Genomic DNA, 56,663 nt, shown 5'->3' with positions numbered 1-56,663 from the left:
CTGAGCCAACTCTCCAGCAGCGGATTATTGCTGCCTGGTTATGGTCGGGTCGTCAGGGCGTGATCGCCGGAACAGCGGCTGCGGCGCTACACGGCGCGAAGTGGGTCGACGATGACATCGCCATCGAGCTGATCCATTCCAACAATCGCCCGCCCCCTGGTGTGTTGACCCGGCGCGACACGTTGCTCGATACCGAAGTGACGACGGTCGCCGGGATATCGCTCACCACACCCGAGCGCACCGCCTACGACATCGGCCGGCGCGTCCCCCGCCGCGCAGCGGTTGCACAACTTGACGCGCTGTCGCGCGCAACGGGGCTCAAGCTCGACGACGTCGCGGCCATCATCGAACACCGCCGTGGCGCGCGGGGGTTGCGACAACTGGAAATGGCGCTCGAGCTGGTCGATCCGGGTGCCGAGTCGCCGCGGGAGACCTACCTGCGGCTGTTGCTCATCGACTCCGGCCTACCGCGACCGCAGACGCAGATTCCCGTTGTGACTCAGCAGACGACGTATTACCTCGACATGGGGTGGGATGACTGCATGGTCGCCGTCGAGTACGACGGCGAGCATCATCGGAGCGATCCGTTACAGTACCGCAAAGACATTCGGCGGCTCGAGATTCTGGAGTATATCGGGTGGATCGTCATACGCGTGGTCGCCGCGGACCATCCGGCCGATATCGTGCGACGGGTGCGGCGTGCGTTGCAGTCGCGAAAATCGAGTGAGCGCTCAGGGTTTCCAGTGTGAACGTAGGGCGGGAAAATCGCGAAAATCCCGCCCTGGCTTCACACTCGACGCCGACGATTCACACTCGACCGGGAGGGGCGAAAACAGCTAGAAGGTGCTGGTGGGCCGCACCCGGTTGGCCATGTCGACCAGCGTGTACCGATGTGCCTGGGTGGGCGCGATGCGCGCCAGCCCGCGCAGCGACGCCTCGACGCCGAGCCGTAGCCCGTGTTCGGTGAACGGATAGCCGAGGATGTGGTTGGTGCTGGCCTCGTGGTCGGCCAGCCAGTCCATCGCGCTGCCCAGCACGAGCGCACGGATCTGCAGCACCCGTGGCTCGGTCGGTGGCAGCGCCTCCACCCGCCGCGCAGCGTCGCGGATGTGCTCTTCGGTGATCTCACTCATCGACCGCCCCGACACCAGCGTCACGGCGCTGGCCAGCCGCGCAGTGGTGTAATGCCTTGAGCTGCTTGGCACTTCGTCGAGAGTGCGCACCGCACCCTCGCGGTCACCTTCCGCGGACAGCGCGCGGGCCAGGCCGAAGGCCGCCGAGATCACCCCGTCGTCGGTCTTCCACACCGCTTCATAGAACTTGCGGCTTTCCGGACTGCCGGCCAGCTCGGCGGTCGCGGCCAGCGCCATTTTCGGCGCCAATTCGCCCGGGAAGGTGTCGAGTACCTCGGTGAAATGCTTCATGGCCGAGTCGTAATCGCCGGTGAGCAGCTCGGCCACAGCTCGATACCACACCAACCGCCACCGCCAGCCGACCCGCTCGGCGAGGTCGTCGAGCTTGCGGGTCGCTTTGGCGACGTCGCCGAGGTCGAGCAGTGCGCGGACCTCCATCAGCGGCAGCTCGACCGACTCGGACAGGTCGATCCCCTCGGAGTCCAGCGAGCCGTGCCGCACCGCGCGCAACGAATCCAGCGTCTGCACGGGCTGCGACAGCACCGTCGCTTGCAGCAGCGGTGCCGCGACATCGGTGGGATCAACCAGCGGCACCGGCAGCGCGGTCACGATCTCCTTGGCGGTCAGCTTCTCCGAATGCACCTGTCCGTCCAGGTACACGTCGGTGTGTGCCACCAGCAACTCCACCCCGAACGTGGCGCGGCTGCGCGAGAAGATCGTCGACAACCCCGGTCGGGGCACCCCGGTGTCATGCGCGACGACCTCGCGCAGCACGCCGGACAACTGCCCGGACATCTCCTCGGCGCTGGCAAACCGCCGGCGTGGATCGGGGTCGATCGCGCGGCGCAGCAACCGCGCGAACGAGTCGTATTCCTGCAGCACCGGATCGTCGTCGGGCAACCCGTCGACGTAGCGGCCGTTGCGGGTCCGCAATGTCATGGTGAGCGCCGCCAGTGTGCGTCCCACCGTGTAGATATCGGTGGCCACCGTCGGCCCGGTGCGAACGATCTCCGGGGCCTGGTAGCCAGGTGTGCCGTACAAATAGCCGAACGAATTGATCCGCGACACCGCGCCCAAGTCGATCAACTTGAGCTGCTCCTCGGTGAGCATGATGTTCTCCGGCTTGAGGTCGTTGTAGACCAGGCCGATCGAATGCAAATAGCCAAGGGCCGGAAGGATTTCCAGCACGTAGGCAATGGCCTCGGCGACCGGGAAGTTCTCGCCGCGGCCCCGTTTGAGCGACTGGCCGCCGACGTATTCCATCACGATGTAGCCGACCGGATTACCTTGGCGGTCGGGGTGCTCGACGAAGTTGAAGATCTGCACGATCGACGGGTGCACCACCTCGGCCAGGAACTGTCGCTCGGCCATCGCCATCGCCTGCGCCTCGGCGTCACCGGAGTGCACCAAGCCTTTGAGCACCACCGGGCGGTCGTTCACATTTCGGTCGAACGCCAAATACACCCAGCCCAGACCGCCGTGCGCAATACAGCCCTTGATCTCGTACTGCCCGGCGACGACGTCACCTGGACTCAGTTGCGGCAGAAACGAATACGGGCTGCCACAGTGCGGACACCAGCCTTCCGACAGCGCTTTGCCGTCCTTGCTGGAGCGGCCAACCGGCCGCCCGCAGTTCCAGCAGAACCGCTTGTTTTCCGGCACCGACGGATCGGGCATCAGGGCTTCGAGCGGATCGGTGTCGGGCACCCGCGGGATTTCCACCAGTCCGCCGCCCAACCGGCGGACCGGCTGCAGCACCCGCGCCGGCGGTTTCAGCAGGTCCGGCTCGATGTCGACCTCGGGAGCGGTGGTTTCGTCGAAGTCTTCGTCGTCGTCGTCGAACGGGGGACGGAAAATCGCCTGGGTCGCGGCAGGCCGTACCTGGGACTCCGAATCAACTGTGGCGTCGATCGGCTGGCTGTCCGAGCGGGCTTGTTCGTCCCGGTCTTCGAAACCGTGCTGCGCGGAGTCGCTCATCAGTCCAGATACCTCGCGACCGGTGGGGCCGGCGCCGGCCCGAGCACGTTCAACCACTTGCGGTACAACGCATTCCAGGTGCCGTCACGGCGAATGCGTTCCAGCGTCCCGTTGACGAATCGCACCAGCCCGGTGTTGTTCAGGTTGATCCCGATGCCGTAGGGCTGGGTGTCCATATTGGGTCCGACGATGTGCAGGTAAGGATCCTGAGACACCAGCCCGGCCAGAATCGTGTCGTCGGTGCTGACCGCGTCAACTTGTCGCTGCTGCAGCGCCACCAGGCAATCGGCCCAGTTCACCACCTCCACGATCAGCGGCGGCGGCGCGATCTCCTGGATCCGGCCCAGCGAGGTGGTGCCCTTGGCCACGCACACCCGCTTGCCGGACAGGTCGCCCGGCTTCGTGATCGACGAATCGCTGGGCGCCAATATGCGTTGGTTGGCCTCGAGATAGACCGTGGAGAAGTTCACCAGCTTGCGTCGCTCGCAGGTGATGGTCATGCTCTTGACGACGATGTCGACCTGCGATTTCTGTAAAGCGCTGATGCGCTCGGCCGCCGACAGGATTCGGTATTCGGTCGCCGTGGGGGTGCCGAAGATGTCGCGGGCGACCTCGCCGGCGATGTCCACGTCGAATCCGGTGATCTGGCCGCTGATCGGGTCGCGGAAGGACAGCAGGTTGCTGCCGACGTCGAGCCCGACGATCAACCGGCCGCGGTCGCGGATACCGGCCACGGCGGCGTCGGCCTCGGCTCTGGTGGGGAACGGCCGCAGGCTGGCGGTGACATCGCAGCCGGCGTCCGTCTTGTCCGGCGGGCGCGGTGGCTGCGGCGGCAGCTCTTGCATACCGGCCGGCGTCGGCGGCGGCAGGGTAGGCACCGGCACCGACGTCATCGACGCGGACTGCCCGCAGCCCGCCACAACTGCCACCGCTGCCAGGGCGGCGCAGAGCGTGGCAGATCGCCGGCGGCCGATGGCGGCGACCCGCCGCACCCGGCTCCGCCGCGCTTGCGATCGCCGCGTCGTCATCGGTACTCGTTCAGTCGGGGCCACAAACCCAAAGCCACCGCAATGGCGGCACCCAAGCTGAGAACCACCGCGCCCACGGTGGCGCCGGCCAACCCGCGGCGGGCGCTGAGGATGTCGGTGCGTAGCTGCTCACGGCTTTGCTCCATCGTTTTGCGCAGCGCATCGTCGAGCTTGTCGAACGCGGGCGTGGAATCTTCCTGCCCGCTGCCCAGCGCAACTTGCGTGGCGGCCTGGTAGTTACCCACCGAGATATACGAGTTGATCCGGTCGTTGGCTCGCCGCCAGCGCTCCAGCAGCTGGCCGGCGTCGGCCAGGTCAGCCTTGTCGACGGCGTCGCCGCGGGCCAGATATTCGTTGAGCTGCTCGCGCATGGTGTCGATGCGTTGGTAGAAGGATTGCTGGCGGACCTCTTCGTCCCCGCGCCGGATCAAAGACAGCGTCTCGTCGGCACGCGCCTGCTGGGCGGTGATCGACAGGTTGGTGACGGTCTTGAGCGATTCTGCCGCAGTATCTTTCGCGCTGCGACTGGCGGACGTGGAAATCGCCAGGGCCGTGCCCACCCACACCACCATAACCAGAATTCCCAGCGCACCCGCCACCAGACCGGGGTTGATCCGCCGCTTGGTGCGCCGGGCGAGCCAGCGGTGGGCGAACGCGCCGAACGCCGCGGTTGTGACGACGATGATGATCACCGGAGCCGGAATCTGGGTCGACGCAGTCGTTTCGGCGTCGACGCGCTTCGACGTTTCCTGGTAGAGCTTTTGCGCGTCGGGCAATATCCGCGACTGCATGAGCGACGATGCCTCGGAAAGATACGACGACCCGACCGGATTGCCCGCCCGGTTGTTGGTCCGGGCGATCTCGATCAAACCGGTATAGACGGCCAGCTCAGCGTTGATCCGGCCCAGCAGCTCCACCAGCGGCTCGTCAGTGAGCCCGCTCGATGCCCTGGTCACGGCGACCGCGGCGTCGGTGATGGCCTGTTCGTAACGCTGCCGGACGGTGCGCGGCTCGGCTTGCGCGATGAATGCCGTGGCCGCGGCCGCGTCGGCCACCGAGAGCGTGGTGTAGAGCCGTCCAGCCGCGAACGCCAGCGGCTCGGTGTGGTTGAGCACGGTCGTCAGCGCCTGCTGCCGCTGGTTGATGGTGGTCGAGGTGGCGAACGCGCACAGCCCGCCCAGGATCGCGAGGATGACGCCGATGGACAGGATGCGGCCGGGTGTGGTCGAGATGAACCACCAGCGGGGGTGGGCCGGTTCGGTCGGCGACCGCGAACCCAATGGTTCGGTCGACGGATGCGCCAACTCAACGGTCACGTCTGTTCGGACCTCATCTTTGCGTGGTGCGTCTGGTCACAAATTCTATTAAAGAAGTCTAAGAGTTTGGCTGACCGATGGTGGGATGCTCGCGGGGCGGCCCGCATATCCTGAACGCGTGCGCGGCGATGGTGACGGGTGGGTGATCTCCGACACCGGTGTGGCGTACTGGGGTCGACATGGTGCGGCGGGCCTGCTCTTGCGTGCGCCGCGCTCCGACGGCAGCCCCGCGGTCCTGCTGCAGCACCGGGCGCCATGGAGTCATCAGGGTGGCACCTGGGGCTTGCCGGGCGGCGCCCGGGACAGCCATGAGACCGCTGAGCAGGCCGCCGTCCGGGAAGCTCTCGAGGAAGCCGGGCTGTCGAGCGAGCTGCTGCAGGTGCGCGCGACGGTGATCACCGCTGAGGTTTCCGGGGCCGGCGGCACGCACTGGACTTACACCACCGTTGTCGCCGACGCCGGCGACCTGCTGCACACCGTGCCCAACCGGGAGAGCGCCGAGCTGCGCTGGGTCGCCGAGGAGGACGTCGACCACCTGCCGCTGCACCCGGGGTTCGCCGCCAGCTGGCATCGGCTGCGTACCGCGCCCGCGACCGTCCCGCTGGACCCCGACGACGAACGGCGTCGCCACCTGCCGCGCACCGTCGAAATCGAGGCGGGCGTGTTCCTGTGGTGCACGGCCGGCCAGCCCGGCCAGGCGCCGTCGCAGTTGTCCAGCCGGATCAGCTCGCTGCTGACAGCGCCGAACTGAGCTGCTCGGCGGCCGCCCGCGGGTCCTCGGCGGCAGTGATCGCCCGCACCACCACGATCCGACGAGCACCGGCATGCAGCACCTCGGGCAGCCGCTGCGCGTCGATACCGCCGATGGCGAACCAGGGCTTTTCGCCGGCCTGCTCGACCGCGACCTGCAGCAGTGACAGGCCCGGCGCCGGCCGGCCGGGTTTGGTCGGGGTCGCCCAGCAAGGTCCCACGCAGAAATAGTCGGCGTCCCCGCTGGCCGCGGCCGTGACCTGGTCGCGGTCGTGGGTGGATTGGCCGATCACCACGTCCGGGCCGACGATGTCGCGGGCCACCGTCAGCGGCAGGTCGTTTTGGCCCAGATGCAGCACGTCGGCGCCGGCCGCGCGTGCGATGTCGGCGCGGTCGTTGACCGCGAACAACGCCCCGTGCCGGCGGGCGGCGTCCGCCAGCACTTCCAGCGCTGCCAGCTCCTCGCGCGCCTCCAGCGGGCCGAACAGGCCCTCACCGATCGAGCCTTTGTCGCGAAGCTGGATGATGTCCACCCCGCCCGCCAGCACCGCGTCGGTGAACTCGGCCAGATCCCCGCGCTCCCGCCGGGCGTCGGTGCACAGGTACAGCCGCGCTGTGGCCAGCCGGGAACGAGCGGGCCGGTCAGGTTCGTGCACACCGCGACGCTAGCGGCTAGCGTGGACAGCTGACGAATCACGGGAGTCCCGGGAGCACGGGGGCTGAGAGTGGGCGCGCCCGCCCTTACCGTCACACCTGATCCGGATCATGCCGGCGAAGGGAGTAGAGGATGCCGGATTCGCTGGCCGTCATCGGCGGCGGCGTCATCGGGCTGTCGGTGGCGCGTCGCGCGGCCCGTGCGGGCTGGTCGGTGCGGGTCCATCGCACCGGGGAACCGGGCGCGTCGTGGGTGGCGGCCGGAATGCTCGCCCCGCACAGCGAAGGCTGGCCGGGCGAGGAACGACTGCTTCAGCTGGGGTTGGAGTCGCTGCGGCTGTGGCATCAGAGCAGCTTCGCCGACGAACTGCCGGCGCAGGCGATCACCGCGCGGGAATCGCTGGTGGTCGCCGTCGACCACGCCGACGTGGCCGAACTGCGCACTGTAGCGGACTGGCTCTGCGCCCAAGGCCATCCGGTGGTCTGGGAGACAGCTGCCCGCGACATGGAACCCCTGCTGGCACAAGGCATTCGGCATGGCTTTCGGGCGCCCACTGAGCTGGCAGTGGACAACCGCCTGGTGCTGGAGGCGCTTACCACGGCCTGCGAACAACTCGGCGTCGAATGGCGTGGGCCGGTGCAGGATCTGGCGGCTGTCGAAGCCGACGCGGTGGTGATCGCCAACGGGATCGACGCACCGGCACTGTGGCCGGGCCTGCCCATCCGGCCGGTAAAGGGCGAAGTGGTCCGGCTGCGGTGGCGCAAGGGTTGTATGCCGGTGCCGCAGAGGGTGATTCGCGCCCGGGTGCATGGCCGCCAGGTGTACCTGGTGCCCCGCGCGGACGGGGTGGTGGTCGGCGCAACCCAATACGAACACGGCCGCGACACCGCGCCGGCCGTCTGGGGTGTGCGCGACCTGCTCGACGACGCGTGTGCGGTGATGCCCGGTCTAGGTGAGTACGAGCTGGCCGAGTGCGCCGCCGGTCTGCGCCCGATGACCCCTGACAATGTGCCGCTGGTGCAGCGACTGGACGGGCGGACGTTGGTGGCCGCCGGACACGGCCGCAACGGCTTTTTGCTGGCGCCCTGGACGGCCGAACAGATTGTGTGTCAACTCATTCCGGTGGGAGTCCGCTCGTGATCGTCTCTGTCAACGAAAAACAACTGCACGTCGACGACCAGACCACCGTGGCGGCACTACTGGACCGGCTCGGTTACCCCGACCGTGGTATCGCCGTGGCGCTGGATCGGGCTGTTCTACCCCGATCTCGTTGGACCACAACACTTTCCGATGGTGCCTGTCTCGAGGTGGTTACGGCGGTGCAAGGTGGATGACTCGAAGCTGACCATCGCCGGGCGTGAATTCACGTCGCGGCTGATCATGGGCACCGGGGGAGCTACCAACCTGACTGTGCTGGAGGAGGCGCTGATCGCGTCGGGCACCGAGCTGACCACTGTCGCCATGCGCCGGGTCGACGCCGACGGCGGCACCGGGATGCTCGATCTGCTGAACCGCCTCGGGATCACGCCGCTGCCCAACACCGCGGGCTGCCGCAGCGCCGCCGAGGCGGTGCTCACCGCGCAACTGGCCCGCGAGGCGCTGGGCACCGACTGGGTCAAGTTGGAGGTTATCGCCGACGAACGCACCCTGCTGCCCGACGCCGTCGAATTGGTCCGCGCCGCGGAGCAATTGGTGGACGACGGATTCGTGGTGTTGCCCTATACCAATGACGACCCGGTGCTGGCCAAAAGGCTGGAGGACACCGGGTGCGCCGCCGTGATGCCGTTGGGGTCACCGATCGGCACCGGTTTGGGAATCGCCAATCCGCACAACATCGAGATGATCGTCGCAGCCGCCGGCGTCCCGGTGGTGCTCGACGCCGGCATCGGCACTGCCAGTGACGCCGCATTGGCAATGGAATTGGGCTGCGACGCGGTGCTGCTGGCCAGCGCGGTGACGCGGGCAGCAGATCCCCCGGCGATGGCCGCCGCGATGGCCGCCGCGGTGACCGCGGGCTACCTGGCCCGGACGGCCGGCCGGATCCCGAAGCGGTTCTGGGCTCAGGCGTCCAGCCCGGCGCCGTGAGCCGCTATGTGGCGCTGGGCAGTTCGATGGCCGCCGGCCCCGGCATCCGGCCGCGGGCCAAAGGCGCGCCGTGGGGGTCGGGTCGCTCAGCGCGCAACTACGCGCACCTGGTTGCCGAACGGCTGAACCTCGACCTGGTCGACGTCACGTTCTCCGGAGCGACCACCGCCAACGTGCTCGCCGAGCGGCAACGCGGGGCGCCGCCGCAGATCGAGGCGCTCGATGGCTCCGAACAACTTGTCACGATCACCATCGGCGGCAACGACGTCGGCTACGTGCAGATGCTGATGGCCGCCGCGCTGCCCCGCCCGGCCCGGCTGTTGCCGCCGATAGCTGCCCTGCTCGACCGTGAGGCCCGGGAGCAGGCGCTCGGCGACGTCGGGGACGCGCTGCGGGCGGTCGGTACGACGGTGCGCCGCCGAGCGCCGAATGCCCGGGTGATGTTCGTCGACTACCTGACCATGCTGCCGCCCGAAGGGCAACGAGCCGCACCGCTTTCCGACGCCGACGCCGATCTGGGCCGTCACATCGCCGCGCAGCTGGAAGATCGCACGGCGGCGGCCGCGCAGGCAACCGGATGCGAGATCGTCCGGGCCGGCGAAGCAAGCCGCGATCATCATGCCTGGTCGACCGACCCGTGGACGCTGGGAGCGGGCTGGCCGCTGCCGTGGCGGCCGGCGCCTTTTCACCCCAACGCCGCGGGGATGCGCGCCGTCGCCGAGCTGATTCTGCGTCAGATAAAGGATTAAGGCGCTCACGACCGGGGTAGGCAGCCCAATGGGACGGACCGATCGAGCGGAGCGGCTGCGTATGGCGAGTGCGCCGACGGTAGATCGGGGCTACGACCACTCGGCTGTGATCTACCGAACACCCGACGAGTACGTCCACTCGGTGGTGCCGTTCATCACCGAGGGGCTGGCGCGGGCAGAGACTGTGTGGGCTGCGGTTCCCACTCCGAAATTGAGCATTCTGCGCGAGGCGTTGGGCGCTGCGGCGCGCGACGTGACGTTCGTCGACATCACCGAAATGGGCCGCAACCCAGGGCGCATCCTCGCCGCCGAATGGGCTTTCATCTACCAGCACCGCACTGGGCCCGTCCGGCTGATCGCCGAACCGGTCTGGCCGGGTCGCACCGCGGTCGAATATCCCGCCTGCATCCAGCACGAAGCCTTGGCCAACATCGCGTTCGAAGACTGCGACGTGGCAGGCCTGTGCCCATATGACGCGTCTCTGCTCGACGACGAGATCCTCGCCGATATCCGCGCCACCCACCCGTTGATCGGCTCGAACGCATCGCGTGAGCGCAGCGCGGACTACGCCGTCGACGCTGCGCTTCAGCGGTGCAACCAAGCGTTGGCCACTGGGCCGGCACCCTTGACGTACACGGTTTCCAAGGCGGAGGACCTGGCCGGTGCACGCAGACACGGCGGCCGATATGGCCGGCTGCTCGGCCTGTCCGCCGACCGAATCGCCGACCTGAAACTGGTCATCACCGAACTGGCCACCAACAGCCTGCAACACGGCGGCGGGAGATCGCGGCTGGCCTTCTGGGAGCACAGTGGGCATCTGGTTTGTGAGGTCCGCGATCTCGGATTTCTGATCGATCCGCTGGCGGGGCGCCGCCCGCCCAATACCGGCGGGCCCGGCGCCGTCGGACTGTTCGTCGTGAACGCACTTGCCGACTTGGTGCGCACCCACACTTCGCCGGGCGGCACGACGATCCATGCGTATATGCGTCTTGATCGATTTGCTCCCGGCGCCGTGACCGCTGACTGATCGCTTCGCCGCGGGCCGCTAACGTGGGCGCGGTGATTAACAAATCGAAGGCGATCCTCACCGTGCTTGCGACGACGGCGTTGTTGATTGCCGGTTGCGCCGGCTCGTCGAAGTCCGCCGCACCGCCCCCGTCACCTGCCTCGGCCTTCGCCGCGGCCCTGCGGGAGCGCATCAGCGTCGACGCGATGATGGCGCACCTGTCGAAACTGCAGGAGATCGCCTCGGCGAACGGCAACACCCGTGCGGTGACCACTCCCGGCTACGAGGCGAGCGTCGATTATGTGGTGAACGCACTGCGCGAGAAGGGCTTTGACGTGCAAACGCCCGAATTCGAGGCGCGGGTGTTCCACGCCGAGCCCGGCTCGGTGACGATCGGCAGCAAGACCTTCGAAGCGCGGGCGCTGGAGTACAGTCTGCCGACTCCGCCCGATGGGGTGAGCGGGCCGCTGGTGTCCGCGCCCGTGGACGACAGCCCGGGATGCACCGCCTCCGACTACGACAACCTGCCGGTCAAGGGCGCGGTGGTCCTCGTCGACCGTGGCACTTGCCCGTTCGCCCAGAAACAAGACGTCGTCGTACAGCGGGGCGCAGTGGCGTTGATCATCGCCGACAACGTCGACGAAAAAGAGATGGGCGGGACGCTCGGCGAGCACACCGACGTCAAGATCCCTGTCGTCAGCATCACCAGATCAGCCGGCTCGCAGTTACGGGACAAGCCAGGACCCGTCACCGTCAAACTCAAGGCGGAGACCAAGCCGATCAAGGCCCGCAACGTCGTCGCGCAGACCAAGACCGGTTCGATTCACGACGTGGTGATGATCGGGGCGCACCTGGACAGCGTTCCCGAGGGCCCGGGCATCAACGACAACGGGTCCGGTGTGGCCGCGGTGCTGGAAACCGCGCTGCAGCTGGGCAGTTCGCCGCAGGTGCAAAACGCGGTGCGGTTCGGCTTCTGGGGTGCCGAGGAACTCGGCCTGATCGGCTCGAGAAGATACATCCAATCGTTGGATATCGAGGGGCTCAAAGACATTGCCCTGTATATGAATTTCGACATGCTGGCATCGCCCAATCCGGGTTACTTCACCTATGACGGGGACCTGTCGATGCCGCCGGACAAGCGCGGTGAGCCGGTGACGCCGGAAGGGTCGGCGGGCATCGAGCGTTCGCTTGCGGCCTACCTGCGCTCGGCCGGCAAGACCCCGCAGGACACCTCGTTCGACGGCCGGTCCGACTACGACGGCTTCACGATTGCCGGCATCCCGGCCGGTGGCTTGTTCTCTGGCGCCGAGGCAAAGAAATCCGCGGAACAGGTCAAGCTGTGGGGCGGCGCCGCCGACGAGCCGTTCGACCCCAACTACCACAAGGAGACCGATACCTACGACCACCTCGACCGCACAGCGTTGGAGATCAACGGCCGCGGGGTGGCCTACGTGACCGGCCTGTACGCGCAGGACCTCGGTGGGCGCAACGGTATTCCGATGCGCGAGGACCGCACCCGCCACGAACTGCCCAAATAAACTTGTCAGTCCGGTGTGGCACGATCGAATGTATGTTCGATGATGACGCGGCGCGGGCGGAGGTGATCGCTCGTTTTGATGAGTTGTTCGAGCGGCGGCACCCGTCGGCGACGCCGCGGTCGGGGGCGTTGGTGGATCGGATTTGTTCGGCGGCGCGCTTTGAGAATCGGGCGGCGGCCGCGCAGTTGAAAGCGATTGGGGAGTTGTTCGCGTATCGGCTGTCGCGGTGTTCGGAGACCGAGCGGTGGGCGGTGGACACCGAGGAGGCGGTGGCCGCGGAGGTGGCGGCGGCGTTGCGGATCAGTCGGGGGTTGGCGGGCAGCCGGTTGCGCTATGCGCGGGCGATGCGTGAGCGGCTGCCGAAGGTGGGGGCGGTGTTCGCCGCGGGCGATATCGATTTTCGGATGTTTCAGACGATCGTGTTTCGCACCGAGTTGATCGACGATGCCGAGGTGTTGGCCGGGGTGGATGCGGTGTTGGCGGTCAATGTGGTGCGCTGGCCGTCGCTGAGCCGGGGCCGGCTGGCGGCGCAGATCGACAAGATCGTGGCCCGCGCCGACGCGGATGCGCTGCGGCGGCGCCGGGAGCGCCAGAGGGGCCGGGAGGTGTGGTTCACCGACGCCGCCCAGGAGGGTCTTTCGGAGTTCGGCGGCACGGTGTGCACGGTGGACGCGCATGCGCTGGATGCCCGGTTGACTGCGTTGGCGGCCACGGTGTGCGCGCATGATCCGCGCACGGTTGAGCAGCGCCGCGCCGATGCGCTGGGGGCATTAGCGGGCGGGGCGGATCGGCTGGCCTGCCGCTGCGCGCGCCCCGACTGCGCGGCCGGGCAGCGCCCGGCGGGCCCGGTGCTGATTCATGTGCTCGCCGAACCCGCCGCCCTCGACGGCCGCACCGGCGCATCGGCGTCGGAGGTCGGTGCCGATGGGCTGATCCCCCCGGAGCTGGTGGCCGAGCTGGCCCGCTCGGCGAAGCTGACCCCGTTGATGCATCCCGGTGATGCCCCACCCGAACCCGGCTACACCCCGTCCAAAGCGCTGGCCGAGTTCGTGCGCTGCCGGGATCTGACCTGTCGCTGGGTGGGCTGCGACGTGCCGGCCTGGTGCTGCGATATCGACCACACAGTCCCGTTCGCCGCCGGTGGGCCCACCCATGCCTCCAACCTCAAATGTTATTGCCGCACCCATCATCTGGTGAAAACCTTCTGGGGTTGGCGCGATCAACAACTCCCCGACGGCACCGTGATCCTCACCTCACCGTCGGGCCAGACCTACGTCACCACCCCCGGCAGCGCGCTGCTGTTTCCCAGCCTGTGCCACTCCACCGGCGCCATCTCGGCCATCGAGGCCGACCCGCCGCACGACTACTGCGACCAGCGCGCCGCGATGCCCCAGCGGCGGCGCACCCGCGCCCAACACCGCGCCCAGCGCATCGCCACCGAACGGCGCGCCAACCGCACTACCCGAATGGCCCGACAAGCCCAACACCGAAGCTACTTCGACCTACCCCCACCCGGGCCCGACGACGAACCGGCACCATTCTGATTGAGCTTCAATCGATTCTCGTTACACCAGGGCTTCTTCGGTCTTGGGTGCATGGTGCAGCCACGCCGCCACCAGGACGGTGACGATCACCCAGCCGAGGATCGCAGTCGGTATCGCCCAGACCCGGCGAATCAGTAGCGCGGTGCCGCATTTGGCCACCAGAGCGTCACCTCCGGCGGCGGCCTGGGACAGATCCGCGCTGTAGGCCCTCCCGCAGCTGATCTGCATGCCGAATTGGTCGTACTGGTTCAAGAAAACCGGCCACCACAACGCCATCACCCCAATGACCACAAGCAGCGCGCCGCCGATAGCGAGTAGCAAATGACGATTCTTCACAGTCCTCCTTCTGTGTCTTTGACGGTGATCTCAAATCAGCCTGCGCCGCCGCCGGATCCGTCGACGTACGTCGGCCAGCAGGACATAACTGCCGCCCTGCCGAATGAACTTGGGCAGAAACCGATTGACGAATGCCACGAGCAGAAACAGATATTCGAATCGACGCTGCTGGCGGGCAGTCCATTCGATCTGCAGCGCGCTACGAAAGACGGGGGCTAAAAACCCGGCGGTGAGGAACCGCAACAGCGGAGCGAACGGTCGCAGCACAGGCGTGATCATCCGCAGATTGATGAGGTCCTGTAGATAGGCGCGTACCGTCTCGTCAATAGCCACCCGTTCGCATGCCTGATTCCAGTAGCTATCGAAATCCGCACGGGTGGCCGGCCATTGGTCTTCGCTGACTTGCAGCGTGGTACCGAGGGTGAACGCCGAGGTGTAGAAGTGCTCGGTGAGTTCGTCGGTCAACTTGCCGCGCAGCAGCTCATATGCGTCTTCGAGCCCGACGAAAAGACAAGCAGCAACCCACATTTGAAGATCACGGTCAAACCCGCTGTACTGCACGGGGCTTTCGGGTCCCGATCGAACCTCCCGGTGGGCGGCGTCGACGGCGTTACGAAAGGCCGCCCTGTCTTCCGCGCTGCCGAGAATTGCCACCGCCAAGTAGCTGAAGGTCGTCCGTGCGCGCTTCCACGGATGTTTCATCAGGCTGCCGGATTCGACCTTGCTTTCGATGACCCCGTAGCCGACACCCGGCCATGACAGCTGCATCACGACGTTGGCGGCGCCGGCGGCGAACGACCAGAAGTCGAGCGCATCGGCCACGGTGGCCGGCCGGTTGTCCCAGCGCGCCGTTCGTCGGGTGATGTTAATCCTGGTGTCGGCGAGGGTGAGCGGTGTCTCCGAGTTGTCCGGCCTCATGTCATGCAGACATCGGCAAACAGCAGGACCGGCCATGAGACGATCGACCCGAGGAACGAGACCACCAGATCGGCCCCGTGCATGTCGCGTAGATGGTCCGTGTGCGTCGTCGACCATATGGTTCCTATCAGCAGATACGGTGTCCCGACGATCAAAGCCAAGCCGATCAGCTCGGCGACTGTGAGCTGAAAGCCAAGCACTTGGCGGATCTTGTTCAGCATGGGTGTCCTCGATTTCCAGCGGGCTGTCGCGATAGCTCGCGCTCGGGCATTATGTTAATCATGATTCTGATCGGAAGGTAGTCTGTTGTCGGGCTGGAATTTGTGGTTAGGGTGAGGCGGTGACGACCGCCCGCGCCCAGTCGGCTGCGCTGGCGCGCCGGCGGCCGAAAGACCGCAAGACGCAGATCGCCCGGGCTGCCGCCGAGGCGTTCAGCGCGCTGGGCTATCACGCGGTCAGCATGGAAGCGATCGCGGCGATGGTAGGAATCTCCGCACCGGCTCTGTACCGGCACTACTCGGGCAAGTACGACCTCTTCCGCGGCGCGGTACTGACACTCGGTCAGCAGCTGGTCGACTGCACCGACCTCACCGAAATCGAGACGCCACAATCAGATCCCGCCACCACCCTCGATCGGCTCGTCGACTCACTCATCGAGGTAACACTCGTCAACCGGGAATCGGGCGGACTGTATCGCTGGCAGGCTCGTTACCTGCGCGGTGAAGACGAGTCCACCCTGAAAGATCAGTTGCGGCTGGTCAACCATCGAATTCAGCGGCCGCTCTTGGCAATCCGGCCAACCCTGACCTCATCGCAGCGCTGGATGCTGTCGTCAGGTTTACTGAGCGTCATCGGCAGCACCGTCGACCATCGCGTCCGGCTAGCGCCCGACGAGATCCGCTCGGTACTGCGTGGGGCCGCTTCGGCGGTCCTCGCCGCCCAGCTTCCGCACCCGGACGACACCATCGCACGCCCACCGAGCTGGCGTATCTTCACCCCGAACGCCGGCGTGTACGAAGCCTTGCTGGACGCATCGATGGTGTTGTTCAGCCGACACGGCTATTTCGAAACCAGCATGGCCCAAATCGCTTCGGCGGTAGGAATTCCGGTGTCCGGGATCTATCGTTACTTCTCCGGTAAAGGTGAGATCCTCTCCACCGGCCTGCGACGCGCGGCCGACCGGGTTTCCGGACACCTGTCGGCCATCGCCGCTGATATCACTGAGCCGGGGCGGATGCTGACGGTGCTGGTCGAGGTATTCGTCGCGACGTCGTTCGCCAACCCCGAACTGGCCTCGATCTACTACACCGAACGGGTGAACCTGAACTGGACCGACCAGGAATTGCTGCGCAACGTGCAGCGGTCGACGATCGATTCCTGGGTGCGGTTACTGACCCAGGCGCGCCCGGAGCTGCCGACGACCCACGCACGTTTCCTCGTGCATGCGGCGATGGCACTCGTCGTCGACCTGGGACGGTTGGTGAATTACGAACTGACGGCGGACAACTCCGCGTATCCGCAGGCGTGCGTCCGAAAGTTGATGCAGGCTACGCTGTTTGGCTGTTGCGAATAGCCGTGCCTACCAGGTATGCGGCGTAGCCGATCAACCCGACGATGGCCGGGCTGCGGGTCCGCCGGGAACTGAAACTCAACCCCAGCGCGGTCTCGATCCCACCGTTGGTGTAGATGTGCTGGCGGGTGCCGCGCGGGAACATCGGCTTGACGATCGGCTCCCACAACTGCGGACTCGTGAAATGAGACACCCCGGCACCGGCCAACGCCAGACCCGAGAAGCGTGCTAGCCGGTTGCTCTTGCGTGACATTGCGCTCCTTTAGGCAATCGCGTAATCGCTCAATGGGAATCGTGACCCTTCTCGCACGGCGTTGCGTACCGAGGTGGGACGTAGCAGCGTCGCCTCGCCGCTGTGGTTGAAATAGTAAGACCGCGATGTGGCGCAGTCGCCGGTGTAGAACACCGAGTTGTCCAGCTTGCGGTTCATGCGCTCCAGGAAGCGGGCATTCGCGTCTTCGGTCACCTCGAATGTAGTTGCGCCCCTGCGCTTGACCTCACCGAATAGCCGGCCCATGTGCCGCATTTGGTATTCCATGGTGTTGAAGAACGACAGCCCTGCGAAGGCATACGGGCTGGCCAAGCTTAGGAAATTGGGGAAGTACGGAATCGACACGCCCTGGTAGGCCTGGAACTTGTGCTCCCGCCACCACTTGCCAAGGTTGCGACCGTGGCGCCCGACCACCTCAATCGCGGGGAAGTTTGCATCCCACAGATCGAATCCGGTTGCCAGCACCAGAGCGTCGATGACGGCTTTGCGTCCGTCCTTGGTGACGATGCCGTCGGGGTCAATCCGCTCGATGCCGGCCGTCTCAAGGTGCACATGTGGTTTGGTGAAGCTGCGGTAGTAGTCGTTGGACCAACTCGGGCGTTTGCAGCCCAGGTCATAGTCAGGTGTCAGCTTGCGCCGCAGCTCTTTGTCGCGAACCTGTGCGAAACGGTGCATCTTGCACACGTCCATGCCCGCGACCGACAGCCGCCGAAAGTAGCGATAGTTCAGTACGGCGGTCACCGTGGTGAACTCGAGCATGCTGTCGGTCACCCATCGCAGCGCCCGCTGGGTGAGCGGAACCCGGGCGAAAAGCCGCTGCACGACGGGCGGGATCGGGAAATCCACCTTCGGCGCCACCCAGATCGCGGTGCGCTGGTACACCGTCAGGTCGGCCACCGTCTTCGCCAGCTCCGGGATCAGTTGGATCGCGGTGGCTCCGGTGCCGATCAAACCGACCCGCCGGCCGTGGAAGTCGTAGCTGTGGTCCCACGCGGTGGTGTGGACGACCTTGCCGCCGAAGTCGGTGATACCAGGAATGTCCGGGGTGTGCGGCTGGGAGAGGAAGCCGGTCGCAGTGATCAGAAAGCGCGTGACGAGCGTTTGCCCGTCGGCCAGCGTCACCCGCCATACCTGCTTTTCCTCGTCCCAGTGGGCACTCTCAACTGTGGTGTTGAACCGGATGTGGCGGCGCACGTCGTACTTGTCGGCGACGTGGTCGGCGTATCGCTTGAGCTCTGGGCCGGTCGCGAACAGTCGGGACCAGTACGGGTAGGGCTCGAACCAGTACGCGTAGGTGGTCGACGGGATGTCGACCGCCAGGCCGGGATAGTGGTTGACGTACCAGGTGCCGCCTAGATCGTCCTCGCGGTCGAGGATGACGATATTGTCGTATCCGAGTCGCTTGAGCTGGATCGCCGCGCCGATGCCACCGAAGCCCGCCCCGACGACGAGGACGTCGTACTGCTCCGTGCTCACGGACATATCTTACTCCAAAGTAAGTTGCTGGCCCGGCCGCCGCCGGTCGCAACGAATGTGTTCCCTGGTATGGCTGATGGTATCCATGACCTAGTGATTTGGGCCCTTGTCCTGCCTCGATTCGGTTGTGCCGCGCTTGCCGCTCAGGGAGCGGTTGATCTCGTGTAGGGCGGCGTTGTCGTCTTCGAGGTCAAGGATGCGGGCGATGCCCGCGAGGTTGACGCCGGCGGCTACCAGCTCGCTGATCCGCCGCAATCTGGCCAAGTCTTGGGCGCTGTAGCGGCGAGTGCCGCCCTCGCTCCGGGCCGGACGCAGCAGCCCGTGGCGTTCGTAAAGACGTAGTGACTGCACGCCGACCCCGGACAGTTCAGCGGCCACGGAGATGCCGTAGACGCCCTGATCAGGGGCTGGCATGCCGGGGCTGCTGTCGGATCGGTCGGTCATAAAACATCATCCCTGGCTGTTCTCACAGCAAATCTATTTACCACAGTTGCACTACCATCGTAACAGTGATATACGAAATATATCTCTACTGACATAGATTATTGGTAGACAGGGATACACAGTTGGAGAGTCGGAGGTGACAACGATGTTGATGCGTACCGACCCGTTCCGTGAGCTCGACCGATTCGCACAGCAAGTCTTGGGCACCGCCGCCCGTCCTGCGGTGATGCCGATGGACGCCTGGCGTGAAGACGACGAATTCATCGTCGAGTTCGATCTGCCGGGCATCCAGGACGACTCGCTGGATCTGGACATCGAGCGCAATGTGGTGACCGTGCGGGCGGAGCGTCCGACCGTCGATCCGAATCGCGACATGCTGGCCGCCGAGCGACCCCGCGGCGTCTTCAGCCGCCAACTCGTGCTCGGTGACAACCTCGAGACCGACAAGATCGAGGCCAGCTACCGCGAGGGAGTTCTGCGCCTGAGGATCCCGGTCGCAGAGCGCGCCAAGCCACGCAAGATCACTATCGATCGCGGCGACGGGCACAACGGACACAAGGCCCTCGACGAGAAAGCCGCACACGAGGTCATCAACGCCTGACCATTCGGCGCGGGCGGCGGCGGGGCGTAGGTACGCCTGCGCCGCCGCCCGGCATCGGCCATCGCGACCCTGTGAGGAGCAGTCATGACGGAGTTGAGTGACAACGTTCGCGACTACGTATATGCCGACGTTTTCGACGATGACATGACCGCAGACCTGCCGGCGGATTTCGAGTCGGACACCGAGGCCGACGTTGCCGACGTGGTCGACCAACGGCTCAGCGTGCCACTGCCGCGGCTGCTGTGAGGCATCGTCGTGGCATCGCGCACGCAGGTCAATCCGGCGAGGGTGTTCACGTCGCTGGCCGACATCGTCTACGAGGGCTCGACCCCGGCCGAGATCTACGCCGCGGTGTGTGTGGCGGCCACATTGATTGTGCCGGGCTGTGATCGGGCAAGTTTGATGCTGCGCCGTAACGGCACCTACAAGACGGCGGCGGCCAGCGACGCCATTGCGCGCAAGATCGACGCCCTCGCGCGTGAGCTCGGCGACGGACCGTGGGTCAACGCCTGCGATGACCGGAACGCCCAACTGGAAACGGATTTGGCCACCAGCGACCGGTGGCCGAGTCTGGCGAAGAGGGTAATCGCCGAAACACCGGTGCGCGGTGCGCTGGGATGCCGGTTGTTGGTCGATCGCGAGACACTCGGTGTGCTCAACGTCTTCTCCGATGCGCCCGGTGTCCTCACCGAGACGTCGGTAGAGCGGGCGAGCGTGCTGGCTGCGTTCGCCACGGTAGCCACCCATGCTGCCGCGCATGGCCAGGACGCGGCGACGCTGCGGCGAGGCCTGGACAGCAACCGCGAAATCGGCAAGGCGATCGGGATGCTGATGGTGCGCGATGACATCTCCGACACCGATGCCTTCGACGTGCTTCGTCGCGCATCCCAGGACAGAAACATCAAGCTGGTCGAGCTTGCCACTGAGGTGGTCAGACGGGCCGGGCGCTCAGCGGATCAGCCGTAGTGCCGCATCCACCGCCAATGTCGGCACATCGATGTTCTTCGACCCGAGATCGTGTCGGGCGCCGACGATCTCGACGACTTCGGTTGGTGCGGGAATCAGCGCGGCGGCGTCGCGCACTTCGCCGATGGTGCCGAACGGATCCGAGCTGCCGTGGGTGAAGACCGTGGGCACGGTGATCTCCGGGAGATGTTCGGTACGGGCCCGCTCTGGCTTACCCGGCGGATGCACCGGGTAGGAGAACAACGTCAGCACATCCACGGCAACGTCATGCGCAGCCACTACCATCGACGTCTGCCGGCCGCCGTAGGAGTGGCCGCCGGCTATCAACGGGCCGTCGGCGAGTTTGCGGCACACGGTTATCGCCTCGACGATGCCGGCGCGGTCGTTGGCCGCCGAGCCCGACGGGGGCCCTTTGGGTCGACGTCTTCGGTAGGGCAGGTTGTAGCGCACCGCCAGAAAGCCGCGCTGTGCCCACTGATCGCAAAGACGCTGCAGCAGTATGGATTCCCTGCTTCCGCCGGCGCCGTGGGTCAACACGACCACACCAGACGGTGTGCCGTCGGGGCGGTGTGCGGCACCGTCGATCTGCTCGAGGTTCATGACAGCCGGAACAGCGGGGAGACCGGACCGTGCCCGTGGCCGAGCGGATAGGACGCCCGCAAGCATTCGGTCACCCAGCCCTTGGCGAACGCGACCGCGTCCGGGACCTGGTAGCCGTGCGCGAGCGCGCAGGCCGTCGCCGCGGCCAGTGTGTCACCGGCACCATGGTCATGCACGGTGTCCACCCGCGGCGACTCGAATTCACAAAAATCGTTGCCGTCAAACAGCAAATCCGGGCTGGTGTCCAACCCGTGCAGGTGCCCGCCCTTGACCAGCGCCCACTTGGGACCCAAGGCGTGTAACGCGCGGGCCGCCTCGGCCTGCGAGTCTGCGTCGACGACGTCGATGTCGACCAACAGCCGGACCTCGTGCAGGTTTGGTGTCACCAAGGTCGCCAACGGAAACAGTTCGGTCCGAAGCGATGCCAGCCCGTCGTCGTCCAGCAGCGGATCTCCGTGCATCGACGCACAGACCGGATCGACCACCAGCGGCACATCGCCGCCATGTTCACGCCAGGCCGCAGCGACCGCCCCAATGATCTCGCCCGACGCCAGCATGCCGGTCTTGGCTGCCTGCAAGCCGATATCGTGACAGACCACTTCGATCTGGGCGGCGATGACGTCGCCGGGAACTGTGTGAAAGCCCCTGACGCCCACCGAATTCTGCACGGTTACCGCGGTCACCGCGCACAGCGCGTGAACCCCGAGAAGGGTGCAGCTGCGCACGTCGGCCTGCAGGCCGGCGCCACCCCCGGAGTCCGACCCGGCGATGGCCAGCACCCGCATCGGCGTCTCGCCCGGACCGGGCAGGGGCAGGTAGCTCACGCTATAGGTAGATACACCCGGTTGCCATGCGCGGCGAACTCGGCCGACTTCTCCTCCATAGCAGCTTCGATGGCTTCCTCGCTGTCGAGCCCGTGCGCGGCGGCGTAGTCGCGAACATCCTGGGTGATGCGCATGGAACAGAACTTCGGCCCGCACATCGAGCAGAAGTGCGCGGTCTTGGCCGGTTCGGCCGGCAGTGTCTCGTCGTGGAATTCGCGCGCGGTATCGGGATCCAGCGACAACGCGAACTGGTCGTTCCAGCGGAATTCAAATCGGGCGGTGGACAGCGCGTCGTCCCTTTCCTGGGCGCGCGGATGGCCCTTGGCCAGATCGGCCGAGTGCGCCGCGATCTTGTAGGCGATCACCCCGTCTTTGACGTCCTTGCGGTCGGGCAGCCCGAGATGCTCCTTGGGAGTCACGTAGCACAGCATCGCGGTGCCGGCCTGGGCGATGATCGCCGCGCCGATCGCCGAGGTGATGTGGTCGTAGGCCGGAGCGATGTCGGTGGCCAGCGGACCCAGCGTGTAGAACGGCGCCTCCTCGCAGAGTTCCTCTTCCAGCCGTACGTTCTCGACGATCTTGTGCATCGGAATGTGGCCGGGGCCTTCGATCATCACCTGGGCGCCATGGGCTTTCGCGATTTTGGTGAGCTCACCAAGGGTGCGCAGCTCGGCGAACTGGGCGGCGTCGTTGGCGTCGGCGATCGAGCCGGGCCGCAGCCCGTCGCCCAGCGAGAATGTCACGTCGTAGCGGGCGAAGATGTCGGCGAGCTCCTCGAAATGCGTGTAGAGGAACGACTCTTGATGATGGGCCAGGCACCAGGCCGCCATGATCGATCCGCCCCGCGACACGATGCCGGTGACCCGCTTGGCCGTCAGCGGCACATACCGCAGCAGCACCCCGGCGTGCACGGTCATGTAGTCGACACCCTGCTCGCACTGCTCGATGACGGTGTCGCGGTAGATCTCCCAGGTCAGCTTGGTCGGGTCGCCCTTGACCTTTTCCAGCGCCTGATATATCGGCACGGTGCCGACCGGCACCGGCGAGTTGCGGATGATCCATTCGCGGGTCTCGTGAATGTCCTTGCCGGTGGACAGGTCCATGATGGTGTCCGCACCCCACCGGGTGGCCCACACCATCTTGTCGACCTCCTCGGCGATCGAGGAAGTGACCGCCGAATTGCCGATGTTGGCGTTGACCTTGACCGCGAACGCCTTGCCGATGATCATCGGCTCGCTTTCGGGGTGGTTGTGGTTGGCCGGGATGATCGCCCGACCGCGGGCGACCTCGTCGCGCACCAGTTCGGCGGGCATGCCTTCGCGAGCGGCGATGAACGCCATCTCGGCGGTGATCTCTCCGGCGCGGGCGCGCTGCAGCTGGGTGCCGCGGTCGCGGACCACGCCCGGTCGTGGCGGCAGCCCGCGGTGCACGTCGATCACCGCGTGGTTGTCGGTGTAGGGACCGGAGGTGTCGTAAAGGTCGAAGTGCTCGCCGTTGGACAGTTCCACCCGGCGGAACGGAACTTTGCCGGTGGGGCCGCCCGGAAAGAGGTCGATTTCCCGATAGATCTTGTGGCTGCCTGCGATGGGGCCGGTGGTCACTGATGGTGCGGTGCTGGTAGACGTGACGGTCATTTTCCTCTCCCTACGCCGGCATTACCCGGTCAGGTTCATACGGTCGACGGCCCCCGAGCCGTCCTCTCAGCGCACTTGGGTGCGCTCCCGCGTGGATTTATGGACGCTGCCCAGGCTAGCGCAGGCAGTACCGGCTGCCGGAAAAGAATTAGGTCAGAGTCCTTTGTATAGCTAACATAAGCGTTTTGTGTTCACCGAAACTCCATTGCCAGCTCCCACGGGACGCCGCTTGGCGGTGGATCGCGACCATCCGTCCTACAAATGGGTCGCCCTGTCGAACACCACGGTGGGGGTGTTGTTGGCGACGATCAACGCCTCCATCGTCTTGATCTCTCTGCCGGCGATCTTTCGCGGCATCGGGCTGGACGCACTGGATCCGGCCAACGTCAGCTACCTGCTGTGGATGCTGATGGGTTACCTGCTGGTGACCGCGGTCCTGGTGGTGTTCTTCGGGCGGATCGGCGATATGTACGGCCGGGTGCGCATCTACAACCTCGGCTTCGCCATCTTCACCGTCGCCGCCGTCGCGTTGGCGCTGGATCCGTTCCGGCTCGAAGCCGGGGCGCTGTGGCTGATCTGTTGGCGGGTGGTGCAAGGCGTCGGCGGCGCAATGTTGATGGCGACGTCGTCGGCGATTTTGACTGACGCGTTTCCGGCCAACCAGCGTGGCATGGCGTTGGGCATCAACCAGGTCGCGGCGGTGGCCGGCTCGTTCATCGGCCTGCTAGTGGGTGGGTTGCTCTCGGAGTGGGATTGGCGCGCCGTCTTCTGGGTGGGCGTCCCGATCGGGGTGCTGGGCACCGTCTGGTCGGTGTGCTCGCTGCATGAGCTCGGGGAGATCACCCGGGCCAAAGTGGATTGGGTCGGAACCGTGATGTTCGGTTTCGGACTGACCGCGCTGCTCACCGGCATCACGTACAGCATTCAGCCGCACGGTGTTTCGTCGACCGGCTGGACGAACCCGTGGGTGTTGGGTCCCCTGGTGTTCGGCGTGTTGGTGATCGCGGCGTTCTGTGTCGTCGAGTTGCGGGTGACACACCCCATGCTCGACATCCGGCTGTTTCGGATAGCGGCGTTCGGGATGGGCAACTTCGCGGGCCTGATGTCCTCCGTCGGCCGCGGCGGGCTGCAGTTCATGCTGATCATCTGGCTGCAGGGCATCTGGTTGCCGCTGCGCGGCTACAGCTTCGAATCGACTCCGCTGTGGTCCGGGATCTACCTCTTGCCGATGACGGTGGGGTTTTTGCTGGGCGGCCCGCTGGCCGGTTCACTGGCCGACCGGCGCAGCGCCCGGCCTTTTACCGTCGGGGGAATGCTTTTGATGGCAGGCACATTCGTGGTGTTGACAATCATCCCGGTGGACTTCAGCTACTGGGTGTTCGCGACGCTGGTTTTCCTCAACGGGCTTGGTGGCGGGATCTTCGCCGCACCCAACACCGCGGTGATCATGTCCAGTGTGCCGGCCGATCAACGTGGCTCGGCGTCCGGTGTGCGGGCCACCTTCTTCAACGCGGGCACTTCGCTGTCGATCGGCCTGTTCTTCTCGTTGATGGTTGTCGGCCTGGCCAACTCGCTACCGGGCGCGATGAGCGCCGGGCTGCAGGAGCAGGGGGTGGATGCCTCGGTGGCCAACCAGGTGGCGCACACCCCGCCGGTCGGCAGCCTTTTCGCGGCGTTCCTCGGCTACAACCCGATCGCCGAGCTGCTCGGACCGTCGGGGGCGCTGCGGGATCCGGGTGTCGCCGCCGATGTGCTCACCGGGCACACGTTCTTCCCGATGCTGTTGTCCGCGCCGTTTCACACCGGGTTGACGGTCGTTTTCATCGTGGCCGCGGTGATGATGGTCCTGGGTGCGCTGGCCTCGTTGGTGACCCCGGGCCGATATGCCGTCGAGGTGTTGCCCCTTGGCCGGGTCGACTCGCGAATGGAATGATTTTTTGTCATGCAGCACCCCGCCCACACCGGCAGGTCGATCGACACCGATCACGCCGCTGAAGTGGGTGGATTCCGGTTCTGGTTCGTCGGGCAGCGCTGGGAGTGGTCCGACGAGGTGGCCCGGATGCACGGCTATGAACCCGGCTCGGTGGAGCCCACGACGGAACTGCTGCTGTCGCATAAACATCCGGACGACCGGGCGCACGTCCAGGAACTTCTGGACCAGGCGCTGCATGGCGGCCGGTCGTTTTCCAGCCGGCACCGGTTCGTCGACACTGCCGGCGCCGTCCACGACGCGATCGTGGTGGGGGATCGGATCACCGATGACATCGGCGCGGTGGTGGGCACTGCGGGCTACTACATCGACTTGACCGGCACGTTGCACCAGCGGCGCGACGCAACCCGCCAGGAAGTTCTCGACGAAGAGCTACCCGACCTGCTCGATGCACGGGCAGTCATCGAGCAGGCCAAGGGCGTGCTGATGGCGATTTACCGGATCAACGGTGAGCAAGCGTTCGAAGTGCTGCGGTGGCGATCGCAAGAGACCAACACCAAATTGCGGGTACTGGCCAACCAATTGGTCAGCGAAGTGCGCACTCTGCCGCCGTCTTCGGGCGACGTCCAGCGCGCATTCGACCACCTGTTGCTGACGATCCACGAGAGGGTGGGCAGAGAACCCGAGAGTTAGATCGGACGCCAGGTTAGGCTCAAGGTCGCTTTGGACGAAGCCAGGTGGGGTGAGTGAATGGAACTGTTGGCGGTCGATTCTGAAGTGCTGCCGGACGCGGTGGTCGTGCACGCCAAGGGAGAGGTGGACTCCAGCACTGTCAAGCAGCTTGTATCGAATCTCGATGACGCGTTAGACCGGGCCGAAACCCACTCCGCGAGATTGCTCGTGATCGATCTGCAGGGGTTGACCTACTTCGGCAGCGCGGGTCTGAACGCTGTGCTGGATTGCCACCGGCGGGGAGCCGAAGAGGGCACGTCGGTGCGGGTGGTGGCCGACAACGACCTGGTGGTGCGGCCGATCGAAGTGACCAACCTCGACAGCGTTCTCGAGCTTTATCGCACGCTGTCTGACGCTCTGCAGGGACGCGGTTCCGAGCAGAAGCCGTGACACCGTCGCTGCCGCCGGATCTTGCCGCAGCGGTCAAGCTGGGTGGCGAAATGGGGCAGCGGTTCGCCGAATTCGATTGGGAAGCCCACCCTTTGGGTCCGCCCCAGGATTGGCCGGTGGAAGTGCGGTCCGCGGTCTCGGTTGCGCTGACCTCCGGGTTCCCGATCGTGTTGTGGTTGGGCGCGCAAGATCTGTTCCTGGTCTACAACGACGCCTACATCCCGCTGCTGGGGGACAAGCACCCGGAGGCGCTGGGCCGGCGCGGTCGGTATGTGTGGTGGGACATCTGGGAACCGATCGAGCCGATGCTCACCAGCGTCATCACCACCGGCGAAGCGACCTGGTCCGACGATTTGATGCTGCCGATCATGACCGGTGGCCGCCGGCAGGAACGGTTTTTCACCTTCACCTACGGCCCGATGATCGGCGGCGGCGGCGAGGTCTGCGGGATCTTCTGCGCGGTCGCCGAAACCACCGAGCGGGTGTTGAGCAAGCGACGTCTGTACCTGCTCAATTCGGTGGCGTCCGCCGTCATGGACAGCCGCACGATCGACGATGCGGTTGCCGGGGCCCTCGCGGTGTGCACCGATCAGCCCGCCGACCTGCCATTCGTCGCTGCCTATGTCGGCGAACGCGGATCGTCCGAACTGACCCTGCGGGGTGCGACGGCGTCGGTTCAGTCACTGCTGCCGCCCACGCTGGCGGGCTTGACGGACTGGGATCCACAGCAGCGTTCCCGCCTGGATATCCAGATCATCGACAACGTCGCCTCGGTTCTCGTCGGGATCGATGACATCCTGGGCAGCGGCTGCCCGGACCAGGCCCTGGTGTTGCCCATGGGGGACGAGGGTCCGGTCGCCGGCGCGCTGGTGGTCGGAACCAGCCCCCGCCGACCGCTGGATGCGCAGTACCGCGGCTTTTGCCAGCTGCTCGCCGACCAGCTGTCCTCGGCGATGGCGTCCGCGGTCTCTTATGAGCAGGAGCGGCGACGAGCCGATGCTCTCGCCGAACTCGACCGGGCCAAGACCGCTTTCTTCACCAACGTCAGCCACGAGTTCCGCACGCCGCTGACCTTGCTGACCGGTCCACTCGAGGATGCGCTCGCCGAGGCAGGCGACGACCAGCTGCTCACCCACCGACTCAGGACTGCGCGGCGCAACGCGGGGCGCCTGCTGCGACTGGTTGACTCGCTGCTGGACTTTTCCCGGCTCGAAGCCGGTCGCGCTGCAGCCGACTTGGTGTGCACCGATGTCGGGTCGTTGACGGCGCACATTGCGTCGTCGTTCACCGAACTGTGTCAGCGAGCCGGAATCGATCTCGTGCTGGACTGTCACCCGACGCTGGCCGACGTCGATCCGGCGATGTGGGAGACGATTATCCTCAACCTGCTGTCCAACGCAGTCAAATACACGCTGGCGGGCTCGATTTTCGTTACGGCGCACAAAGATTCGGCGCACTGCCACATCGCCATCCGCGACACCGGCGTCGGTATCTCCCAGGACGATCTCAAGCAGGTGGGCAAGCGGTTTTTCCGGGCTCATTCCGCGCGCGGACGCACCGTGGAGGGGGCCGGGATCGGGTTGGCGCTGGTGCGCGGGCTGGTCGAGCTGCAGCACGGCACCTTCCAGATTGACAGCGAACTCGACCGGGGCACCACTGTCACCATTCGGTTGCCCACGTCGGCCAGTGACGCACCAGTCGACTGGCCGGGCGTGGGTCTGGGGGACAACCCGTACGTCGTCGAGGCGAACCAATGGCTGGCGTCGCCGCAGTCGTCGGCCGGCAGCGAGGCCGGCAACGATGGCCGCGAGCTGGTTCTGATCGCCGACGACAACGCTGATATGCGAGCGCATTTGGAATGGGTCCTCGCTCCGTTCTGGCGAACGGTGCTGGCCGGCGACGGCGATGCCGCGCTGCAGATGGCCCGCGAACTTCGTCCGGACCTGATTGTGACCGACGTGATGATGCCGGGGCTGGACGGCTTGCACTTCCTTGCCGCGATCCGTGCCGACGCCGAGCTGGCAGCCACCCCCGTGGTGATGCTGTCTGCTCGCGCCGACGCGGAGGCTGTCAGCGAAGGGTACGCCGCCGGCGCAGACGATTACTTGCCCAAGCCTTTTCGCTCACAGGATTTGGTGGAGCGGGTCGGGGCGCGATTGTCGGCGGCTGCCCGGGAACGCGCCAGTCGGCAAATCACCGAAGCGCAAACACGCCTTGCCCTCGATTTCACGCAGCTGGAGGCCGCGCTGCAGGCCACCACCTCGATGAGCGAAATCGTTGAGACGCTGAAGGATTCGCCGATCGTGTCGGGCGACGCCACGGTGATCTCGTTGGGTTTGCTCGACGCCGACGGCGAAAGTGTCCGGTTTGAATTCGCCGGCCCGGTTCCCACTGAGATGCGCGATCGCTATTACGTGGCCTCGATGGACACGCCGCTGGTGCCCATCGACGTCATCAAGACCGGTGAACCGATGGTTATCACCGATACGCTCAGTCTCGGTGAGCGCTACCGGCACGTGGTACAGGAGACGGCGACCGGTGTGCGGGCCTGCGTCAGCCAGCCGCTGCGCGGCCTGGACGGACGCGTCATCGGGTCCCTCGGGTTGTTGTGGCCGACGCCGCGCGAGTTCGACGCCGCCGAGCTCGACATGTTCGCCCGCACAGCGCTGATCACCCAATCCGCGGTGGACCGCATCCGCAGCGTGCAGCGCGAGCACCGGATCGCCGTGGAGTTCCAGGAGCATCTTCTCGACCTGGACCGCAGATCGACGGCAGCGGTCGTCGCCGCCGTGTACCAGCCGGCGGGCGAGGCGATGCGGGTCGGCGGCGACTGGTATCTGGTGGTTCCGCTGGAACGCCCGGGCGAGGTCGCGATATCCGTCGGTGACGTGGTCGGACATGGTCTGCCCGCGGCGATCGTGATGAGCAGGCTGCGTGCCGCGGTGGCCGCGACCGCCAACAGCGACGGCGACCCCACGGCGGTGCTCACCGCACTGGACAGGTACGCGGCCACGGTCGAGGGCGCCCGCTGCGCCACGGTCAGCTACGCGGTGATCGAGGCCGGCGTCGGCGACGCACCCGCCCGGATCAGATACAGCTGCGCGGGACATCCTTACCCGCTGCTGGTGGCACCTGGTGCGGCGCCGGTGTTCTTGCGGTCCGGCCGTCGTCCGCCCATCGCGGCGTGGCCGGACTCGGCGCCGCACACTGCCGGGGCCGAGGACCTCCCGCCTGGAAGTCTGATCCTGCTGTACACCGACGGATTGATCGAGCGGCTGGGCGAGACACTCGACCAAGGATTCACCCGGTTGGAGGGAGCGGCCGCCTACCGTGCCGATCTTCCGGTCGGCGAGGTCTGTGCCGAGCTACTCGAACGGATGGCCCCGCCCGGCGGATACACCGACGACGTGGTGCTGTTGGCGATACGGCCCTGCCACAGCTCGGCGCGCAGTTTCGCGACCGTGCTGCCGGCCACGCTGAGCCATATCGGCGAGGCACGGCACCGGCTACGTGACTGGCTGGGGAGTATCGGCGCTGATTCGAGGCGTCTTGCCGACGTCCTGCTGGCCACCGGCGAAGCAGTCACCAACGGGATCGAACACGGCAGCCGGGGCAATCCCGCCGCCACCGTTTCGGTGGAGGCGTTCCTGCGCGGCGACGCCGTCGAGGTGACCGTCAGCGATGCCGGTCAGTGGTCCAGTGACTCTTCGGCCAGCCAGCGCAGCCAGCGGCGCGGCCGCGGCCTGACGCTGATGAACGGTCTCGCCGACCATGTCAGCACCGCCCGCACCGCCCAGGGCACCCGGGTCACCCTGCGGTTCGACCAGGTGGTCGCCAGCGACGAGCGGTTGGTGCACCGATGAGCCGTGCCAGTTTCCAGCTGCACAACATGGCCGAGCCGGCGGGGTCCGGGCGCCCAGTTGAGGTCGCCGTCAGCGGCGAGGTCGACGTCACCAACGCCGACAACTTCGGGCAATCGGTGACCGAGCTGACCGGCGCAGCGCCGGTGATTCTGGAATTGAGCCGGCTGCATTACCTGGACAGCGCGGGATTCGCCGCGCTGGACCGGTTGCTCAAGCTGGGTGTCGTGCTCGTCGTGTCAGAGCAGAGTCCGATTCGTAGAGCCGCTGAGCTCATGCAACTGCCGTTTCACCGCGACGTCGAAGCGGCGCGCCGGGCCTGCTAGGCCTGCGCTAGGCCTCTTCTAGGGCTTCGCCGAGTTCTTCGAGCGCCCTGCTGTGCTGGTTGCTGGCCAGGATGTGCCCGGCGGCGATGACCAACGCGACCGGCCAATCGATGAGGTCGAACACGGCAAGCGCGGCCAATCCGCCGTAGTAAGCCAGCTGCTCAGGTGGTGGGACCTGCATTTTCCCGACCACTGGCAGGTTGACCGCGAAGGTCTCGCCCCGGCGGATGTGGTCGACCGCTTCCCGCTGAGAGGTGGTGCGCCGCGATTTCTTTTCGACCATCATTTGCCTTTCTGCAACGTTGGGTTTGCCGTCGAGCCTGCTGCTGCGGTCACTGTCGGGGGTGTGAGGACGACGACTGATGCTCTGGTTGATCCACTAGCCTCAGCGATGGCCGCCCTGCTGATCGGTCCGGTGACTCAGCTGTATGCCGCGTTGTGGCGGGTCGGTGTTGTGGAGGTTGGTCATACTCGTCGGCCCGCCGATCCGGTTCCGGCAACGCTGCGCGTCCACCAGGCATCAAGCGGTTGGCCACTGCCTGCGCGCCGGTTGCCACCGCGGCTGGTCCCAGCCCCTGGGCCCAGCCCACCGGCCCGAGCGGCGTACAGCCGAGCAGCTGGCTCACCACCGGAATACTGATCAACGTAGCCATCACGCACAGTGAACCAAACGCGGTGAACACCACCAGCGGGGCACGCGAATCGAGCAGGGTCTGGCCGAGCTGAGCGCTCACCAGGGCCACCAACGCGATGGTCGAAGCACGTTGCGGGCGTCCGGTCACCTCTGCCATGGCCCAGGCTGCTGTCGCGGCGGCGGCCGTCGTCGTTCCACGCACCGCTACCGCGCGCCACAACGCCTGTTCGTCGGGCCCGCGTCCGCCGCGTGCCGCCGGCCCGGTCGTCGGGCTCACCGCCAGGGCCGCCGCCGGCAGGGCGTCGGTCAGCATGTTCACCAGCAGCAGCTGCCGGGTGTTCAGCGGCGAGCGGCCGGTGAGCGCACTGCCGAGGATGGCGAATCCCACCTCGCCGGCGTTGCCGCCGAGCAGCACCGACACCGCCGCCTGCACGCGCCGCCACAGTTCGCGGCCTTCCTCGATGGCGTGCAGCAGTGCCTCGATGCGGCCGTCGACGAGCACGACGTCCGCGGCGGTGCGGGCCGGGTCGCTGCTGCTCGCCACAACGGCGATGCCGACGGTGGCGGCGCGGATCGCGGCGGCGTCGTTGGAGCCGTCGCCGACCATCGCGCACACCTTGCCGGTGCGTTCCAGCGTCTGGACGATCTGCACTTTGTTCTCCGGTGACATCCGGGCGAAGATCACCCGCTCAGCGACCGCGCGTTCCTGATCTTTGCGGGACAGCTCGTCCCACTCCGCGCCGCTGATCACCTGATCGGGTGTCACCGGCAGGCCCAGCTCGCGGGCGATCGCGGTCGCGGTGATCGGGTGATCGCCGGTGATCAGCCGGATGGCCGTGTCGCGTTCGGCGAGAGCCGCGAGCAATCCGGGAGCTTCGGCGCGCGGAGTATCGGATATCCCGAGGAATCCGACCAGCGACAACCCGTCTTCACACATTTCCGCAATGGCGTCCTCGTCATCGCGTACCGCGTCCGCCTGCTGCGGCGTCAGCTGCCGGCGCGCCACGGCGATCACCCGTAGTCCCTGACCCGCGAGCTCGCGCACCGCGCGGTCCATGCTGGTGCCGCCGTCTTGGCAAACGCGCAACACCACTTCGGGTGCTCCTTTGACGGTGAGCTCGTCGCCGGACACCGAAGCCGAGAACGACCTGCCGGAGCGGAACGGCAGATGAGCATCGGGTTCAAAGGGGGCCTCGGCCGGCGTCGAGCCGTTGACTGCCGCGTCGATGATCGCCCGGTCGGTGGCGTGCACCTGCGGGTTGCCGTTGGCCGTCGGCGCCGCGTGCGCCGCGCAGCGCAACACCTCCTCGCGCGAGTTGCCCGCCACCGGATGTACCTGCGTCACTCGCAGTCGGTTCTCCGACAGCGTCCCGGTCTTGTCGAAGCACACCACGTCGACGCGGCCAAGTGCCTCCACCGACCGCGGAACCCGCACCAGCGCACCGAAATTCGTCAGCCGCCGCGCCGATGCCGCCTGCGCCAGCGTGGCGACCAGTGGCATGCCCTCGGGGACGGCGGCCACGGTGACCGCGATGCCGCTAGCCACCGCCTGCCGTAGCCCCTTGCTGCGCAGCAGGCCCAACCCGCTGACCAGTGCGCCGCCGCCCATGCTGATCGGGAAAGCGCGGTTGGTGAGCTGGCTGAGCTGGTGTTGCAGCCCGACGGGCGCCAGCTGGCCGGACACCAGGTCGGCGGCCCGCCGCGCCTGGGTGTCGGCGCCGACGGCGGTCACCAGCGCCACCGCGGTGCCCGCCACGACAGTCGTCCCGGCGAACAGCATGCAGCGGCGTTCGGCCAGCTCCACACCGGGCGTCGGCTCAACCTGCTTCTCCACCGGCAGCGACTCGCCGGTGAGCGTCGACTCGTCGACCTCGAGATCGTCCTCCTCGATCAGCCTGGCGTCCGCAGGCACCACCTCGTGGGTGCGCACCTCGATGACATCGCCCGGACGCAGTTGCGCCGCAATGACATCGGTGTACACCGGCGTGCCGTCGGCACCGAAAGTCACCTTGCGGGCCGGCGGGATCTGTTGAGCCAGAAGTTGATTGAGCCGGCCTTCGGCCCGCAAACGTTGGCTTGCAGCCAGCATGGCGTTTCCGGTGAGCACGGAGCCGACGAGCAGCGCGTCGACGGGCGAACCCAGCACCGCGCTGGCGGCCGACCCGAGCGCCAACACCGGGGTCAGCGGATCGGACAGCTCGGCGCGCACGGCCCTGACGAACTGCCACATCGCGCGACGGGGCCGCCCCGTCAGATCGGCGCCACGCCGGGCCGCGGCCGCCGCGCGGCCCGGCTGCGCGCTTTCCGGCGAACCGGGCGGCGGCAGCTCCTGGCGGACCTGATCAACGCTCATCGCGTGCCACTCGTGCATAGGCGCCGCTCGCGGGGTGGGCGCGAGCAGTATCTGCCGGGCCGCCCAGCATCCGGACAGCAGGCCGGCCCCCGCACCGGTGGTCACCGGGCCGGGTCCGCGCCCGCGTACTCCCGGAAGCATCAGCAACGCGCCCAACGCGGACGCGCCGGTGGATATCTCGATCCCGCGCCGAGTGGCGGTTTTGGCCGCCGGCAACGCGTGCAGCACTCGCCAGACTGCTGCCAGGTCGGGCAGCACCAGATCGGCGTACCACGGCGGTGGGTCGGTGCCGTTGCGTGGCATCACGCCCAGCGCCACATCGGCCGACGCCAGCGCTTGGCCGGCAGCGGCCGACAGGACGGCCACCACGTGGCCGTCGCGCTGCAGGCGGGCCAGCGCGTCGGTGAGCGCGTGGTCGACGGATCCGACCTCCAGCGGGCGGATCTCGTCGAACGCCGGTCGCAGATCGCCGAGCGCCTCGATGTCGATGGAGATCAAATCCACCCCGCTGTGGTGGGCTTCGGCCAGTACCGCCGCCGCCAGCGGATCGTGGGTGGGGCAGACCAACGCCTCGACTTTGCCGCCCCGCGCGCCGGGCACCGAATGCCAGCCGACCCGCACATCGGGGGCCGCCAGCAGCGCCTGGGCGCGGTTCCACACCGCGGCCAGTTCGTCGTCGCGTGCCCCCCGCACCCGCCCGATTCGTAGCTTTTCGGTGCACAGCACCCTCGGGTCGACCAGCAGCGCATCGATCTGGTCGAGCCGGCGCAGACTGTCCGGGCGTAGCGGCAAAATGCCGTGCTGATCGGCCAAGCCCTGACCAAGCGTCGCCGCGAACGACTCGCGCGTGGTGCGCAGGGCCTTGGGGGCGGCCACCAACGCCGCGGTGGCGGCCATCCCGACGCTGCGGGTGCCGGCGCCGACTAGACCGGCGCCGACGGCCTGCACACGCGCCGCCAACCGCGCGTACCGCTCGGCGGGATCGGTCGGCGGCGGCACCGGTCGCCATGGGGCATGGATCTGCGCCTGCGCGGCGTGGGCGGCCAGCCTGGGTTCGTGTTGGCGCCAAACCCGCGCTGCGGAGCGGGATTCGGCGGCCTTGAGTACTTCCATCATCAGGTCGATCGCCAGCGATGCCGGCGACAACGATACGACGTGCGCGGCGGTCATGGCGATGGTCAGGGCGGTGTCGGTGGCCGAGTGCCCGATCCGGTTCTCGAGCAGCTGCCGCAGCCGCGGTTGGTAGTCCACCGCCACCACGGCCGCCTCGACGCTGTCCGGCAGGCCCGGCCAGCGCAGCATCCGGCCGACCGTCGCGGCGGCCATACCGGCAGCGGTGGCGCCGACGGCCACCGCCTTGTTGGCCATTGGCCCGCTGTCGCCCGGCAGGGGCTGCGCGCGGGGGCTCAAACGCCCAGCCTGACAACTCTTTTCAGCATCATCGACCACACGGCACAGCTCACGCAAAGACACCGCCTCGTCGTCGAGGCCGACGACGAGGCGCGACCACGGGCGGTTCAGGGTTGCCGATGTGACCCCGGGGCAGGCGGCGACAGCGTCGACGACCACACGTCCGAGTTCGTCGCCGCCCGGACGGTCAAGGCCGCGGACCTCAATCCACGCCCGGCGCTCGTCGCGCCAGCAATGGCGGTTCAGCGCCGGCGTGCCGGGCAGTTCGCCGGCTACCGCCCGCACGCCTTCGCGAACCGGAATTGCGGCCATACTCAGGCCCGTGGAGGCCAGTGATCCCAGCGTGCCCGCAGTCTGCGTCGCGGTTTGAAGCGTTGCCCCGGCGAGCGCGGCGGTGGCTTGAATGCCCAGAGTCAACGCGCGCAGGGGCAAGGATCTTCGCACGGATTCGACGGTACTCAACCGGGTGGACTAACGACGGCTGCGCGACTGCGTGCCGCGAGACTGCCTGGCCGGTGTCCGTTTGCTTCGGGCTGTGCGGCGTTGGGGCGCCGCGGGTTTCGCTGGCACGCGCTTGGCCGGGGCTGCTGTGTCCCGGCGCGTATCCAGTTGGGTCAACAGCAACGCGCCGCCGCCGACCGCCAACAACACCGGCCACTCGACCAGGCCGGTGAGGCCGATCGCGCCGAATGTCAACGCCGCTGCGGGAACCGAGCGACTTCCCGCCTTGAGCCCGCGCTGCACACCGGCGACCGCTCCGGCTACGCCTCCGACGATCCCGTCCACTGTGGCGCCCCCCACCGCGCCGGCCGCCGCAGTAGTCACCGCCGCGGCACGCCCAACCGTTCGACTGACGTTGCGCACCGCGCCGTCAATGACACCCATGATCACTCCCGGATGTCATTGTTCACGCCCTGGCGGCGGTTGTATAGCGCAAAGGCGCCCGCCGCTTACGCCGTGGGACTCATCTGCGGTTACACACCGGCGACCGATGCCGCGACCTCTCTGTCGCTCTCGGGGGTGGCGACCTTGCGCCGCGGCAGGTCTTGCCCCGGCTGCCCGGGCGCCGACTCGACTTCGTGAGTCGGCGCGGGCTCAGACGGCTCGGCCGTGAGCCGATCCGCGAGCAGGCGCCTGCCAACCGACATCGCCAGGGTGGCGACGGCGGCCGACCCCAGCCCCTGTGCCCAGCCGACCGGACCCACCGGTGTCGACCCGAACAGTTGGCTGAGCCCCGGGGTACTGATCAGAACCCCGAACACGGCGAACGAGCCGGCCGCGGTGAGAACCACCAGAGGTGCGTGCGACTCCATCAACGTCTGACCGAGCTGGGTGGCCACCAATGCGATCAACGCCACGGTGGACGCGCGTTGCGGACGCCCACTGAACGCGGCCATCGCCCAGGCCGCCGTGGCCGCCGCCGCGGTTGTGCCACCGCGAACGGCGACGGCACGCCACAGGGTGCGTTCGTCGGGGCCGCGTCCCGGGCGCTTCACCTGGCCGCTGGGCATGCTGACGGCCAGCGCGGCGGCCGGCAATGCGTCGGTGAATACGTTCATCAGCAGCAACTGGCGGGTGTTCATCGGCGGCGTGGGGCTGAACGCGCTGCCGACGATCGCGAAAAGCACCTGGCTGGCGTTGCCGCCAAGCAACACCGACACCGCCGCCTGCACCCGCTGCCACAACCGGCGTCCTTCCTCGATCGCGTCCAGCAGCGCTTCGATGCGGCCGTCGGTCAGCACCACGTCGGCGACGGTGTGCGCCGGGTCGCTGCCGTGCGCGACGACGCCCACGCCGACGGTGGCGGCCCGGATGGCCGCGGCGTCGTTGGAGCCGTCGCCCACCATGGCGCACACCCGCCCCGCGCGTTCCAGCGTTTGGACGACTTGCACCTTGTTTTCCGGTGACATCCGCGCGAAGATCACCCGCTCGGTCACCACGCGTTCTTGCTCCTTGCGTGACAGCGCATTCCATTCGGACCCGGTGATGACCTGCTCCGGGGTCACCGGCAGGCCCATCTCGCCGGCGATGGCCGTCGCGGTGATGGGATGGTCCCCGGTGATCAGCCGGATGGCCACGTCGTGGGCGGCCAGGTCGGCGAGCAGGCGCGCCGCGGCGGGACGCGGGGTGTCCGACAACCCGAGGAAGCCCTGCAGCGACAGGCCGTCACTGCACAATTCGACGATGCTGTCGGGGTCTTTGCGTACCGACTGCACCTGCTGCGCGGTCAGCTCGCGCCGAGCCACCGTGATCACTCGCAGGCCCTTGGCCGCCAACTCCGACACCGTGAGGTGCACGGCCGCGTCGGTGTCCTGACAGGCATCCAGCACAACTTCCGGCGCGCCCTTGACGGTCAGCTCGTTACCCGACACCGTCGCCGAGAAAGCGCGACCGGAGCGGAACGGCAAGTGCGCATCCCGCTGCGTCGCGAGGCTTTCGCCGTTGACCTGCAATGCCGCCTCGATGATGGCTTGGTCGGTCGCGTGCGCGTGTCGAGCGCCGTTGGGCGTCGGCGCGGCATTCGCGGCACAGCGCAACACCTCCTCGCGCGACTGGCCCGACACCGGGTGCACCAGGGTCACCTGGAGGCGGTTTTCGCTGAGCGTCCCGGTCTTGTCGAAGCAGACCACGTCGACGCGGCCCAACGCCTCCACCGACCGCGGGACACGGACCAAGGCGCCGAACTTGCTCAGCCGCCAGGCCGACGCCTGCTGTGCCAGGGTGGCTACCAGCGGCATCCCCTCGGGCACCGCGGCCACCGCGACGGCGATGCCGTTGCCCAGGGCATGGCGAAGGCCGGCTCCGCGCAACAACCCCAGTCCGCCGACCAATGCGCCACCGGTCGCGGTGGCAGGGAAGGCGCGGCTGGTGAGCTGGCTGAGTTGATGCTGTAGGCCGACGGCGGGCAGCTCACCGGACGCCAGTTCGGACGCCCGCCGTTCCTGGGTGTCGGCGCCGACAGCGGTGACCACCGCAACCCCGGTGCCCGCCACCACGTGGGTTCCGGCGTAGAGCATGCAGCGGCGATCGGCGAGTTCGGCGCCCGGCGTCGCTTCGATGTGCTTTTCCACCGACAGCGACTCGCCGGTCAGTGACGATTCGTCGACCTCGAGGTCCTCTTCTGCGATCAGCCTGGCGTCGGCGGGCACCACCTCGTTGCTGCGTACCTCGATCAGGTCGCCCGGGGTCAGCTCCTCGGCGAGGATCTCGCTGTAGGTGTAGCTACCGTCCGGACCGGTCGTGACCTTGCGTGCCGGCGGCGTTTGCTGCGCCAGCAGCCGGTTGAGCCGGCTCTCGGCACGCAGCCGCTGACCGGCCGCCAGCAGCGAGTTGCCGACCAGCACCGTGCCGACCATTGCCGCGTCGAGCGGCGAACCCAGCACCGCGGTGGCCGCCGAACCCAGCGCCAGCACCGGGGTTAACGGATCCGACAACTCGGCGCGCACAGCCTTGGCGAACTGCCAGAATCCTCTCTCGGGTGCCCGAGAGTCGGAGATCGCGCGCGGTGACTGGGTGTCCAGCGACGCCAGCAGCTCGCGGGCCTGCTCGGGCGACATCGCATGCCATTCGTAGGCGGGCGCCGGCCTGGGCGCCGCCGTGCGAACCACTCGGCGAGCCAGCAAGTATCCCGACATCAGTCCGGCTGCAGCGCCGCCGGTCACCAGTCCGGGTCCGCGCGCCCCCCGCACACCGGGAACCAGGAACAGCGCGCCCAGCGCTGACGCGCCGGCCGAGATCGCGATACCGCGTTGGCTTGCCTGCTTGGCCGCCGGCAGCGCATGCAGCACGTGCCATGCACCGCCCAGATCTTCCAGGAGCAGATCAGCGTTCCACGGCGGGGCGCTGCCGTTTTTCGGGATGACTCCCAGCGCGACGTCGCCGGACGCGAGTGCCTGCTCGGCGGCCGACGACAGGACCGCGACGGTGCGCCCGGATTCTTGCAGGTCGGCCAGCGCCTGTGCGAGCGCATCGTCGATCGACCCGCCGACCGGCCGGACCTCGTCGAACGCCGGCCGCAACTCGCCGAGTATGTCGGCGTCGACGGTGACCATCTCCGGGCCGGACGCCCGCGCCTGTGTCACCACGGCCGCCGCCAACGGGTGCTGCGCCGGATGGATCAACGCGTCGACGCCTGCCATGCCGGGCACTGGCTGCCACCCGGGCTGGATGCCCGGGTCGTCGAGCAGCTTCTGAGCGCGACTCCAGGCCGCGGACAGCTTGTCGGGCCGGGCACCACGGACGCCGACCACCCGCAACGTGTCGCTGTACAACACCCTGGGGTCGATCAGCAGCGCGTCCACCTTGTCGAGCCGGCGCAAACTCTCCGGGCGCAGCGGCAACACCCCGTGGTGCTCGGCCAATCCGGCTCCGAGCGTCGCGGTGAACGATTCGCGGGTGGTGCGCACCGCCTTGGGGGCGGCCACCACGGCTGCCGTCGCGGCGGTGTTGAGGTTTGCGGTTAAGGCGCCGACCAGTCCGGTACCGACCGCCTGCACCCAGGCGATCCGCTTGGCATGGCGCTCGACCGGCCCGTCCGGAGGCGGCACCGGGCGCGACGGCTGCGCGACGTCGCCGTGCTCGGCATGGCGGGCCAGCAGCGGCTCGTAGCGTTCCCACGCCTGGGCCTGCGCGCGGGACTCGACCGCCTTGAGTCCATGCAGCATCAATTCCACCGACAGCGATGCCGGCGACAACGTGACAATGTTCGCGGCCGCGGTGGTCAGCGACAGCACGGTCTCGGTCGCCCCGGTGCCGATCCGCTCGGCGAGGAGGCCCCGCAGCCACGGTTGGTGATTGGCGATCTCCGCCGCCGCATTGACCGCGATCGGGGCGCCCGGCAACCGCAGCGCCCGGCCCGCGAGCGCGACGCCCAATCCCGCCGCGTTCACGCCGAGCAGGACGGCTCTGCTGGCCAGCAGCAGGCCATCCCCGGGCAGACTGCCCGGGCGCGCCGGGGTGTCCGGGCTGTGGCTGGGTCTGGGGCTGCGGCGAGACCGGCGTTCGGCCTCGTCGACCGCGCGGCACAGGCTTTCCAGCGAGGTCGCTTCGCCGTCGACTTCCACCACGACCCGCGACAGCGGTCGGTTCAGCCGCGCCGAGGTAACTCCGGGCACAGACCGGACGGCCTCCAGCACAGCGCGCTCGCAGTCCGCCGCATCGCGATCGCCCAGACCGCGCACCTCGATCCACGCTCGGCCGTCGCCGGCCCAACAGCGCCGTGTCGGCGAGGAGCCCGAACGCCCAAGCGAGAGCGCATGGGCTCCCTCGCGCACCGCGATGGTGGCCATTTCCACACCAAGCTCGGCACTGGCCGTCGCCAAACTCGCAGCACTGTTAGCTGCGGTGGTAGCAGTGTGTATAGACGCCTCAAACAGCGCGGTTGCTGTTCGGATACCTCTCGAAACAACGCGCGCCGATATTGATTTTTGCAAGGCTCAACCGTCTTCAGTCGTGGCTTTATGTTGCTTATAGAGTGTGCCTCTTATGCCTACCGTCTGGCGGTTGCACTTCGCGAGCGCGACGCCTTTTTTGCCGGTGCTTTTTTCGCCGCCGTGGTGCGTTGGGGCTTGCGCGCGGCCGACTGGGTCGAACCGCCCGACTTGGCGGGCGGGGTCGAACTGCCCGACTTGGCGGGCGCTGCCTTCGCCGGTGCCCCGTCCTTGTCGTGCCGGCTCAGCTGACGCAGCATCAATGCTCCGGCGCCGATAGCCAAAACCACCGGCCATTCAACAAGGCCGGTGGCGCCGACCACTCCCAAGGTCAAAACCGCCGCGGGCACCGCAGCGCCTTTGCTACCTACTCCACGTTGGATGCCGCTGACAGCGCCGGTCACACCTCCGACCACGCCATTGACCGCGGCACCACCGGCAGCGGCGGCCGCGCTTGTAGTTGCCGCCGCCGCACGGTTCACTTTTTGACTGAGCCTGCGCGCCGCGTCGCGAACCATGATGTCTCCCGATCTTCACTCTGGTAACCAAGTCGTGAACCCGTGGTGTGCCGCTCGCCGTCCGGGCAACGTACAGGGTTCACCACCAACCACGCTAATTGACCATCAGCACCGATGCCCGATCCTTGGGCAATACATAGACAACCCATATCTGACACCAGTGATCCGTCGATGCGCCACCGTTGCTGCTAGCGCAACTCAACCAACACCGGTGCGTGGTCGCTGGGAGCCTTACCCTTGCGCTCCTCGCGCACGATCTGCGCGTCGACGACCCGCGCGGCCAGGGCCGGCGAGCACAGGATGAAGTCGATGCGCATGCCCTGCCCCTTCGGGAATCGCAACTGGGTGTAGTCCCAGTAGGTGTAAACGCCCGGTCCAGGCGCGAACGGCCGCACCACGTCGCTGAAACCCGCGTCGACGATCGCTTGGAACGCCATGCGCTCCGGCTCGGAGACGTGCGTGCAGCCGCGGTAGTACTCCACACTCCAGACGTCGTCGTCGGTCGGTGCGATATTCCAGTCGCCAACCAGCGCAATCTGCGTCTGCGGGTCGTCGCGCAGCCACCCCGCGGCGGTATCACGCAGCGCGGCAAGCCAGTTCAGTTTGTAGGCGTAATGCGGATCGTCTAGGGCACGGCCATTGGGCACATAGAGGCTCCACACCCGCACCCCGCCACAGGTGGCGCCCAGGGCGCGGGCCTCGGAGGCCGCGGCCACATCCGGCTTGGAACTCCAGCTGGGCTGGCCGGCAAAGCCGACCTCGATATCGTCCAGGCCGACGCGCGAGGCGATCGCCACACCGTTCCATTGATTGAACCCGCAGTGCGCCACCTCGTAGCCGAGTTCGAAGAACGGCAGCGTCGGGAACTGATCGTCGGCGCATTTCGTCTCCTGCATGGCCAGCACGTCGACCTCGGCGCGGCCAAGCCAGTCCAGGACGCGATCCAACCGGGTGCGTATCGAATTCACGTTCCAGGTGGCCAACCGCAGCATGCACTACAGGCTAGGAGTGCACTCGGATGTAGCGGCAGCGGTGCTGGGGCGTAAATCCCAGCGACTGATACAGATCAAGTGCCGCGGCATCGTCGGCGACCTGCACGTAGCCGCGGGTGGCGCCGCGCTGCGCACCCCAGGCCAGCAGCGCTGCGCACAGCGCCCGGGCGTGACCTTGCCGGCGGTGGCCTTCGGTGACTCGCACTGCGGACAGGCCCACCCAGCGCTCGCCGTCCGGTGCCGGTGTCACCGCGGCCCGTCCGACCGCGACGCCGGCGCGCATCCCGAACGCCAGCTCACCGTCGACGACGGACGTCAACACGTCGCGCGGCACCTCGCGGGCGTAGCAGGCCAGCCACTCGTCGCTTGGCTGTGCCTGCAGCGTGACGTCACCGGGCGCCGACACGTTTGCCAGATCGCGCACCAGCATGCGGGTTTCGATTTCGGTCGGCGTGTCGTCGGGCAGTCGCAGCAGGCGGTCCGGCACAGCGAGCAATGGCGGGAGCCCACGTTCGGTGTACCAGTCGACGATCGCCGGGATAGCCGCCGCGTTTGCCGAAAAATCAAGCGGCACCGCGGAGTTGGCACGGCGAGTCGATCCGTGACCGGCGCGCAGCAGCCAGCCGTCCAGCCACTGCTGCTCGACACCGGGCCAGGCCAGCGCCGCGGCGTGCTCGACCGCGCGGATCTGCGAGTTACGCACCGGCACGTCGGTCAGCCGGCGCACCGTCACCACGTCGGCGGGGGCGAACTCCACCACGTCACCCGTCTTCGTCTGCAGCCGCACCAGCGGGTCGACGGCCAGCAGCACACCCACCGCGTCGGTCAACGGTGGCACCTCACCCGGCGGCCGGCGGTACCGCACGCTGACTCGCGTGCCGACGGCAGGAAGTCTCAGTGGCCGAATGGGTCCGGATCCTTCCCCGGTGTCCAGGACAGCCCGGGAACACCCCAGCCGTGCGATTTGACCGCACGCTTGGCGGCCCGGGCGTGGCGGCCGATCAGGCGATCCAGATACAAAAAACCGTCCAGATGGCCGGTCTCGTGCTGCAGCATGCGCGCGAACAACCCGGTGCCTTCGATTTCGATCGGGTTGCCGTCGGCGTCGAGCCCGGTGACCCGCGCCCATTTGGCGCGTCCGGTCGGAAACGACTCACCGGGCACCGACAGGCAGCCCTCCAGATCGTCGTCCGGGTCCGGCATGGTTTCGGGCACCTCAGAGGTCTCCAGGACCGGGTTGATCACCACACCGCGGCGACGCGCGGTCTGCCCCGCTTCGTCGGCGCAGTCGTAGACGAAGACCCGCAGTGGTACGCCGATCTGGTTGGCGGCCAGCCCCACCCCATGCGCGGCGTCCATGGTCTGGAACATGTTGGAGATCAGCTCCGCCAGATCGGTTGGCAGCGAACCCCCTGGGGCTACCGGCACCGGCTTGGTGGGGGTGTGCAAAACCGGATCGCCCACGATGCGAATGGGTACGACTGCCATGGTCGGCAAGCTTAAGCGGGCGACTCGCGGGCCAGGGTTACGGGGCAACAGATACCGACATGGTTGAATATTCGCCGACAGAGCGAGTATTCGAGAAATCGCCGGAAGGGTCCAGGAAGCGATATGGACGGCGCGATGGCGCGGGCTAATCGATCGGGGGACGACTCTGAACTGGCCGATGGGTTAACCCGCCGCGAACACGACATTTTGGCATTCGAGCGGCAATGGTGGAAATACGCCGGCGCCAAAGAAGAAGCCATCAAAGAGTTGTTTGCAATGTCAGCAACGCGCTATTACCAAGTGCTCAATGCGTTGGTGGACCGGCCCGAAGCGTTGGCCGCCGACCCGATGCTGGTGAAACGGCTGCGGCGGCTGCGCGCCAGCCGGCAAAAGGCGCGTGCCGCACGCCGGCTCGGTTTCGAGGTCACCTGAGGTACCGCGCCCCTTTTGCGGCTTTTTGCCCGCTCATAGTTACAGTGGGCCTCGATGAATGAGCGTGTTCCGGACTCCACCGGGCTACCCCTGCGGGCCATGGTGATGGTGCTGCTGTTTCTCGGCATCATCTTCATGCTGGTCGGGTTCCAGGCCATGGGATCCGGCGGTGACTCCGACGACGACGATTCGGTGTCGGCCGTGACGACGAGCACAATGTCGCCGAAGACGTCGACGCCTCCCGCGGCCAAAGCCGAGGTGCGGGTGTACAACATCTCCAGTGAAGAGGGGGTCGCCGGACGGACCGCCGACCAACTCAAGGAGCAGGGCTACAACGTCACCGAGGTCGGTAACCTGTCGCTGCCCGATGTTGCGACGACGACGGTGTATTTCAGCAACGCTCCCGGGGAGCGCGATACCGCCGAGGCCGTCGGCAAGACGTTGGACGTTCCGGTGGAACCGCGGGTTCCCGACGTCGCAGACCAGCCGCCCGGCGTCATCGTGGTAGTCGCGGGCTGAATCTGATGATCCCGCTCTCCCCCGCAAAGCGGGGGACCCCCACCTCGGCCGTTTCCCGGCCGCATCGTCGCCGGGATAGTCTTTCCCCTATGCCCGTTATGCCCAAGCCAGCCCTGAGCCGCAAAGCCGTCGACGCCATCGCATTAGGAGCACTGGTCGCCCCCGTGGCGTTGCTGAGTGCGTGCTCGCCGCCGCACGAGCAACCGGCCACCTCGCCGGGTACCACGCCGCCGGTGTGGACCGGAGCGCCGGCGCCGACGGGCAAGGCGCCCGAGGCTGGTCCCGGTGCATCGGAGAGCCTGACCACCCACCTCAAGTCGCCGGAAGGTGTCGACGTTGCGACGGCGAAGTTCGAGTTCGACAAGGGCTATGTGACGGTCACCATCGAGACGACCGGCCCCGGTCACCTGTCGCCGGGATTTCACGGCGTGCACATCCACTCGGTCGGCAAATGCGAACCCGACTCTGTCGCCCCGACCGGGGGCCCGCCGGGCAACTTCAACTCCGCCGGCGGCCATTACCAGGCGCCCGGTCACACCGGCAATCCCGAGAGCGGCGACCTGACGTCGCTGCAAGTCCGCAAAAACGGTGAGGCGCTGCTGGTCACCACCACCGATGCCTTCACCAGGGACGATCTGATATCCGGTGACGGCTCTGCGATCGTCATCCACGCCGGGCCGGACAATTTCGGCAACATTCCGCCTGAGCGCTACACCCAGATCAACGGCACGCCCGGTCCTGACGCGACCACGATGTCCACCGGCGACGCGGGAAAGCGCGTGGCGTGCGGTGTCATCCACGGCGGTTAGGAGCAGCAGAGCAGCCGAGCGGGTGGATTTCGCCGGCTCGTCAAAGCCGACGCTCGGGGTGGAATGGGAGTTCGCGCTCGTCGACGCGCAAACCCGGGACCTGAGCAACGAGGCCGCCGAAGTCATGGACGAGATCGGCAAAAACCCCCGTGTCCACAAGGAATTGCTGCGCAACACGGTCGAAATCGTCAGCGGCATCTGTGACTGCACCGCCGAGGCGATGGACGATCTTCGCGGCACGCTGGGCACCGTGCGACAAATCGTGCAGAACCAAGGCATGCAGCTGTTCAGCGCGGGCGGTCACCCGTTCGCGCGTTGGTCTGCTCAAAAGCTCACCGACGCACCGCGTTACGCGGAGCTGATCAAGCGCACCCAGTGGTGGGGCCGCCAGATGCTGATCTGGGGAGTACATGTGCACGTCGGGCTGTCCTCGGCGCACAAGGTGATGCCGATCATGTCGTCGCTGCTCAATTACTACCCGCATCTGCTTGCGCTGTCGGCATCGTCGCCGTGGTGGGCCGGTGAGGACACCGGCTATCCGAGCAATCGGGCGATGATGTTTCAGCAACTGCCCACCGCCGGGTTGCCGTTTCAATTCCAGACTTGGCGGCAGTTCGAGAAGTTCGTGCACGACCAGAAGAAGACCGGCATCATCGACCATCTCAACGAAATCCGTTGGGACATCCGGCCTTCACCGCAAAACGGGACGTTGGAGGTGCGGATCTGCGACGGGGTGACCAATCTGCATGAGCTTGCCGCCCTGGTAGCGCTGACGCACTGCCTGGTGGTCGACCTGGACCGTCGGCTCGACGCCGGTGAGACGTTGCCCACCATGCCGCCCTGGCATGTCCAGGAAAACAAGTGGCGGGCGGCCCGTTACGGCCTGGATGCGGTGATCATCCTCGACGCCGACAGCAACGAGCGCCTGGTGACCGACGATTTGCCCGACGTGCTGAACCAGCTGGAGCCGGTTGCCAAGTCACTGCACTGCGCCGACGAGCTCGCCGCGGTGCCCGACATCTGGAGAACTGGGGCTTCTTATCAGCGCCAGCGCAGAGTCGCCGAGGAAAACGACGGAGACCTGCGCGCCGTTGTCGACTCGTTGGTCGGCGAGCTGGAAATCTGAGCATGTCTGCGTCGGAAGCCGTTGAGCTGGCGATGTTTCCGCTCGAATCGGCTTTTCTGCCGGGAGAAGAGCTGCCGCTGCGCATCTTCGAGCCGCGTTACACCGCGCTGGTGCGCGACTGCATGGGCAGTCCGGATCCTCGGTTCGGTGTGGTGCTGATCTCCCGCGGCCGCGAGGTCGGTGGTGGTGACACCCGCTGTGACGTGGGTGCGGTGGCCGCGATCAGTGAATGCGTCGACGTCGGCTCGGGTAGGTTCACTCTGCGCTGCCGAATGGGCGAACGGATCCGGGTGTGCGAGTGGCTGCCCGACGATCCCTATCCGCGGGCTGTTGTGCAGGGCTGGCCCGACGAGCCAGGCGATGCGGTGACCGGTGCCCAGATCCGTGAAATCGAAGACCAGGTGATGGCGTTGTTCGAGCGGATCGCCACCGCCCGCGGCGCCCGATTCCTGCCGGGCCGCGAGGTGCTTTTGGGCTCGGGTCCTGACGACGCGGGAGAGCGGTTGTACGCGTTGGCTTCTCGAGTCCCGATGGGTCAGGCCGACCGCTACAGTGTGCTTGCGGCGCCGTCGGCGGCCGACCGGCTGATCGCAGTGCGCGAAGCGGTCGAATCCGTCAGCGCAATGGTGGAATTCCAGTTGTCCGAATGACCGCGCTGTATCAATCGCGGCGCGATAGCCCGGTGCAGCGGACCCACCAGCGCCCAAACCATCCGGGCGGTGAGCTTGTGGTGATAGTGCAGACGGGTGATCAGCACCGCCCGCCGGCCGCCCGCACGCCGCAACGTCAGCTCGCCGTGCATCAGCGGTCCGTCGGCCGCCAGCACGAACTCGTCGTGATCTGAACGCATGATCGTCCAACCGATCGCGGAGTTAGCCGAGTTGTGGGAATCCAACCGGAATCTCAGCACGTGCCGGTGGACCCATCCGACCGGATTTCCCAGCACGCCGGGTGTGCCCCCCAAACCATCATGGAATGCTTGCTCGGCGGTGCGCACGTCGCCGGGGCGGATGGGGACTTCGAAGGTGTCGAGGTAATCGGCCTCGGGAATCGCCGCCGCCGCAACGCGCCGCAGCGTCCGGCGCACCACGGCGCGGTGTGCCCCGGTGCCGATGACCAGTGCACGGTAGACCTTGCCGCGCAGATGTGGGAACGCCGCCCAGGTTTGCGATCGCACCCGGGTGTGCTGTGGGCCTTCGGGATCCAATTCGAATATCCAGCGGTAGACCGCGAACGGGTGGCGTCCTTTCAACGCCAGCCGGGTCGGCGGCGTGGCTTCGGCGAGGGCGAACCCCACCGGAACCGTCGATGGGTCGGTTGCGTCGCGGCACATCACCCGCAGCAGTGCGGACCACGTTTCTGCCGCAGACGCGTCGATCGTTATGGCATGGTCGTCGATATAGGATAATCGTTCCATATAGAAGGACTGTACTAGATCGTGGCACCTCCGCGGAAGCACCAGACCGATGTGATCCTCGACGCAGCGCGCTCAGTTGTGCTCGACGAAGGCCCGCGCGCGGCCAGCGTGGCCGCGATCGCGAAGGCCAGTGGCGCGCCGGCCGGGACGCTGTATCACCGGTTCGGCAATCGCAACGGGATCGTGACCGCGGCCTGGCTGCGCGCACTCGAGCGGTTCCAGGCGCGGGCGATGGCCGAAACGTCCGGCCCCCCGCTGGAGTTGGCCGTCGCGATGGCTGTCGCGGCGATCAGCTTCACCCGCGAGCTTCCCGAAGACGCCCGGCTACTGCTGACAATCCGGCCGGGCGACCTGCTCGACGGCGAACCCGACGCGGCGTTCCAGAAGACCCTGTCCGCGATGAACGCACCGCTGTTGGAGCGGCTGCGCACACTGGCGCGACAGCTGTACGGCAGCAGCGATCCGCGCTGCGTCGACGCCGTCGCCAGGGCGGTCGCCGACCTGCCCTATGCCGTTGTTCGGCGCCACGCTCACGACGACCCACTTCCTGCCTGGCTGGAAGACGATGTCGCCGCCGCGGCCCGTGCGTTACTGACTAGCTTCCAGCCGAGCCGAAAACGCTCACCGCGTCGCGGCGTAGGCACGTAGCGCCGCGACTTGCGCGGGATCCAGTGAGGGACGGACGGTTTCGCGGGCCGCCGCCACGTCGGCAGCGGTGATGTCGAGCGCGTCGATACTGCGTCGCATGGCGGCCAACGCAGCCTCGCGCAGCAGCGCCGCACAATCGGCGGCACTGTATCCGTCCAGGTCCGCCGCCAGCACCTGCAAGTCGACATCGCTGTGCAGCGGCATCGATTTGCCGACGGTGCGCAGAATGTCGTGGCGGGCGGCCGCGTCGGGCGGTTCGACGAACACCAGCCGTTCCAGCCGGCCGGGCCGCAGCAACGCAGGGTCGATCAGGTCGGGCCGGTTGGTTGCCCCGATGACGACGACGTCGCGCAATTGGTCGATGCCGTCGAGCTCGGTGAGCAGCATGGCGACGACTTTGTCGGTGACGCCGGAGTCGAAACTCTGGCCGCGCCGCGGCGCCAGCGCGTCGATCTCGTCGAGGAACACCAGCGACGGCGCCGAATCGCGAGCTCTGCGGAACAGGTCACGAACGGCTCGCTCGCTGCTGCCGACCCATTTGTCCATCAGCTCAGAGCCCTTGACCGCGTGCACGCTCAGCTGGCCGGTGCTGGCCAGCGCGCGGACCAGAAACGTCTTGCCGCAACCCGGTGGGCCGTAAAGCAGCACGCCGCGCGGTGGTTCGACACCGAGCCGTTCGAAGGTGTCCGGATGGTGCAGCGGCCACAGCACGGATTCGGTCAGTGCCTGCTTGGTGGCTGCCATGTCTCCGACATCGTCCAGGCAGACATCACCCATTGTGGGCTCGGCCCCGCCCGAGCGGGACAGCGGCCGGATCACCGTGAGCGCACCGAGCAGATCTTCCTGGGCCAGGGTCGGCGACTCGCCGTCGGCGCTGGCCCGCGACGCCGCACGCAACGCGGCCTCCCGTACCAGGGCGGCCAAATCGGCGACGACGAATCCAGGTGTGCGAGCCGCTATTTCATCCAGGTCCAGATCAGTGGTCGGAGCCCGCCGCAGCAGCGAACGCAGCAGAACACTGCGGTGAGCGGCATCCGGAAGGCTGAGTCCCAGTTCGCGGTCGCACAGGTCGGGCGCCCGCAGCCGGATGTCCAGGTTCTCCGGCACCGCCGAGGTGGCGATAAACGCCACGCCCGGTGTGGCCACCGCGCTGCGTAGTTCGGCCAGGATCAAGGTGGCGACCGGTTCGGCGTCGGCCGGCAGCAGCGCGTCGACGTCGGTGATCAGCAGTACGCCGCCGCCGTCTCGAATCGTCGCGGCCGCAGAGGTGACCGTCTTCAACCGATCCTCAGCGGCCAGCGCGCCGACCTCGGGACCGTCGAGCTCGACCAGCCGCCGGCCGGCGCACACCGCCCGCACCATGGTGCTCTTGCCGACGCCGAGCGGCCCCGATACCAGCACGCCGAGGTGGCTGCTCGCGCCCAGTGACTCCAGCAGATGCGGCTCGTCGAGAGCGAGTTTGAGCCATTCGGTCAGTTTGGCGGCCTGCGGACCCGAGGCGTCGAACGCGTCGACGCCGACGGTCGGGGTCAGCACCGGGCGCGGTGCCGGCGGAGCGCCGGTGCCCCAGGTCACCAGGGAATTGGGCTGCACGCTGACCGGTCCGGGTGGGTCGACGCCGGTGACGGACAACAACTCTGAGGTCCAGCTGACCCCCACCGCCGAGGCCAGCGCCCGGGTGGCATCCGACGTCGACGTGCCCGGACCCAGGTCGCGCGGCAGCAGTGACACCGCGTCGCCGACCATCATCACCTTGCCCAGCAGCGCCTGCCGCAGCGTGGCCGGCGCGACCGACTGGGTGGTCAGCTTCGAACCGCTCAACGTCACCAACCGCGCTCCGTACACCGCCACGGCGCTGACGATCACCGAGGTGCCTTCGCGCACCCCGGCGTTGGACAGCGTCACGTCGTCCAGCAGTATCGTGCCCACCGGCGTGTCCGGTCCGGCCACGCCAGCCACCGCCGCCGTCGTCCGCGACCCCAGCAGCGACACCGCGTCCCACTCCCGAATGCCCAGGGCGGCAATGGCATTGGAATGTAACCGGACCACACCGCGGCGCGAGTCGGCGGCCGACGTGTTCAGCCGTGCGACCAACGTCAGTTGCGGGCGAGACACCTCAGCCTCCTGGTTTACGCAGCCCCAGCCGGGCCATCGACCGACGGTTCGGCTGGGCCCGGCGAATGGCTCGGCGCACGGCGCGGCGTTCTTTGGGTCGCTCGCCCCATACCTCGGGATGCTCGGCCAGCCAGCGATGGCTGCGCACCGAGAACGGGATGTAGGCCAGGTAGGCCGCGATGGCCACCATCACCAGGATGTACGGGAACAGAAACGCTGCGGCGGCGACGATCGCCAACGCCGCCAGCAGGAGCGCCGCGAAATTCGGCGGCACCGACACCGCGTGCATCTTCTTCATCGGCAGCCGGCTGACGACGAGTATCGAGCACCAGGCCAACCAGGCGCACACGAACCACGGTGAGCTCCACCAGCCAACGCCGAACTGGAGTTTGGCGGCCAGCGGGCCGAGTGCGGCGATCGCTCCCGCCGGCGCGGGCATACCGACGAAGAATTCGCGCTCGTAGGGCGGCAGCGTGGCGTCGTCGAGCAAGGCGTTGAATCTGGCCAGCCGCAACACAATGCACACCGCGTACAGCAACACCGCCACCCAGCCGGCCGGCAGCGACGACAGCAGCGACACGTACACCACCACTGCGGGCGCCACCCCGAAATTCACCGCGTCGGCCAGTGAATCGATCTCCTCGCCCATGCGCGACTCGGCGTCCAGGATGCGCGCCACCCGCCCGTCGAGCCCGTCGAGGATGGCTGCCGCGGCGATCAGTGCCATCGCGGTGTGCGGCTGGGCCTCCAACGCGAACCGGATCGAGGTCAGACCCGCGCAGATGGCCAGCACGCTCATCGAGCTGGGCAGGATTCGCAGGTTGACGGCTCGGCGGCCACGCGCTTTGGTGGTCATCGCAGTTCGGCCAACACCGTTTCGCCGGCGACCGCCCGTTGCCCGACGGCGACCAACGGCACCGTCCCGGCGGGCAGGTAGGTGTCCAGCCGCGACCCGAATCGGATCAGGCCGTAGGTGTCACCGATCGACAGCTTGTCGCCGACATGGGCATCGCAGACGATGCGCCGGGCCAACAGCCCGGCGATCTGTACGGCGATGACTTCGGTGCCGTCGTCGGTGCGGATCCGCATGCTGGTGCGTTCGTTGTCGTCGCTGGCCGCCGCCAGATCGGCCGACCCGAAGCGGCCCGGCCGGTGTTGCACGGCGAGCACCTCGCCGCTGACCGGGGAGCGCTGCACGTGCGCATCCAACAATGACAAGAAGATGCTGACCCGCGGCAGCGGGGTGTCGGCAAGGCCGAGTTCGGCTGGCGGAGCGGCCGTATCGACGGCGCAGACCAGACCGTCGGCGGGTGCGACGACCACACCGGGACGATCGGGCGGCACCCGCCGCGGGTGGCGGAAGAACCCGGCGCAGGCGCCCGCGGCCAGCAGACCGGTCCGGCGCAGCCAGCGCGAACGCCGTCCGGCCACCGCCAGCACGAGACCTGCCGAGATGAACGGCAGCCCGGCCGGGTGCACCGGCGGAACCGTCGAGCGCAGCAACGCCACCAGGCGTTGGGGCCCGGTCAGGCCGTCAGAGGGGCGTCGTGCCACGCGGTCATCTTACGGAGCGCTTGGTTAATTGCCCGGCTCCTCCTCATCGCGCTACGCGCTCTGCATCGTCGCCGGGCGGTGAATTGCCCGGCTCCTCCTCATCGCGCTACGCGCTCTGCATCGTCGCCGGGCGGTGAATTGCCCGGCTCCTTCTCATCGCGCTACGCGCTCTGCATCGTCGCCGGGCGCAGGTCCCAGATCTGCAGCTCGGATCCGACCGGTATCTCCTGGACGTCCTCGGGGATGTCCAGCAGGCAGTTCGCCGACGCGAACCACCGCAGATGGTGCGATGCCGGCGGGCCCCAGCTGGTGACCGTGCCGGCGTCGGCGTCGAACACCCCGCGGCGGAACTGCCGGCGACCGCGCGGTGAGGTCAACTGTTCGGTGAGCACCGCGGATCGTCGGGGCCGGTGCGCGTCCGGCAGGCCCATCGCGGTACGCAGCGCCGGGCGGATGAACACCTCGAAGGACACCAGCGCGCTTACCGGGTTGCCCGGCAGGGTGACGATCGGGGTCCCGGCCACTCGGCCGATGCCCTGCGGCATGCCGGGCTGCATCGCCACCTTGACGAATTCCACCCCCTGGTCGCCGTCGCGGCCGAACGCGTCCTTGACCACTTCGTAGGCGCCGGCGCTGACCCCGCCGCTGGTGATGATCAGATCCGCATCAGCGGTGTAGCGGTCCAGCACCGCGGCGAACTCCGCGACGTCGTCGCTGACGGCCGCGGTGGCGACCACGTCGGCACCGGCGTCGCGGACGGCGGCGGCCAGCATGACGGAGTTGGACTCGTAGATCTGCCCCGGCCGCAGCGGCGTGCCCGGCGACACCAGCTCCGATCCGGTGGAAACCACCAGCACCCGTTGACGCGGAATCACCGGCAGCTCATGGCGGCCCAACGCCGCGGCCAGCCCGACCACCGCCGGGGTGACCACCTGACCGGCGCGCAACACGGTGGTGCCCGCGGCGACGTCCTCGCCGGCGTGACGGATGTGGCGTCCCTGCGGGCTGCCGGCGGTGATCGTCACGACGTCGGTGCCACCGTCGGTGGCTTCCACCGGCACCACCGCCGTCGCCCCGGCCGGTATCGGCGCTCCGGTCATGATCCGGTGCGCGGTACCGGGCTCGAGGGTGGGGATGTCGGTGCGTCCGGCCGGAATGTCTTCGGCGACAGGAAGTTTCACCGGGTTTTCGGTGCTCGCCGCGGCGACATCGTCGGCGCGTACCGCGTAGCCGTCCATCGCGGAGTTGTCGAACACCGGTAGCGACACGGTGGCCTGGATGTCGTCGGCCAGCACCAGACGCTCGGCGTCGACGAGTTCGGCGGTGCCGGCGGGCCGGGCAGTGATCAGCCCGGCGACGATGCGCTGATGTTCCTCGACGGACCGCATCAGAGCGGGTAGTGGACGCCGGTGAGTTCTTCGGAGACCGCCCACAGCCGCCGCTGCAGTTCCTCGTTGTGCGACTGTGCGCTGGAGGACACCACCTTGGGGTGGCCGCGCTGCTCGCCGATGCCGTCCGGGCCGTAGTACTGGCCGCCCTTGACGTCGGGATCGGTGGCGGCGCGCAGGGTGGGCAGCGCACCCATCGCCGCACTCTGCGACATCACCGCCCAGAACACGTTGACCGCGGGCTTGAAAATCCCGGGCACATTGCGTGCGAGTTCGGTATTGGAAAGGCCGGGGTGGGCGGCGACGGCGATGGTGTTCTTCTGCGCGGCGGCCAGCTGGCGCTGCAGCTCGTAGGTGAACAGCAGGTTGGCCAGTTTCGACTGCCCGTAGGCAGCGACCCGGTCGTAGCGACGCTCCCACTGCAGGTCGTCGAAGTGGATGGCGGCGCGGATGCGGTGACCCGTGCTGCTGACGGTCACCACCCGCGAACCACGGACGCCCAGCAGGTGGTCGAGCAGCAGCCCGGTCAATGCGAAGTGGCCGAGATGGTTGGTGCCGAACTGCATTTCGAATCCGTCGGCGGTGACCTGTTTGGGCGTGTACATCACGCCGGCGTTGTTGATCAACAGGTCGATGCGCGGGTAGTTGGCGCGCAGCGCGTCGGCGGTGCGGCGCACCGAGTCCAGCGAGCTCAGGTCGAGTTGGGTCAGCGTGACGTCGGCCTTGGGGTCGGCAGCGACGATGCGCGCCAGCGCGGCGTTGCCCTTCTCCAGGTTGCGCACCGCCAGCACGACGTGCGCGCCACGCTGGGCCAGCATCGCGGCGGTGTGGTAGCCAAGGCCGGTGTTGGCGCCGGTGACGATGGCGATCCGGCCGCTCTGGTCGGGCATGTCGGCGTGTGACCATTTGCGGTTAGAACCCATGGCGCCAAACCATACCGACACGGTGTCAACGACGTCGGGTGGCATCCTCAATGCTGTGCACGACGGCATGACCATGGCCGAACCGGCCAACCCGCCGAGTCGTAACGCCCCGCTGCTGTGGGCCGTGGGCGGCGCGATCCCCTGGCTGGTGGTGGCCGCAGCACAGCTGTTGTGGTTCGTGGCCGATTCCCGGCTGCTGTGGTTGCACGGCGTGTGCGCGGCGGTCACCGTTGTCGGCCTGGTGATCGCCGTCGGCGTCGTGCCGTTTTGGCGGTATCGGGTGCACCGCTGGGAGATCGGGCCGAAGGCGGTGTACACCCGCACCGGTTGGCTGGTGCAGGAACGCCGCATCGCGCCGATCTCCCGGGTGCAGACCGTCGACACCTACCGTGGCCCGTTGGATCGGCTGTTCGGGTTGGCCAACGTCACGGTGACCACCGCGTCGTCGGCGGGGGCTGTGCGGATCGTCGCGCTGGACTCGGCGGTGGCCGACCAGGTCGTCGCGCAGCTGACCGACATCGCCGCAATCGGGGCAGAGGACGCCACGTGAGCTGGCAGCGGCTGAGTCCGCGGATGCTGTTGGTGCACCCGGTCCATGAACTCCTGCGCCAGCTGCCGCTGCTGATCGGCGCCGTCGTGCTGGGATCCACTACCGGCAATCCGTTTTGGACCGTGGCGGCGCTGGTGGTGACCGTGCTGCTCGGGGTGGCGCGCTGGTTCACCACCACTTATCGCATCGAGCCGGACGAGGTGCAGCTCCGTACGGGGATACTGCGACGAAGCGTTTTGTCGTTGCCACGCAACAGGATTCGCTCAGTGCAGACGGATGCCAGGTTGCTGCATCGCTTGTTGGGGCTGACTGTGCTGCGGGTGAGTACCGGGCGAGAAGCACAGGGCGACAACGCTTTCGAGCTTGATGCCGTCGAGGTTTCACAGGTGCCGCGGTTGCGCGCCATCCTGTTGGCCGAATCCGCGCAGCCCGATCACCCCGCGCAGGACACCGTGCTGGCGCGCTGGCAACCGTCCTGGCTGCGGTATGCGCCGTTGAGCCTGTCCGGGTTGCTGACGATCGCCGCCGCAGCGGGCGCGGTGTATCAGACCGGCTTGGGCGCAAGGCTGGGCGAGTTCGGGTCGGATACGGTTGCGCGGTTCGGTCTGCCGGCGATCGTTGTCGCGCTGCTGGCTGTCTCAGTGGTGTTGGCGGTGCTGCGGTCCTTGGTGACCTACGGCGATCTGATTCTGGTGCGCCGGGAGGGTTTTCTGCATTTGCGGCACGGGCTGCTGCGGGTCCGCGAGCACACCTACGACATGAGCCGGCTGCGCGGCGGGACGCTGCGCCAGCCGCTGCTGGTGCGGGCGCTCGGCGGCGCCCGCCTGGACGCGGTGATGACCGGTGTGCACGGCGCGGGCGAGTCGTCGATGCTGTTGCCGCCGTGTCCGACCGCGACGGCCGAGTCGGTGCTGACCGAACTGGTCGGTGCTCCCGAGAACGCGTGGGTGGTCCGCGGTCCGCTGCGTGGACACGGGCCGCGGGCGGCGCGGCGGCGCTGGACCCGCGCGCTGGCGCTGCCGGCCGCGGCCGGTGCGGCGCTCGCGGTGGTGGGCGCGCCGACCTGGCTGTGGGCGACGTGGGCCGCGGTGGCTCTCTGGTGTGTGCCGCTGGCCGCCGATCGGGTGAGCTCACTGGGTCATCGGGTGGACGATCGGTGGCTGGTCGCGCGCGCGGGCAGCCTGGAGCGCCGTCGCGACTGCCTGGCTACCGCGGGCATCGTCGCCTGGACGGTGCGCCAGACGCCGATGCAGCGCCGTGCGAAGGTGGCCACCCTGGTCGCGGCCACCGCCGCCGGCGTCAAGCGCTACCCGCTGATCGACGTGCCCGAAGAGCTGGCGTGGTCGATCGCCGCGACCGCATCGCCCTGGGTCGCCGACAGCGGGTGGGCGATCCGCTCAGAACAGCTCGCGCACGGCCGCGATGCGGGCCAGTAGCTGGTCGCTTGTCGCCGCGGCCACCGGCGGTCCGCCGCAGATGCGGCGGAGCTCATTGTGAATCCAGCCGTGTGGCTTGCCCGTTCGGTGGTGTGCCGCCGACACCAACGCGTTCAGCTGGCGACGCAGGTCGCGCAGTTGACCGTGCCGGGTGACCGGCTCGGCGTTCACGGCGCGTGCGGCGAGTTGCTCGTCTTGGCGGCGCCGCAACAGATCTCGCATCTGCTCGGGATCCAGCAGGCCGGGGATACCGAGGTAGTCGG

54 protein-coding genes, 1 pseudogene and 1 riboswitch (2 of these 56 cut by a window edge) are annotated in these 56,663 nt (G+C 67.6%); of the genes and pseudogenes, 27 read left to right on the top strand and 28 right to left on the bottom strand.

What is annotated here, in order from left to right; translation table 11 throughout:
* On the top strand, positions 1-749 hold the 3' portion of the coding sequence (locus MSP7336_RS03110; protein WP_069395930.1) for an endonuclease domain-containing protein. Its footprint begins 130 nt before the window's first position; only the last 749 of its 879 coding nucleotides appear in the window; its start codon lies off the left edge, out of view; its stop codon occupies positions 747-749.
* A gap of 87 nt (positions 750-836) precedes the next feature.
* Here MSP7336_RS03110 and MSP7336_RS03105 read toward each other — a convergent pair whose 3' ends face one another.
* The 3 genes from MSP7336_RS03105 to glnX are packed head-to-tail and all read right to left on the bottom strand — an operon-like array spanning position 837 to position 5,454.
* On the bottom strand, positions 837-3,110 hold the full coding sequence (locus tag MSP7336_RS03105) for a serine/threonine-protein kinase PknG (protein WP_113964749.1): 2,274 nt from the start codon (positions 3,108-3,110) through the stop codon (positions 837-839).
* The gene (locus tag MSP7336_RS03100) at positions 3,110-4,138 is read right to left on the bottom strand and encodes a glutamate ABC transporter substrate-binding protein (RefSeq protein WP_113963018.1); all 1,029 of its coding nucleotides are present in this window, start codon (positions 4,136-4,138) and stop codon (positions 3,110-3,112) included. Before MSP7336_RS03100 ends, MSP7336_RS03105 begins: the two co-directional genes overlap by 1 nt.
* Complete coding sequence (gene glnX / locus MSP7336_RS03095) at positions 4,135-5,454, bottom strand: protein kinase G-activating protein GlnX (RefSeq protein ID WP_113963017.1); 1,320 nt, start codon at positions 5,452-5,454, stop codon at positions 4,135-4,137. Before glnX ends, MSP7336_RS03100 begins: the two co-directional genes overlap by 4 nt.
* A gap of 118 nt (positions 5,455-5,572) precedes the next feature.
* On the opposite strand from glnX, the gene MSP7336_RS03090 reads away from it, so the two are divergent.
* Entirely contained in the window at positions 5,573-6,205 is a 633-nt protein-coding gene (locus MSP7336_RS03090) for an NUDIX hydrolase (protein WP_069395927.1), read from the top strand.
* Here the strand turns inward: MSP7336_RS03090 and thiE are convergent.
* Positions 6,177-6,860, bottom strand: a complete 684-nt coding sequence (thiE, locus tag MSP7336_RS03085) for a thiamine phosphate synthase (RefSeq protein ID WP_069395926.1) — start codon at positions 6,858-6,860, stop codon at positions 6,177-6,179. The genes MSP7336_RS03090 and thiE overlap by 29 nt on opposite strands.
* A 131-nt stretch (positions 6,861-6,991) precedes the next feature.
* Between thiE and thiO the strand changes: the two genes are divergently transcribed.
* The 7 genes from thiO (at position 6,992) to MSP7336_RS03050 (ending at position 13,781) form a co-directional block, all read left to right on the top strand.
* Positions 6,992-7,999, top strand: a complete 1,008-nt coding sequence (thiO, locus tag MSP7336_RS03080) for a glycine oxidase ThiO (protein WP_069395925.1) — start codon at positions 6,992-6,994, stop codon at positions 7,997-7,999.
* Positions 7,996-8,193, top strand: coding sequence for a sulfur carrier protein ThiS (gene thiS / locus MSP7336_RS03075; protein WP_113963015.1), 198 nt, complete (start codon positions 7,996-7,998; stop codon positions 8,191-8,193). The genes thiO and thiS overlap by 4 nt, the downstream gene beginning before the upstream one ends.
* Positions 8,186-8,944 carry a thiazole synthase gene (gene thiG, locus MSP7336_RS03070; protein ID WP_113963014.1) on the top strand — a complete coding sequence of 253 codons (759 nt, stop codon included), beginning with the start codon at positions 8,186-8,188 and terminating at the stop codon, positions 8,942-8,944. Before thiS ends, thiG begins: the two co-directional genes overlap by 8 nt.
* Positions 8,941-9,693, top strand: a complete 753-nt coding sequence (locus MSP7336_RS03065; protein ID WP_113963013.1) for an SGNH/GDSL hydrolase family protein — start codon at positions 8,941-8,943, stop codon at positions 9,691-9,693. The genes thiG and MSP7336_RS03065 overlap by 4 nt, the downstream gene beginning before the upstream one ends.
* Before the next feature lie 61 nt (positions 9,694-9,754).
* Positions 9,755-10,720, top strand: coding sequence for an anti-sigma factor RsbA family regulatory protein (locus tag MSP7336_RS03060; RefSeq protein WP_084226428.1), 966 nt, complete (start codon positions 9,755-9,757; stop codon positions 10,718-10,720).
* Between the two features lie 32 nt (positions 10,721-10,752).
* A complete protein-coding gene (locus MSP7336_RS03055) occupies positions 10,753-12,237 on the top strand; it encodes a M28 family metallopeptidase (protein ID WP_069396049.1) in 1,485 nt (494 codons plus the stop codon).
* Between the two features lie 32 nt (positions 12,238-12,269).
* Positions 12,270-13,781, top strand: a complete 1,512-nt coding sequence (locus tag MSP7336_RS03050) for an HNH endonuclease signature motif containing protein (protein ID WP_085178718.1) — start codon at positions 12,270-12,272, stop codon at positions 13,779-13,781.
* Between the two features lie 21 nt (positions 13,782-13,802).
* On the opposite strand, the gene MSP7336_RS03045 is transcribed toward MSP7336_RS03050, so the two are convergent.
* From MSP7336_RS03045 to MSP7336_RS03035, 3 genes are read right to left on the bottom strand one after another with little or no spacing between them, the layout of a single operon-like run.
* On the bottom strand, positions 13,803-14,117 hold the full coding sequence (locus MSP7336_RS03045; protein WP_069397395.1) for a hypothetical protein: 315 nt from the start codon (positions 14,115-14,117) through the stop codon (positions 13,803-13,805).
* Positions 14,118-14,147: 30 nt separating this feature from the next.
* Positions 14,148-15,035 carry an oxygenase MpaB family protein gene (locus tag MSP7336_RS03040; RefSeq protein ID WP_069397396.1) on the bottom strand — a complete coding sequence of 296 codons (888 nt, stop codon included), beginning with the start codon at positions 15,033-15,035 and terminating at the stop codon, positions 14,148-14,150.
* Complete coding sequence (locus MSP7336_RS03035) at positions 15,032-15,256, bottom strand: hypothetical protein (protein ID WP_069397397.1); 225 nt, start codon at positions 15,254-15,256, stop codon at positions 15,032-15,034. Before MSP7336_RS03035 ends, MSP7336_RS03040 begins: the two co-directional genes overlap by 4 nt.
* Before the next feature lie 119 nt (positions 15,257-15,375).
* Between MSP7336_RS03035 and MSP7336_RS03030 the strand changes: the two genes are divergently transcribed.
* The gene (locus tag MSP7336_RS03030; RefSeq protein ID WP_244917404.1) at positions 15,376-16,608 is read left to right on the top strand and encodes a TetR/AcrR family transcriptional regulator; all 1,233 of its coding nucleotides are present in this window, start codon (positions 15,376-15,378) and stop codon (positions 16,606-16,608) included.
* Here MSP7336_RS03030 and MSP7336_RS03025 read toward each other — a convergent pair.
* From MSP7336_RS03025 to MSP7336_RS03015, 3 genes are all read right to left on the bottom strand, one after another.
* Entirely contained in the window at positions 16,583-16,858 is a 276-nt protein-coding gene (locus MSP7336_RS03025) for a hypothetical protein (RefSeq protein WP_113963012.1), read from the bottom strand. The genes MSP7336_RS03030 and MSP7336_RS03025 overlap by 26 nt on opposite strands.
* A gap of 9 nt (positions 16,859-16,867) precedes the next feature.
* Complete coding sequence (locus MSP7336_RS03020) at positions 16,868-18,358, bottom strand: flavin-containing monooxygenase (protein WP_425325730.1); 1,491 nt, start codon at positions 18,356-18,358, stop codon at positions 16,868-16,870.
* An 84-nt stretch (positions 18,359-18,442) separates the two neighbouring features.
* On the bottom strand, positions 18,443-18,796 hold the full coding sequence (locus tag MSP7336_RS03015; RefSeq protein ID WP_069397399.1) for a MerR family transcriptional regulator: 354 nt from the start codon (positions 18,794-18,796) through the stop codon (positions 18,443-18,445).
* Positions 18,797-18,941: 145 nt separating this feature from the next.
* Between MSP7336_RS03015 and MSP7336_RS03010 the strand changes: the two genes are divergently transcribed.
* The 3 genes from MSP7336_RS03010 to MSP7336_RS03005 all read left to right on the top strand — a co-directional run bounded on the left by MSP7336_RS03010 (position 18,942) and on the right by MSP7336_RS03005 (position 20,363).
* On the top strand, positions 18,942-19,397 hold the full coding sequence (locus tag MSP7336_RS03010; protein ID WP_113964748.1) for an Hsp20/alpha crystallin family protein: 456 nt from the start codon (positions 18,942-18,944) through the stop codon (positions 19,395-19,397).
* A gap of 84 nt (positions 19,398-19,481) precedes the next feature.
* The gene (locus MSP7336_RS23660) at positions 19,482-19,643 is read left to right on the top strand and encodes a hypothetical protein (protein ID WP_157123592.1); all 162 of its coding nucleotides are present in this window, start codon (positions 19,482-19,484) and stop codon (positions 19,641-19,643) included.
* A gap of 3 nt (positions 19,644-19,646) precedes the next feature.
* Positions 19,647-20,363: a GAF and ANTAR domain-containing protein gene (locus MSP7336_RS03005; protein WP_069397400.1), complete on the top strand. Its 717-nt coding sequence runs from the start codon at positions 19,647-19,649 to the stop codon at positions 20,361-20,363.
* Here the strand turns inward: MSP7336_RS03005 and MSP7336_RS03000 are convergent.
* The 3 genes from MSP7336_RS03000 to thiC form a co-directional block, all read right to left on the bottom strand.
* A complete protein-coding gene (locus MSP7336_RS03000; RefSeq protein WP_069397401.1) occupies positions 20,346-20,963 on the bottom strand; it encodes an alpha/beta hydrolase family protein in 618 nt (205 codons plus the stop codon). The genes MSP7336_RS03005 and MSP7336_RS03000 overlap by 18 nt on opposite strands.
* Complete coding sequence (gene thiD / locus MSP7336_RS02995) at positions 20,960-21,787, bottom strand: bifunctional hydroxymethylpyrimidine kinase/phosphomethylpyrimidine kinase (RefSeq protein ID WP_069397402.1); 828 nt, start codon at positions 21,785-21,787, stop codon at positions 20,960-20,962. The genes MSP7336_RS03000 and thiD overlap by 4 nt, the downstream gene beginning before the upstream one ends.
* Positions 21,784-23,421: a phosphomethylpyrimidine synthase ThiC gene (gene thiC, locus MSP7336_RS02990; protein WP_069397403.1), complete on the bottom strand. Its 1,638-nt coding sequence runs from the start codon at positions 23,419-23,421 to the stop codon at positions 21,784-21,786. The genes thiD and thiC overlap by 4 nt, the downstream gene beginning before the upstream one ends.
* Positions 23,412-23,522: riboswitch (TPP riboswitch) on the bottom strand. It overlaps the preceding gene by 10 nt.
* Positions 23,523-23,626: 104 nt before the next feature.
* Here thiC and MSP7336_RS02985 point away from each other — a divergent pair.
* Genes MSP7336_RS02985 through MSP7336_RS02965 form a run of 5 tightly spaced genes read left to right on the top strand, consistent with a single transcriptional unit; the run spans position 23,627 to position 30,659 of the window.
* A complete protein-coding gene (locus MSP7336_RS02985; RefSeq protein WP_232321101.1) occupies positions 23,627-25,354 on the top strand; it encodes an MFS transporter in 1,728 nt (575 codons plus the stop codon).
* 9 nt (positions 25,355-25,363) lie between these two features.
* A complete protein-coding gene (locus MSP7336_RS02980) occupies positions 25,364-26,044 on the top strand; it encodes a PAS and ANTAR domain-containing protein (protein ID WP_069397405.1) in 681 nt (226 codons plus the stop codon).
* A gap of 57 nt (positions 26,045-26,101) precedes the next feature.
* Complete coding sequence (locus tag MSP7336_RS02975) at positions 26,102-26,473, top strand: STAS domain-containing protein (RefSeq protein ID WP_069397406.1); 372 nt, start codon at positions 26,102-26,104, stop codon at positions 26,471-26,473.
* Positions 26,470-30,336 (top strand): SpoIIE family protein phosphatase, encoded by a 3,867-nt coding sequence (locus tag MSP7336_RS02970; protein WP_069397407.1) that lies wholly within the window; start codon positions 26,470-26,472, stop codon positions 30,334-30,336. Before MSP7336_RS02975 ends, MSP7336_RS02970 begins: the two co-directional genes overlap by 4 nt.
* A complete protein-coding gene (locus MSP7336_RS02965) occupies positions 30,333-30,659 on the top strand; it encodes an STAS domain-containing protein (protein WP_069397408.1) in 327 nt (108 codons plus the stop codon). The genes MSP7336_RS02970 and MSP7336_RS02965 overlap by 4 nt, the downstream gene beginning before the upstream one ends.
* Positions 30,660-30,666: 7 nt before the next feature.
* On the opposite strand, the gene MSP7336_RS02960 is transcribed toward MSP7336_RS02965, so the two are convergent.
* A complete protein-coding gene (locus tag MSP7336_RS02960) occupies positions 30,667-30,945 on the bottom strand; it encodes a hypothetical protein (RefSeq protein WP_069397409.1) in 279 nt (92 codons plus the stop codon).
* A gap of 105 nt (positions 30,946-31,050) precedes the next feature.
* Here MSP7336_RS02960 and MSP7336_RS24630 point away from each other — a divergent pair, with 105 nt between their 5' ends.
* Positions 31,051-31,299: an Rv1535 domain-containing protein gene (locus MSP7336_RS24630; RefSeq protein ID WP_372507621.1), complete on the top strand. Its 249-nt coding sequence runs from the start codon at positions 31,051-31,053 to the stop codon at positions 31,297-31,299.
* Here the strand turns inward: MSP7336_RS24630 and MSP7336_RS24625 are convergent.
* From MSP7336_RS24625 to MSP7336_RS02925, 7 genes and pseudogenes are all read right to left on the bottom strand, one after another.
* Positions 31,262-33,382, bottom strand: a pseudogene (locus tag MSP7336_RS24625) (cation-translocating P-type ATPase); the annotation flags it as partial. The gene MSP7336_RS24630 and the pseudogene MSP7336_RS24625 overlap by 38 nt on opposite strands.
* A 2,145-nt stretch (positions 33,383-35,527) precedes the next feature.
* Entirely contained in the window at positions 35,528-35,941 is a 414-nt protein-coding gene (locus tag MSP7336_RS02950) for a hypothetical protein (protein WP_069397455.1), read from the bottom strand.
* Between the two features lie 89 nt (positions 35,942-36,030).
* Entirely contained in the window at positions 36,031-40,476 is a 4,446-nt protein-coding gene (locus MSP7336_RS02945) for an HAD-IC family P-type ATPase (RefSeq protein ID WP_308207458.1), read from the bottom strand.
* A 68-nt stretch (positions 40,477-40,544) separates the two neighbouring features.
* Positions 40,545-41,003, bottom strand: a complete 459-nt coding sequence (locus MSP7336_RS02940) for a hypothetical protein (RefSeq protein ID WP_069397412.1) — start codon at positions 41,001-41,003, stop codon at positions 40,545-40,547.
* Positions 41,004-41,191: 188 nt separating this feature from the next.
* Complete coding sequence (locus MSP7336_RS02935) at positions 41,192-41,992, bottom strand: exodeoxyribonuclease III (RefSeq protein WP_181786922.1); 801 nt, start codon at positions 41,990-41,992, stop codon at positions 41,192-41,194.
* A 13-nt stretch (positions 41,993-42,005) separates the two neighbouring features.
* Positions 42,006-42,893, bottom strand: a complete 888-nt coding sequence (locus MSP7336_RS02930; RefSeq protein ID WP_113964746.1) for an N-acetylglutamate synthase, CG3035 family — start codon at positions 42,891-42,893, stop codon at positions 42,006-42,008.
* Positions 42,890-43,483 carry a peptide deformylase gene (locus MSP7336_RS02925; RefSeq protein ID WP_069397414.1) on the bottom strand — a complete coding sequence of 198 codons (594 nt, stop codon included), beginning with the start codon at positions 43,481-43,483 and terminating at the stop codon, positions 42,890-42,892. Before MSP7336_RS02925 ends, MSP7336_RS02930 begins: the two co-directional genes overlap by 4 nt.
* 123 nt (positions 43,484-43,606) lie before the next feature.
* On the opposite strand from MSP7336_RS02925, the gene MSP7336_RS02920 reads away from it, so the two are divergent.
* The 5 genes from MSP7336_RS02920 to MSP7336_RS02900 all read left to right on the top strand — a co-directional run bounded on the left by MSP7336_RS02920 (position 43,607) and on the right by MSP7336_RS02900 (position 47,019).
* Positions 43,607-43,915: a nucleoid-associated protein NapA gene (locus tag MSP7336_RS02920; protein ID WP_069397415.1), complete on the top strand. Its 309-nt coding sequence runs from the start codon at positions 43,607-43,609 to the stop codon at positions 43,913-43,915.
* A 54-nt stretch (positions 43,916-43,969) separates the two neighbouring features.
* Positions 43,970-44,434 (top strand): LytR C-terminal domain-containing protein, encoded by a 465-nt coding sequence (locus MSP7336_RS02915; protein WP_113963010.1) that lies wholly within the window; start codon positions 43,970-43,972, stop codon positions 44,432-44,434.
* 98 nt (positions 44,435-44,532) lie between these two features.
* On the top strand, positions 44,533-45,243 hold the full coding sequence (gene sodC / locus MSP7336_RS02910; RefSeq protein WP_113963009.1) for a superoxide dismutase[Cu-Zn]: 711 nt from the start codon (positions 44,533-44,535) through the stop codon (positions 45,241-45,243).
* On the top strand, positions 45,224-46,369 hold the full coding sequence (locus tag MSP7336_RS02905; protein WP_113963008.1) for a glutamate--cysteine ligase: 1,146 nt from the start codon (positions 45,224-45,226) through the stop codon (positions 46,367-46,369). The genes sodC and MSP7336_RS02905 overlap by 20 nt, the downstream gene beginning before the upstream one ends.
* 2 nt (positions 46,370-46,371) lie before the next feature.
* A complete protein-coding gene (locus MSP7336_RS02900; protein WP_113963007.1) occupies positions 46,372-47,019 on the top strand; it encodes an LON peptidase substrate-binding domain-containing protein in 648 nt (215 codons plus the stop codon).
* Here the strand turns inward: MSP7336_RS02900 and MSP7336_RS02895 are convergent.
* Positions 46,917-47,786: a DUF2867 domain-containing protein gene (locus tag MSP7336_RS02895; RefSeq protein ID WP_113963006.1), complete on the bottom strand. Its 870-nt coding sequence runs from the start codon at positions 47,784-47,786 to the stop codon at positions 46,917-46,919. The two genes, MSP7336_RS02900 and MSP7336_RS02895, sit on opposite strands and share 103 nt — an antisense overlap.
* 21 nt (positions 47,787-47,807) lie before the next feature.
* Between MSP7336_RS02895 and MSP7336_RS02890 the strand changes: the two genes are divergently transcribed.
* Positions 47,808-48,434, top strand: coding sequence for a TetR/AcrR family transcriptional regulator (locus MSP7336_RS02890; RefSeq protein WP_069397421.1), 627 nt, complete (start codon positions 47,808-47,810; stop codon positions 48,432-48,434).
* On the opposite strand, the gene MSP7336_RS02885 is transcribed toward MSP7336_RS02890, so the two are convergent.
* The 5 genes from MSP7336_RS02885 to MSP7336_RS02865 form a co-directional block, all read right to left on the bottom strand.
* Positions 48,408-50,549 carry an AAA family ATPase gene (locus MSP7336_RS02885; RefSeq protein ID WP_113963005.1) on the bottom strand — a complete coding sequence of 714 codons (2,142 nt, stop codon included), beginning with the start codon at positions 50,547-50,549 and terminating at the stop codon, positions 48,408-48,410. The genes MSP7336_RS02890 and MSP7336_RS02885 overlap by 27 nt on opposite strands.
* A 1-nt stretch (position 50,550) precedes the next feature.
* Positions 50,551-51,405 (bottom strand): CDP-alcohol phosphatidyltransferase family protein, encoded by an 855-nt coding sequence (locus MSP7336_RS02880; protein WP_069397423.1) that lies wholly within the window; start codon positions 51,403-51,405, stop codon positions 50,551-50,553.
* Positions 51,402-52,103 carry a phosphatidylserine decarboxylase gene (locus MSP7336_RS02875; protein ID WP_113963004.1) on the bottom strand — a complete coding sequence of 234 codons (702 nt, stop codon included), beginning with the start codon at positions 52,101-52,103 and terminating at the stop codon, positions 51,402-51,404. The genes MSP7336_RS02880 and MSP7336_RS02875 overlap by 4 nt, the downstream gene beginning before the upstream one ends.
* A gap of 161 nt (positions 52,104-52,264) precedes the next feature.
* Positions 52,265-53,491, bottom strand: a complete 1,227-nt coding sequence (moeA, locus tag MSP7336_RS02870) for a molybdopterin molybdotransferase MoeA (RefSeq protein WP_069397424.1) — start codon at positions 53,489-53,491, stop codon at positions 52,265-52,267.
* Complete coding sequence (locus MSP7336_RS02865) at positions 53,491-54,414, bottom strand: SDR family NAD(P)-dependent oxidoreductase (RefSeq protein ID WP_069397425.1); 924 nt, start codon at positions 54,412-54,414, stop codon at positions 53,491-53,493. The genes moeA and MSP7336_RS02865 overlap by 1 nt, the downstream gene beginning before the upstream one ends.
* A 67-nt stretch (positions 54,415-54,481) precedes the next feature.
* Here MSP7336_RS02865 and MSP7336_RS02860 point away from each other — a divergent pair, with 67 nt between their 5' ends.
* Complete coding sequence (locus tag MSP7336_RS02860) at positions 54,482-54,964, top strand: PH domain-containing protein (RefSeq protein ID WP_113964744.1); 483 nt, start codon at positions 54,482-54,484, stop codon at positions 54,962-54,964.
* A 23-nt stretch (positions 54,965-54,987) separates the two neighbouring features.
* Positions 54,988-56,400 carry a PH domain-containing protein gene (locus MSP7336_RS02855; protein ID WP_113964745.1) on the top strand — a complete coding sequence of 471 codons (1,413 nt, stop codon included), beginning with the start codon at positions 54,988-54,990 and terminating at the stop codon, positions 56,398-56,400.
* On the opposite strand, the gene MSP7336_RS02850 is transcribed toward MSP7336_RS02855, so the two are convergent.
* A protein-coding gene (locus MSP7336_RS02850) for a DEAD/DEAH box helicase (protein WP_069397426.1) crosses the window boundary here: on the bottom strand, positions 56,362-56,663 show its 3' end. The gene runs 1,351 nt beyond the window's last position; the window shows 302 of its 1,653 coding nt (coding positions 1,352-1,653); the start codon falls outside the window, past its right edge; it ends in the stop codon at positions 56,362-56,364. The genes MSP7336_RS02855 and MSP7336_RS02850 overlap by 39 nt on opposite strands.

Origin of the sequence: Mycobacterium shimoidei (assembly GCF_900417275.1) — a bacterium.
Lineage (GTDB): Bacteria > Actinomycetota > Actinomycetes > Mycobacteriales > Mycobacteriaceae > Mycobacterium > Mycobacterium shimoidei.
The sequence above is the reverse complement of the archived record's forward strand: the minus strand, read 5'-3'. Positions and strand labels throughout refer to the sequence as shown.

What these genes read in the sequence shown, in the direction of transcription:
- sodC (WP_113963009.1), top strand. Translation starts at nt 44,533, where the DNA reads ATGCCCAAGCCAGCCCTGAGCCGCAAAGCCGTCGACGCCATCGCATTA.
- MSP7336_RS03100 (WP_113963018.1), bottom strand. Translation starts at nt 4,138, where the DNA reads ATGACGACGCGGCGATCGCAAGCGCGGCGGAGCCGGGTGCGGCGGGTC.
- MSP7336_RS03060 (WP_084226428.1), top strand. Translation starts at nt 9,755, where the DNA reads ATGGCGAGTGCGCCGACGGTAGATCGGGGCTACGACCACTCGGCTGTG.
- MSP7336_RS02965 (WP_069397408.1), top strand. Translation starts at nt 30,333, where the DNA reads ATGAGCCGTGCCAGTTTCCAGCTGCACAACATGGCCGAGCCGGCGGGG.
- thiC (WP_069397403.1), bottom strand. Translation starts at nt 23,421, where the DNA reads ATGACCGTCACGTCTACCAGCACCGCACCATCAGTGACCACCGGCCCC.
- MSP7336_RS03015 (WP_069397399.1), bottom strand. Translation starts at nt 18,796, where the DNA reads ATGACCGACCGATCCGACAGCAGCCCCGGCATGCCAGCCCCTGATCAG.
- MSP7336_RS24630 (WP_372507621.1), top strand. Translation starts at nt 31,051, where the DNA reads ATGGCCGCCCTGCTGATCGGTCCGGTGACTCAGCTGTATGCCGCGTTG.
- MSP7336_RS03020 (WP_425325730.1), bottom strand. Translation starts at nt 18,358, where the DNA reads ATGTCCGTGAGCACGGAGCAGTACGACGTCCTCGTCGTCGGGGCGGGC.
- MSP7336_RS02940 (WP_069397412.1), bottom strand. Translation starts at nt 41,003, where the DNA reads ATGGTTCGCGACGCGGCGCGCAGGCTCAGTCAAAAAGTGAACCGTGCG.
- MSP7336_RS02960 (WP_069397409.1), bottom strand. Translation starts at nt 30,945, where the DNA reads ATGATGGTCGAAAAGAAATCGCGGCGCACCACCTCTCAGCGGGAAGCG.
- MSP7336_RS03000 (WP_069397401.1), bottom strand. Translation starts at nt 20,963, where the DNA reads ATGAACCTCGAGCAGATCGACGGTGCCGCACACCGCCCCGACGGCACA.
- moeA (WP_069397424.1), bottom strand. Translation starts at nt 53,491, where the DNA reads ATGCGGTCCGTCGAGGAACATCAGCGCATCGTCGCCGGGCTGATCACT.
- MSP7336_RS03025 (WP_113963012.1), bottom strand. Translation starts at nt 16,858, where the DNA reads ATGTCACGCAAGAGCAACCGGCTAGCACGCTTCTCGGGTCTGGCGTTG.
- MSP7336_RS02860 (WP_113964744.1), top strand. Translation starts at nt 54,482, where the DNA reads ATGACCATGGCCGAACCGGCCAACCCGCCGAGTCGTAACGCCCCGCTG.
- MSP7336_RS02975 (WP_069397406.1), top strand. Translation starts at nt 26,102, where the DNA reads ATGGAACTGTTGGCGGTCGATTCTGAAGTGCTGCCGGACGCGGTGGTC.
- MSP7336_RS02920 (WP_069397415.1), top strand. Translation starts at nt 43,607, where the DNA reads ATGGACGGCGCGATGGCGCGGGCTAATCGATCGGGGGACGACTCTGAA.
- MSP7336_RS03105 (WP_113964749.1), bottom strand. Translation starts at nt 3,110, where the DNA reads ATGAGCGACTCCGCGCAGCACGGTTTCGAAGACCGGGACGAACAAGCC.
- MSP7336_RS02900 (WP_113963007.1), top strand. Translation starts at nt 46,372, where the DNA reads ATGTCTGCGTCGGAAGCCGTTGAGCTGGCGATGTTTCCGCTCGAATCG.
- MSP7336_RS02915 (WP_113963010.1), top strand. Translation starts at nt 43,970, where the DNA reads ATGAATGAGCGTGTTCCGGACTCCACCGGGCTACCCCTGCGGGCCATG.
- MSP7336_RS02855 (WP_113964745.1), top strand. Translation starts at nt 54,988, where the DNA reads ATGCTGTTGGTGCACCCGGTCCATGAACTCCTGCGCCAGCTGCCGCTG.
- MSP7336_RS23660 (WP_157123592.1), top strand. Translation starts at nt 19,482, where the DNA reads ATGACGGAGTTGAGTGACAACGTTCGCGACTACGTATATGCCGACGTT.
- MSP7336_RS03050 (WP_085178718.1), top strand. Translation starts at nt 12,270, where the DNA reads ATGTTCGATGATGACGCGGCGCGGGCGGAGGTGATCGCTCGTTTTGAT.
- MSP7336_RS02865 (WP_069397425.1), bottom strand. Translation starts at nt 54,414, where the DNA reads ATGGGTTCTAACCGCAAATGGTCACACGCCGACATGCCCGACCAGAGC.
- MSP7336_RS03010 (WP_113964748.1), top strand. Translation starts at nt 18,942, where the DNA reads ATGTTGATGCGTACCGACCCGTTCCGTGAGCTCGACCGATTCGCACAG.
- thiO (WP_069395925.1), top strand. Translation starts at nt 6,992, where the DNA reads ATGCCGGATTCGCTGGCCGTCATCGGCGGCGGCGTCATCGGGCTGTCG.
- MSP7336_RS03035 (WP_069397397.1), bottom strand. Translation starts at nt 15,256, where the DNA reads ATGCTGAACAAGATCCGCCAAGTGCTTGGCTTTCAGCTCACAGTCGCC.
- MSP7336_RS02950 (WP_069397455.1), bottom strand. Translation starts at nt 35,941, where the DNA reads ATGGGTGTCATTGACGGCGCGGTGCGCAACGTCAGTCGAACGGTTGGG.
- MSP7336_RS02925 (WP_069397414.1), bottom strand. Translation starts at nt 43,483, where the DNA reads ATGGCAGTCGTACCCATTCGCATCGTGGGCGATCCGGTTTTGCACACC.
- MSP7336_RS02980 (WP_069397405.1), top strand. Translation starts at nt 25,364, where the DNA reads ATGCAGCACCCCGCCCACACCGGCAGGTCGATCGACACCGATCACGCC.
- MSP7336_RS02880 (WP_069397423.1), bottom strand. Translation starts at nt 51,405, where the DNA reads ATGACCACCAAAGCGCGTGGCCGCCGAGCCGTCAACCTGCGAATCCTG.
- MSP7336_RS02895 (WP_113963006.1), bottom strand. Translation starts at nt 47,786, where the DNA reads ATGGAACGATTATCCTATATCGACGACCATGCCATAACGATCGACGCG.
- MSP7336_RS03040 (WP_069397396.1), bottom strand. Translation starts at nt 15,035, where the DNA reads ATGAGGCCGGACAACTCGGAGACACCGCTCACCCTCGCCGACACCAGG.